The organism is Burkholderia sp. LAS2, from assembly GCF_018417615.1.
GTDB lineage: Bacteria > Pseudomonadota > Gammaproteobacteria > Burkholderiales > Burkholderiaceae > Burkholderia > Burkholderia sola.
On sequence record NZ_CP071052.1, the window covers coordinates 339,244 to 395,942 of the forward strand.

The 56,699-nt window shown below is 67.9% G+C and carries 52 protein-coding genes and 2 pseudogenes (2 of these 54 only partly in view); 37 read left to right on the forward strand and 17 right to left on the reverse strand.

All coding sequences use genetic code 11. The annotated features are described in order from the left end of the window. Both bcaP and JYG37_RS01590 read left to right on the forward strand, forming a co-directional pair. A protein-coding gene (gene bcaP, locus JYG37_RS01585) for a branched-chain amino acid transporter BcaP (RefSeq protein WP_050014233.1) crosses the window boundary here: on the forward strand, positions 1-1,377 show its 3' portion. The gene continues 30 nt to the left of window position 1, outside the view; the window shows 1,377 of its 1,407 coding nt (coding positions 31-1,407); its start codon lies off the left edge, out of view; its stop codon occupies positions 1,375-1,377. A 254-nt stretch (positions 1,378-1,631) separates the two neighbouring features. After that, positions 1,632-2,657, forward strand: a complete 1,026-nt coding sequence (locus JYG37_RS01590; RefSeq protein ID WP_213345827.1) for an XdhC family protein — start codon at positions 1,632-1,634, stop codon at positions 2,655-2,657. Between the two features lie 61 nt (positions 2,658-2,718). On the opposite strand, the gene JYG37_RS01595 is transcribed toward JYG37_RS01590, so the two are convergent. From JYG37_RS01595 to fliE, 6 genes are all read right to left on the reverse strand, one after another. Beyond that, positions 2,719-3,453, reverse strand: coding sequence for a PepSY-associated TM helix domain-containing protein (locus tag JYG37_RS01595; protein WP_050014231.1), 735 nt, complete (start codon positions 3,451-3,453; stop codon positions 2,719-2,721). A gap of 269 nt (positions 3,454-3,722) precedes the next feature. Further along, the gene (locus tag JYG37_RS01600) at positions 3,723-4,040 is read right to left on the reverse strand and encodes an EscU/YscU/HrcU family type III secretion system export apparatus switch protein (RefSeq protein WP_050014230.1); all 318 of its coding nucleotides are present in this window, start codon (positions 4,038-4,040) and stop codon (positions 3,723-3,725) included. Further along, positions 4,037-5,395 (reverse strand): flagellar hook-length control protein FliK, encoded by a 1,359-nt coding sequence (gene fliK, locus JYG37_RS01605; RefSeq protein ID WP_213345828.1) that lies wholly within the window; start codon positions 5,393-5,395, stop codon positions 4,037-4,039. The genes JYG37_RS01600 and fliK overlap by 4 nt, the downstream gene beginning before the upstream one ends. 131 nt (positions 5,396-5,526) lie before the next feature. Next, entirely contained in the window at positions 5,527-5,859 is a 333-nt protein-coding gene (locus JYG37_RS01610) for a flagellar protein FliT (protein ID WP_050014227.1), read from the reverse strand. Continuing rightward, the gene (fliS, locus tag JYG37_RS01615; RefSeq protein ID WP_050014226.1) at positions 5,856-6,290 is read right to left on the reverse strand and encodes a flagellar export chaperone FliS; all 435 of its coding nucleotides are present in this window, start codon (positions 6,288-6,290) and stop codon (positions 5,856-5,858) included. The genes JYG37_RS01610 and fliS overlap by 4 nt, the downstream gene beginning before the upstream one ends. 230 nt (positions 6,291-6,520) lie before the next feature. After that, positions 6,521-6,865, reverse strand: a complete 345-nt coding sequence (fliE, locus tag JYG37_RS01620) for a flagellar hook-basal body complex protein FliE (RefSeq protein WP_050014225.1) — start codon at positions 6,863-6,865, stop codon at positions 6,521-6,523. A 248-nt stretch (positions 6,866-7,113) separates the two neighbouring features. On the opposite strand from fliE, the gene fliF reads away from it, so the two are divergent. The 6 genes from fliF to JYG37_RS01650 are packed head-to-tail and all read left to right on the forward strand — an operon-like array spanning position 7,114 to position 13,930. After that, positions 7,114-8,877, forward strand: a complete 1,764-nt coding sequence (gene fliF / locus JYG37_RS01625) for a flagellar basal-body MS-ring/collar protein FliF (protein ID WP_050014224.1) — start codon at positions 7,114-7,116, stop codon at positions 8,875-8,877. After that, positions 8,867-9,862, forward strand: coding sequence for a flagellar motor switch protein FliG (fliG, locus tag JYG37_RS01630; protein ID WP_050014223.1), 996 nt, complete (start codon positions 8,867-8,869; stop codon positions 9,860-9,862). The genes fliF and fliG overlap by 11 nt, the downstream gene beginning before the upstream one ends. Further along, on the forward strand, positions 9,855-10,538 hold the full coding sequence (gene fliH / locus JYG37_RS01635) for a flagellar assembly protein FliH (protein WP_050014222.1): 684 nt from the start codon (positions 9,855-9,857) through the stop codon (positions 10,536-10,538). Before fliG ends, fliH begins: the two co-directional genes overlap by 8 nt. Positions 10,539-10,570: 32 nt before the next feature. Beyond that, positions 10,571-12,064: a flagellar protein export ATPase FliI gene (gene fliI, locus JYG37_RS01640; protein WP_373452495.1), complete on the forward strand. Its 1,494-nt coding sequence runs from the start codon at positions 10,571-10,573 to the stop codon at positions 12,062-12,064. Between the two features lie 5 nt (positions 12,065-12,069). After that, positions 12,070-12,528, forward strand: a complete 459-nt coding sequence (gene fliJ, locus JYG37_RS01645; RefSeq protein ID WP_050014220.1) for a flagellar export protein FliJ — start codon at positions 12,070-12,072, stop codon at positions 12,526-12,528. Between the two features lie 31 nt (positions 12,529-12,559). Beyond that, positions 12,560-13,930 (forward strand): flagellar hook-length control protein FliK, encoded by a 1,371-nt coding sequence (locus tag JYG37_RS01650; RefSeq protein ID WP_204383469.1) that lies wholly within the window; start codon positions 12,560-12,562, stop codon positions 13,928-13,930. A 33-nt stretch (positions 13,931-13,963) separates the two neighbouring features. Here the strand turns inward: JYG37_RS01650 and JYG37_RS01655 are convergent, their stop codons facing one another. After that, on the reverse strand, positions 13,964-15,604 hold the full coding sequence (locus JYG37_RS01655; RefSeq protein ID WP_213345829.1) for a GMC family oxidoreductase: 1,641 nt from the start codon (positions 15,602-15,604) through the stop codon (positions 13,964-13,966). A 398-nt stretch (positions 15,605-16,002) separates the two neighbouring features. Between JYG37_RS01655 and JYG37_RS01660 the strand changes: the two genes are divergently transcribed. Both JYG37_RS01660 and JYG37_RS01665 read left to right on the forward strand, forming a co-directional pair. After that, a complete protein-coding gene (locus JYG37_RS01660) occupies positions 16,003-16,509 on the forward strand; it encodes a hypothetical protein (RefSeq protein ID WP_185731875.1) in 507 nt (168 codons plus the stop codon). Beyond that, complete coding sequence (locus tag JYG37_RS01665; RefSeq protein ID WP_124631158.1) at positions 16,506-17,948, forward strand: coniferyl aldehyde dehydrogenase; 1,443 nt, start codon at positions 16,506-16,508, stop codon at positions 17,946-17,948. Before JYG37_RS01660 ends, JYG37_RS01665 begins: the two co-directional genes overlap by 4 nt. Positions 17,949-18,025: 77 nt before the next feature. Here the strand turns inward: JYG37_RS01665 and JYG37_RS01670 are convergent, their stop codons facing one another. Further along, positions 18,026-19,048, reverse strand: coding sequence for a serine/threonine protein kinase (locus JYG37_RS01670; protein ID WP_124631157.1), 1,023 nt, complete (start codon positions 19,046-19,048; stop codon positions 18,026-18,028). Between the two features lie 39 nt (positions 19,049-19,087). Next, positions 19,088-19,300, reverse strand: a complete 213-nt coding sequence (locus JYG37_RS01675) for a hypothetical protein (RefSeq protein ID WP_006477514.1) — start codon at positions 19,298-19,300, stop codon at positions 19,088-19,090. A gap of 806 nt (positions 19,301-20,106) precedes the next feature. Here JYG37_RS01675 and JYG37_RS01680 point away from each other — a divergent pair. Both JYG37_RS01680 and JYG37_RS01685 read left to right on the forward strand, forming a co-directional pair. Continuing rightward, positions 20,107-20,994 (forward strand): DMT family transporter, encoded by an 888-nt coding sequence (locus JYG37_RS01680; RefSeq protein WP_089488945.1) that lies wholly within the window; start codon positions 20,107-20,109, stop codon positions 20,992-20,994. A gap of 353 nt (positions 20,995-21,347) precedes the next feature. Continuing rightward, positions 21,348-21,533 (forward strand): hypothetical protein, encoded by a 186-nt coding sequence (locus JYG37_RS01685; RefSeq protein WP_006482800.1) that lies wholly within the window; start codon positions 21,348-21,350, stop codon positions 21,531-21,533. Positions 21,534-21,638: 105 nt separating this feature from the next. Here JYG37_RS01685 and mgrA read toward each other — a convergent pair whose 3' ends face one another. Beyond that, positions 21,639-22,682 carry an L-glyceraldehyde 3-phosphate reductase gene (mgrA, locus tag JYG37_RS01690; RefSeq protein ID WP_050017943.1) on the reverse strand — a complete coding sequence of 348 codons (1,044 nt, stop codon included), beginning with the start codon at positions 22,680-22,682 and terminating at the stop codon, positions 21,639-21,641. Positions 22,683-22,875: 193 nt separating this feature from the next. Between mgrA and JYG37_RS01695 the strand changes: the two genes are divergently transcribed. Then, positions 22,876-23,082: a DUF3185 family protein gene (locus tag JYG37_RS01695; protein ID WP_006477510.1), complete on the forward strand. Its 207-nt coding sequence runs from the start codon at positions 22,876-22,878 to the stop codon at positions 23,080-23,082. 150 nt (positions 23,083-23,232) lie between these two features. Here the strand turns inward: JYG37_RS01695 and JYG37_RS01700 are convergent, their stop codons facing one another. Further along, positions 23,233-24,006, reverse strand: a complete 774-nt coding sequence (locus tag JYG37_RS01700) for a phytanoyl-CoA dioxygenase family protein (protein WP_050017942.1) — start codon at positions 24,004-24,006, stop codon at positions 23,233-23,235. A gap of 352 nt (positions 24,007-24,358) precedes the next feature. Between JYG37_RS01700 and JYG37_RS01705 the strand changes: the two genes are divergently transcribed. Further along, positions 24,359-24,700 carry a hypothetical protein gene (locus JYG37_RS01705; protein WP_050017941.1) on the forward strand — a complete coding sequence of 114 codons (342 nt, stop codon included), beginning with the start codon at positions 24,359-24,361 and terminating at the stop codon, positions 24,698-24,700. Positions 24,701-24,809: 109 nt separating this feature from the next. Here the strand turns inward: JYG37_RS01705 and metK are convergent, their stop codons facing one another. Continuing rightward, positions 24,810-25,997: a methionine adenosyltransferase gene (gene metK, locus JYG37_RS01710; RefSeq protein WP_050017940.1), complete on the reverse strand. Its 1,188-nt coding sequence runs from the start codon at positions 25,995-25,997 to the stop codon at positions 24,810-24,812. Between the two features lie 265 nt (positions 25,998-26,262). On the opposite strand from metK, the gene lpxL reads away from it, so the two are divergent. Further along, entirely contained in the window at positions 26,263-27,147 is an 885-nt protein-coding gene (lpxL, locus tag JYG37_RS01715) for a lauroyl acyltransferase LpxL (RefSeq protein ID WP_089488908.1), read from the forward strand. Between the two features lie 28 nt (positions 27,148-27,175). On the opposite strand, the pseudogene JYG37_RS01720 reads toward lpxL, so the two are convergent. After that, positions 27,176-27,322: pseudogene (locus JYG37_RS01720) on the reverse strand (HigA family addiction module antitoxin); the annotation flags it as partial. A gap of 134 nt (positions 27,323-27,456) precedes the next feature. On the opposite strand from JYG37_RS01720, the gene dapF reads away from it, so the two are divergent. The 8 genes from dapF to hslU all read left to right on the forward strand — a co-directional run bounded on the left by dapF (position 27,457) and on the right by hslU (position 35,696). Further along, positions 27,457-28,401, forward strand: coding sequence for a diaminopimelate epimerase (dapF, locus tag JYG37_RS01725; RefSeq protein WP_213345830.1), 945 nt, complete (start codon positions 27,457-27,459; stop codon positions 28,399-28,401). Positions 28,402-28,438: 37 nt separating this feature from the next. Then, positions 28,439-29,164: a DUF484 family protein gene (locus JYG37_RS01730; RefSeq protein ID WP_124593521.1), complete on the forward strand. Its 726-nt coding sequence runs from the start codon at positions 28,439-28,441 to the stop codon at positions 29,162-29,164. Positions 29,165-29,177: 13 nt separating this feature from the next. Beyond that, positions 29,178-30,098, forward strand: a complete 921-nt coding sequence (gene xerC / locus JYG37_RS01735) for a tyrosine recombinase XerC (RefSeq protein ID WP_089488909.1) — start codon at positions 29,178-29,180, stop codon at positions 30,096-30,098. Positions 30,099-30,174: 76 nt separating this feature from the next. Continuing rightward, a complete protein-coding gene (locus JYG37_RS01740; RefSeq protein WP_050017945.1) occupies positions 30,175-31,389 on the forward strand; it encodes a class I SAM-dependent rRNA methyltransferase in 1,215 nt (404 codons plus the stop codon). A 188-nt stretch (positions 31,390-31,577) separates the two neighbouring features. After that, positions 31,578-32,657 (forward strand): CobW family GTP-binding protein, encoded by a 1,080-nt coding sequence (locus tag JYG37_RS01745; protein ID WP_050017934.1) that lies wholly within the window; start codon positions 31,578-31,580, stop codon positions 32,655-32,657. A 494-nt stretch (positions 32,658-33,151) separates the two neighbouring features. Then, positions 33,152-33,568 (forward strand): RNA polymerase-binding protein DksA, encoded by a 417-nt coding sequence (gene dksA / locus JYG37_RS01750; protein ID WP_006477498.1) that lies wholly within the window; start codon positions 33,152-33,154, stop codon positions 33,566-33,568. 237 nt (positions 33,569-33,805) lie between these two features. Further along, positions 33,806-34,342: an ATP-dependent protease subunit HslV gene (hslV, locus tag JYG37_RS01755; RefSeq protein WP_047899301.1), complete on the forward strand. Its 537-nt coding sequence runs from the start codon at positions 33,806-33,808 to the stop codon at positions 34,340-34,342. A 10-nt stretch (positions 34,343-34,352) separates the two neighbouring features. Then, entirely contained in the window at positions 34,353-35,696 is a 1,344-nt protein-coding gene (gene hslU, locus JYG37_RS01760; protein ID WP_213345831.1) for an ATP-dependent protease ATPase subunit HslU, read from the forward strand. A gap of 67 nt (positions 35,697-35,763) precedes the next feature. Here the strand turns inward: hslU and JYG37_RS01765 are convergent, their stop codons facing one another. The 3 genes and pseudogenes from JYG37_RS01765 to JYG37_RS01775 form a co-directional block, all read right to left on the reverse strand. Further along, entirely contained in the window at positions 35,764-36,306 is a 543-nt protein-coding gene (locus tag JYG37_RS01765) for a response regulator transcription factor (protein WP_021156278.1), read from the reverse strand. 13 nt (positions 36,307-36,319) lie between these two features. Further along, positions 36,320-37,737 (reverse strand): annotated as a pseudogene (locus JYG37_RS01770) (ATP-binding protein). 80 nt (positions 37,738-37,817) lie between these two features. Beyond that, positions 37,818-38,042, reverse strand: coding sequence for a cysteine-rich CWC family protein (locus JYG37_RS01775; protein ID WP_011546466.1), 225 nt, complete (start codon positions 38,040-38,042; stop codon positions 37,818-37,820). Between the two features lie 294 nt (positions 38,043-38,336). Between JYG37_RS01775 and argB the strand changes: the two genes are divergently transcribed. From argB to JYG37_RS01840, 13 genes are all read left to right on the forward strand, one after another. Continuing rightward, positions 38,337-39,236, forward strand: a complete 900-nt coding sequence (gene argB, locus JYG37_RS01780; protein WP_006490510.1) for an acetylglutamate kinase — start codon at positions 38,337-38,339, stop codon at positions 39,234-39,236. Beyond that, the gene (locus JYG37_RS01785) at positions 39,233-40,024 is read left to right on the forward strand and encodes a pyrimidine 5'-nucleotidase (RefSeq protein ID WP_176016703.1); all 792 of its coding nucleotides are present in this window, start codon (positions 39,233-39,235) and stop codon (positions 40,022-40,024) included. Before argB ends, JYG37_RS01785 begins: the two co-directional genes overlap by 4 nt. Beyond that, on the forward strand, positions 39,991-40,656 hold the full coding sequence (gene slmA / locus JYG37_RS01790; RefSeq protein ID WP_124631152.1) for a nucleoid occlusion factor SlmA: 666 nt from the start codon (positions 39,991-39,993) through the stop codon (positions 40,654-40,656). The genes JYG37_RS01785 and slmA overlap by 34 nt, the downstream gene beginning before the upstream one ends. Positions 40,657-41,189: 533 nt before the next feature. Next, entirely contained in the window at positions 41,190-41,732 is a 543-nt protein-coding gene (locus JYG37_RS01795) for a fimbrial protein (protein ID WP_124631151.1), read from the forward strand. A gap of 103 nt (positions 41,733-41,835) precedes the next feature. Next, a complete protein-coding gene (locus JYG37_RS01800) occupies positions 41,836-42,600 on the forward strand; it encodes a fimbrial biogenesis chaperone (protein WP_124631150.1) in 765 nt (254 codons plus the stop codon). A 188-nt stretch (positions 42,601-42,788) separates the two neighbouring features. After that, positions 42,789-45,371, forward strand: coding sequence for a fimbria/pilus outer membrane usher protein (locus JYG37_RS01805; protein ID WP_249746020.1), 2,583 nt, complete (start codon positions 42,789-42,791; stop codon positions 45,369-45,371). Between the two features lie 302 nt (positions 45,372-45,673). Further along, on the forward strand, positions 45,674-46,510 hold the full coding sequence (locus JYG37_RS01810; protein WP_185731874.1) for a fimbrial protein: 837 nt from the start codon (positions 45,674-45,676) through the stop codon (positions 46,508-46,510). A 247-nt stretch (positions 46,511-46,757) separates the two neighbouring features. After that, positions 46,758-47,300, forward strand: coding sequence for a fimbrial protein (locus tag JYG37_RS01815; RefSeq protein ID WP_124631147.1), 543 nt, complete (start codon positions 46,758-46,760; stop codon positions 47,298-47,300). A gap of 13 nt (positions 47,301-47,313) precedes the next feature. Beyond that, positions 47,314-50,691 (forward strand): autotransporter family protein, encoded by a 3,378-nt coding sequence (locus JYG37_RS01820; RefSeq protein ID WP_249746021.1) that lies wholly within the window; start codon positions 47,314-47,316, stop codon positions 50,689-50,691. Between the two features lie 267 nt (positions 50,692-50,958). Next, on the forward strand, positions 50,959-52,104 hold the full coding sequence (gene metX, locus JYG37_RS01825) for a homoserine O-succinyltransferase MetX (RefSeq protein ID WP_124631146.1): 1,146 nt from the start codon (positions 50,959-50,961) through the stop codon (positions 52,102-52,104). Further along, the gene (gene metW, locus JYG37_RS01830) at positions 52,101-52,709 is read left to right on the forward strand and encodes a methionine biosynthesis protein MetW (RefSeq protein ID WP_085041929.1); all 609 of its coding nucleotides are present in this window, start codon (positions 52,101-52,103) and stop codon (positions 52,707-52,709) included. Before metX ends, metW begins: the two co-directional genes overlap by 4 nt. Before the next feature lie 116 nt (positions 52,710-52,825). Continuing rightward, positions 52,826-54,247 (forward strand): AmpG family muropeptide MFS transporter, encoded by a 1,422-nt coding sequence (locus JYG37_RS01835; protein WP_213345832.1) that lies wholly within the window; start codon positions 52,826-52,828, stop codon positions 54,245-54,247. Continuing rightward, positions 54,237-55,286 carry a M48 family metallopeptidase gene (locus JYG37_RS01840; RefSeq protein WP_050017921.1) on the forward strand — a complete coding sequence of 350 codons (1,050 nt, stop codon included), beginning with the start codon at positions 54,237-54,239 and terminating at the stop codon, positions 55,284-55,286. Before JYG37_RS01835 ends, JYG37_RS01840 begins: the two co-directional genes overlap by 11 nt. A gap of 21 nt (positions 55,287-55,307) precedes the next feature. Here JYG37_RS01840 and JYG37_RS01845 read toward each other — a convergent pair whose 3' ends face one another. Further along, complete coding sequence (locus JYG37_RS01845; RefSeq protein ID WP_124638334.1) at positions 55,308-56,252, reverse strand: AraC family transcriptional regulator; 945 nt, start codon at positions 56,250-56,252, stop codon at positions 55,308-55,310. A gap of 227 nt (positions 56,253-56,479) precedes the next feature. Between JYG37_RS01845 and JYG37_RS01850 the strand changes: the two genes are divergently transcribed. Further along, positions 56,480-56,699: the 5' end (the start) of an NAD(P)-dependent alcohol dehydrogenase gene (locus JYG37_RS01850; RefSeq protein ID WP_213345833.1), read on the forward strand. Its footprint extends 833 nt past the window's final position; only the first 220 of its 1,053 coding nucleotides appear in the window; the start codon lies at positions 56,480-56,482; its stop codon lies beyond the right edge, outside the window.

Genomic DNA, 56,699 nt, shown 5'->3' on the forward strand with positions numbered 1-56,699 from the left:
CGCATGATCGCCGGCGCGCAAGCCGCCGGGCTCAAGAAAGCGCTCGGCGCGATCGACCTCACGTTCCTCGGCATCGGCGCGATCATCGGCACCGGTATTTTCGTGTTGACCGGCACCGGCGCCGTTCAGGCCGGCCCCGCGCTGATGCTGTCGTTCGTGATCGCCGCGATCGCGTGCGGCCTGGCCGCGTTGTCGTATGCGGAGTTCGCGTCGTCGATCCCCGTCGCCGGCTCGATCTACACGTATTCGTACGCGACGCTCGGCGAGCTCGTCGCGTGGATCATCGGCTGGGATCTGATGCTCGAGTACGGCCTCGCGTCGTCGGCCGTGTCGGTCGGCTGGTCGGGCTATCTGCAATCGCTGCTGCAGGGCTTCGGGCTGTCGCTGCCGACCGTGCTGACGGCCGCGCCCGGCGCGGTGCCCGGCGTCACCACGTGGTTCAACCTGCCCGCGTTCCTCGTGATGATCGTGATCACGACGCTGCTGTCGATCGGCATCCGCGAATCGACCCGCATCAACAACATCATGGTGTTCATCAAGGTGTCGGTCGTGCTGCTCGTGATCGCGGTCGGCCTGTTCCACGTGACGCCCGCGAACTGGAAGCCGTTCATGCCGCACGGCTGGAACGGCGTGTTCGGCGCGGCCGCCGTGATGTTCTTCGCGTTCATCGGCTTCGACGCGGTGTCGTCGGCGGCCGAAGAAGTGAAGAACCCGAAGCGCGATCTGCCGATCGGCATCATCGCGTCGCTCGCGGTGTGCGCGGTGCTGTACGTGACGGTCGCCGCGGTCGCGACCGGCATCGTGCCGTCGGCCCAGTACGCGAACATCTCGCACCCGATCTCGTATGCGCTGCAGGTTGCCGGCGAGAAGTGGGTCGCGGGCTTCATCGATCTCGGCGCGGTGCTCGGCATGCTGACCGTGATCCTCGTGATGAGCTACGGCCAGACGCGCGTGATCTTCGCGATGTCGCGCGACGGGCTGCTGCCGGCGGCGCTGTCGCGCGTGCATCCGCGTTTCGCGACGCCGTTCCTGACCACCTGGCTGGTCGGCCTGTTCTTCGGGCTGATCGCCGCGCTCGTGCCGCTCAACGTGCTCGCCGAGCTGATCAACATCGGCACGCTCGCGGCGTTCTCGATGGTGTCGATCGCCGTGCTCGTGCTGCGCCGCACGCACCCCGAGCTGCCGCGCGCGTTCCGCTGCCCGGGCGTGCCCGTGGTGCCGATCCTCGCGGTCGCGGCGTGCCTGTTCCTGATGCTGAACCTGCAGCCGGTCACGTGGGCCGCGTTCGGCATCTGGCTCGTGATCGGCCTCGTGATCTACTTCCTGTACTCGCGGCACCATTCGAAGCTCGCGCACGGTCACCCCGACGCGCACTGAGCGCCGTCATGGCGGCGCCTCCGCGGCGCGCCATGACGAACCCACGCGGGGCCCGTCGCGGCCCCGCACACCTTCTTTCCCCGAACCCTCCGCCAGCGCGCGATCACTGTCCGATCGTCGCGATCTCTTGCCCGATCGTCCGGATTTGCCGGCGCCGGCCCGCGCGCCGCCTGCACACGCGCGCCGAGCGGTTCATAATCCCGCCATCGAACGACGGCGCCGCGCGGCGGCCCGTCCGGCAACAGGAAAACACGATGGAAAGCGTCGATCTCGATGTACTGAAATCCAGCGCGCGCTGGCTCGAAGAAGGGCGCCGCGTGCTGCTCGTGACGGTCGTGAAGACATGGGGCTCGTCGCCGCGCCCCGAAGGCGCGATGCTCGCGGTGCGCGAGGACGGCCTGGTGGTCGGCTCCGTGTCCGGCGGATGCATCGAGGACGACCTGATCGCCCGCGTGCATGCGAGCGGCATCGCGGCCGATGCGCGCCCGGAAGCGCTCAAGTACGGCGTGACGGCCGAGGAAGCGCACCGCTTCGGGCTGCCGTGCGGCGGCACGATCCAGCTCGTGCTCGAACCGCTCACGCGCGACAGCGGGATCGCGGCGCTGTGCGCGGAAGTCGAGGCCGGCCGCCTTGTCACGCGCACGATGACGCTGGCGACCGGTCGCGCGTCGCTGTCGCCCGCGCAGGCGGCCGACGGGCTCGCGTTCGACGGCGAACGGCTCGTGACGATCCATGGGCCGCGCTACCGGATGCTCGTGATCGGCGCCGGCCAGTTGTCGCGCTATCTGTGCCAGATCGCGGTCGGGCTCGACTATCAGGTGACGGTCTGCGATCCGCGCGACGAATACACGGATGCGTGGGACGTGCCGGGCACGCGCGTCGTCCACACGATGCCCGACGATACGGTGCTCGACCTGAAGCTCGATGCGCGTTCGGCCGTGATCGCGCTCACGCACGACCCGAAGCTCGACGATCTCGCGCTGATGGAGGCGCTGAAGACGCCCGCGTTCTACGTGGGCGCGCTCGGCTCGCGGCGCAACAACGCGGCGCGGCGCGAGCGGCTGCGCGAATTCGATCTGAGCGAAGGGGAACTGGCCCGGCTGCACGGGCCGGCCGGCATCTACATCGGCAGCCGGACGCCGCCGGAAATCGCGATCTCGATCCTCGCGGAAATCACCGCCGCGAAGAACAACGTGTCGCTGCCGACGATCCTGCAGGTCGAAGGCGCGAAGGCCGCGCGCGAAATCGCGGCGAACAGCGGCGCAGCCTGCGGGCTCTGACCCGCGGCGGCGGGCGGCCGCGCGTGCGCCGGGCGCTGGCCCCGGCCGGCGCGACCGTCGGTCAGGTCAGGCCGGCGGCCAGCGCGGCGGCGACCGAACCGACCACCAGCACGACACCGACCGTGCGGCGCTTGTTCAGCTCGGTCCACAGCAGCACGCCCGTCAACGACAGCAGGATCAACGAGCCCGCGATCGTATCCATCAGCAGCACCCAGCCGAGATTCATGCCGACGCCGCGATGCAGGTTATTCAGCGTCGTCAGGAACGTGTTGCCCGTGCGCTTCACCGACACGTAGCCGTTGCCCACCCAGTATTCGCCCTGCAGGTTCTGGTGCGGCCCGAACACGCCGAATTGCCAGTGCTCGGGCTGCATCACGCGCTTGTCGCCCCACGCGACGGCCTGCGCGGGCTCCTTGCGCATGCGGCCCGGCTTGCCGTCGAAATGCAGCTCCTGCTGGAGCCACTTCATCATCGCGGCGGGCGTCTTCGGCACCGGATCCGGCAGCGCGATCTGCATCTCCTCGACCTGCGGCTCGCCGGTCGAGATCTTCAGCGGCGGCGCGCGGTGGTTCAGCACCACGCCCGTCACGCCGAACAGCAACCCGAGCACCGCGCCCCACAGCCCGACCCAGCCGTGCACCTTGCGCAGCCACTTGATGAAGGTCGCGCGGCGCGAGCGCCGGCGGCGCGCGGCGAGCTCGTCGTCGTTCAGCGGGCGGCCCGCCGGGTGCAGCACGGTGACGCCGGCGCGCGGCAGGCCCGTCTTGGGCGGGTCGATCGTTTCGGGCGCGTTCACGCGAAGATATCCATTCGTTCAAAACGACGGGCGGCGCGCCGGGAATGCGCGCCGCCCGGGCAACATGAAAATGAGAATGGATATCATTACATAAATCGGAAGGCGGCTCAATCGGGTGCGCGTACGGAGCGGCAGGTTCAATGCGCGCGCGAATGCGCAAGAAGGCATGCGTCGCGACACGATGGCGATCGATAGACGCAAAATGTCGGCGGAACCATCCCGCTGACCACGGACTGCCATCCGCAAGAAGCCGCCCGACGGCAGGCCGTTCAGCGCAACGGCGGCAACGGAAAACGCGGCGCGACGCCATCCGGCGCAGGCTCGGTGCGATCGAGCGCGTACAGCCACGCGAGCAGGTCGGCGACCGCCTGATAGAGCTGCGGCGGAATCCGGTCGTCGAGATCGACCTGCATCAGCAGCGACACCATCTCCGGCGCCGTGTGCACGTACAGCCCCGCATCGTGCGCGCGCGCGACGATCATCTCGGCGAGCACGCCATAGCCCTTCGCGACCACGCGCGGCGCCGCATCGCCGCCTTTCGGGTCGTAGACGAGCGCGGCCGCGCGCTTGCGGGACGTCATGCTCATCGCAGCGCCTCGTCATCGTCGCCCGGCACCCGCGCATCGGGGCCGCCGGCCGCACCGCGCGCATACGCGGCGGCGGCGGCCTGGGCGGCGAACAGGTCGAAGCCGTCCGGCCCGTCGTCGACCGCGCGGATCGACAGCCCGCCCACCTTGAGCCCCGAGCCTTCGAGCCGCTGCCGCAGCGCGGCTTCGTGGCGCGTGAGACGGTCGGCGCCCGTCTGGTTCGCGCGCAGCCGGGCGACGAGCTGCGCGCCGTTCAGCACCAGTTCGGCATCGACCGTGCCGAGCGACGGCAGCGTCAACGTGAGGCGCGTGCGCCACGCGATGCCGTCGCCCGTGTCGTCGCCGCCGCCGCGCGGCGCGCGGTGGCCCGGCTCGTCGGGTTCGATCGTCCAGTCGAGCCGCGCACCGGGCCACGCCTCGCCGGTCCAGCGAAACTGGTCGGTCGCGAGCGCATCGAGCTGCTGCCGAACGAGCGGCACGGCGGCCGGATGCACGGTCGCGAGCGGCTGCGCCTGCGGATCGGACGATGCGGCGGCCAGCTCGGCGCGCGCGGGCGTCCAGCGCGTATCGGCGTGCGCAGCCAGCGGATCGGCGGTATCGGGCGGCAACGACGTGCCCGGCCGGGCTGCTGCCGGTGCGGCCTGCGCGGGGTCGCGCGCCGATGCGCCGCCCTGGGCCGACGGTGGCGCGCTGGCCCGCGCGGCGGCCGGCAGCGGCGGGCGCTGCGCGAGCAGTTCGTCGAGCACGTCGGTCGAGTCGTGCGGGACGACTGTCGGGTCGGCCGGCGCGAGCGCGGTCGCGAGGCGTGCCTGCGGCTCGCGCATCAGCGCCGCGAGCGGACGCTGGCCGGCCAGCCACTGCGCGAGATGGGATTCGTAGAAGAGGCCGCTTTCGCTCACGGTCTGCGCCAACGCCGCACGCAACGCCGCGACCGGCGGCGGCGCGGCCGCTTCGCGCGTCGCCGCGGCGGACGACGCTTGAGCGGAAGCCGGCGTGGAAGCCCCGGTGGGTGCGGACGCAGCCGGCGCGGGCGTCGGCGCGGGCACCGGCGTATCGGTGAGCAGCACGGCCGGATCGGCGAGCAGCGGCAGCCGGCCGACGATCGCCGGCGTCGCATCGCCGCCCGAGCGCGAGATCGCGTCGAGCACGCGTCCGACATCGGACAGCGCGGTCTGCGTGGAAGCCGGCGGCGCGGCGGGCGGGCTGCCGGCCGGCGGCGAGGACGACGCGCCGGCGCCCGGCGTGCCGACCTGCGCGGTCGCGCCGCCGCCGGCGGACGCCGCGACGGTGCCGGTCAGCAGGCTGTCGAGGCGGCTCGCCAGCAGCGCGGCCGCAACGGAGTCGATACCGGTCATGATCGGGGCCTGCTCAGCTCAGCCAACGGGTTGCGAATCCGCGCGGCACGCCGGCGCCGCACACGGGAACAGCGCGCGCCGCGTGCGGCGCCGGGTCCGGGCGCCTCGCGCCGGTCGCCCGGCGCACGGCCCTACCCGCGCGCGCGATAAAGATCGGTCAATACCTGGGTCGAGCGCCGCGCCTCGAACAGCGCGGACAGCCGCGCGACGTCCGGGCTCGCGAGATCGCGGATCGCGGCGTCGTCGGCCAGGATGCGGCGGATCAGGTCGAGCTTGCGGCCGAGATCCGATTCGTCGAGCACGACGGCCGGATCGGCCTGCTTCAACCCGTCGACGAGTTGCATGAATTCGGCCTGCAACTCCGGCAACGCGTTCCAGTCGGCGCCGCGCGCGGCGCACAGCATCCGGCCCGACACGGCGGCGAGCGCCTCGTAACGCGCGAAGTATTCGGCCTTGTGATTCATCGTGATGCTTCCGCTACCTGTTGCGCGGCCATCCGCGCGACTTCCGGGGCGATGCCCGTCCATGCTTCCTCGAGCGTCGCGAGCAAGCCGTCGACCTCGATCAGCATCGCGTCGCTCGCCTGCGCGTTCGCTTCCAGCAGGCGCCGGCCGATATAGGTGTACAGCGCATTGAGCCGTTCGGCGATCTCGCCGCCCGCGTCGCGGTTCAGCGACGCCTGCAGGCCGCTCTCGACGATCCGGATCGCCTTGCCGATCGCTTCGCCGCGCCCGGCGACGTTGTCCTGCTGCAAATGCATGCGCGCCAGCGCGATCGCCTGCCGCGCGCCCTGGTACAGCATCGCGATCAGCCGGTGCGGGGAAGCGCCCATCACCCCGGTCTCGACGCCGACACGCGCGTACGCACTGGCTCCAGCGTGTCCTGGGGAAAACATGCGCTTCTCCTTGTTATTTGCGTTGGCTGGTCGGGAGCCGCCGCCGTGCGTCGCACGGTGCGGCCTTCACCGCAGTTATCGGAAGGGATTTGAAAAGCTTTAGGTGCGCGGGGGCCGCCGATGCCGGCTCGCCGGCCCCGTTCCGCAAGCCTGGAGCCATTCCTGGATGCCCGCCGCCGGTTAGCCGTCCCCGAATGCCCGCCCGCGGATGCCCATCGCCTGATGGCCCCTCACACCGCCATCTGCATGATGTCGTTGTAAGCGCTCACTAGCTTGTTGCGGACCTGGAGCCCGAACTGGAAGCCGATGTTGGCTTTCTGCATGTCGACCATCACGTCGTTCAGCGAGATGTTCGGCGCGCCGACCTCGAACGCCTTCGCCTCGCCGAGCGCGTGCTGCTGGTCGCCGCTGATCTTGTCGAGCGACGCCTTCATCGCGCTCGCGAACGTGCCGGCCGTCGCCGCGCCCGAGCCGGCCAGCGCCGCCGTCGGGCTCGCGACGCCGCCGGACGCCTGCGCGGCCATCGACTGCATCTGTTGCAACACCGAACCGATTCCGCTGACGTTCGCAGTCATGCTGCCCCCAAACCTAGAGAAGAGACCCGGACGCACCGGGCGACCCGCCGGCGCCGCACCACGCGCACCATGCCGGATCGCGAAAAAGGATAGCAGCGCGGCGCGCGTCAAAGCCGCGAAAGTACGGGGGAAACCCCGCTCTTTTCGGTCGATCGGAGTGCGCCGCGGGTCACGATAATCGCATCGTGTCATTGTCCGCCCGCTCGTCCGAGCGAGCTCAGTCGTCCCGCTCCGGAGAAACTCGACGCATGGATTCGCAGGCCAACTCGCTGATCAACCCAGACGCCCGCGCGGGCCTCAGCCCGGCGCCAGGCGCCGCCGCGGCCGCCGCGTTGCCGGGCGCGGGCGGCGCAGGCGCGGACTTCGGGCTGGGCGGCTTCGCCGAACGCATCCCCGGCATCTCGCGGATGAAGGGCAACCCGAAGCTGCCGTTCGTGATCGCCGTCGCGTTCGCGATCGCCGCGATCACCGCGCTCGTGCTGTGGAGCCGCGCGCCCGACTACCGCGTGCTGTACAGCAACCTGTCGGACCGCGACGGCGGCGCGATCATCGCCGCGCTCCAGCAGGCAAACGTTCCCTACAAGTTCGCCGATGCCGGCGGCGCGATCCTCGTGCCGTCGGGCCAGGTGCACGAAACGCGCCTGAAGCTCGCCGCGATGGGGCTGCCGAAGGGCGGCTCGGTCGGCTTCGAGCTGATGGACAACCAGAAATTCGGCATCAGCCAGTTCGCCGAGCAGATCAACTACCAGCGCGCGCTCGAAGGCGAGCTGCAGCGCACCATCGAATCGATCAACGCCGTGCGCGGCGCGCGCGTGCACCTCGCGATCCCGAAGCCGTCGGTGTTCGTGCGCGATAAGGAAGCGCCGAGCGCGTCGGTGTTCGTCGACCTCTACCCGGGCCGCGTGCTCGACGAGGGCCAGGTGCAGGCGATCACGCGGATGGTGTCGTCCGGCGTGCCCGACATGCCGGCCAAGAACGTGACGATCGTCGACCAGGACGGCAACCTGCTGACCCAGACCGCGTCCGCGTCCGGCCTCGACGCGAGCCAGCTCAAGTACGTGCAGCAGGTCGAGCACAACACGCAGAAGCGCATCGACGCGATCCTCGCGCCGATCTTCGGCGCCGGCAACGCGCGCTCGCAGGTCAGCGCCGATCTCGATTTCTCGAAGATCGAACAGACGTCGGAAAGCTACGGCCCGAACGGCAATCCGCAGCAATCCGCGATCCGCAGCCAGCAGACCAGCAGCGCGACCGAACTCGCGCAGGGCGGCGCGTCGGGCGTGCCGGGCGCGCTGTCGAACACGCCGCCGCAGCCGGCCTCCGCGCCGATCGTCGCGGGCAACGGCCAGAACGGGCCGCAGACCACGCCGGTCAGCGACCGCAAGGACCAGACGACCAACTACGAGCTCGACAAGACGATCCGCCATACCGAACAGCCGATGGGCAGCGTGAAGCGGCTGTCGGTCGCGGTCGTCGTCAACTACCAGCCGGTCGCCGACGCGAAGGGCCACGTGACGATGCAGCCGCTGCCGCCCGCGAAGCTCGCGCAGGTCGAACAGCTCGTGAAGGATGCGATGGGCTACGACGCGAAGCGCGGCGACTCGGTCAACGTCGTGAACAGCGCGTTCTCGACCGTGAGCGACCCGTACGCCGACCTGCCGTGGTGGCGCCAACCCGACGTGATCGCGATGGCGAAGGAAGCCGCGAAGTGGCTCGGCATCGCAGCGGCCGCGGCGGCGCTCTACTTCATGTTCGTGCGCCCGGCGATGCGCCGCGCGTTCCCGCCGCCCGAGCCGGCCGCGCCGGCGCTCGCCGCGCCGGAAGACACGGTCGCGCTCGACGGCCTGCCCGCGCTGGAGAAGCCAGCCGACGAAGCCGATCCGCTGCTGCTCGGCTTCGAAAACGAGAAGAACCGCTACGAACGCAACCTCGACTACGCGCGCACGATCGCCCGCCAGGATCCGAAGATCGTCGCCACCGTCGTGAAGAACTGGGTGTCCGATGAACGCTGAAGGCTTGACCAAGAGCGCGCTGCTGCTGATGTCGATCGGCGAGGAAGAGGCCGCGCAGGTATTCAAGTTCCTCGCGCCGCGCGAGGTCCAGAAGATCGGCGTGGCGATGGCCGCGCTGAAGAACGTCACGCGCGAGCAGGTCGAGGACGTGCTGCAGGAATTCGTGAAGGAAGCCGAGCAGCACACCGCGCTGTCGCTCGATTCCAACGAGTACATCCGCTCGGTGCTGACGAAGGCGCTCGGCGAGGACAAGGCCGGCGTGCTGATCGACCGCATCCTGCAGGGCAGCGACACGAGCGGCATCGAGGGCCTCAAATGGATGGATTCGGCCGCGGTGGCCGAACTGATCAAGAACGAGCATCCGCAGATCATCGCGACGATCCTCGTGCACCTCGACCGCGACCAGGCGTCCGAAATCGCATCGTGCTTCACCGAACGGCTGCGTAACGACGTGCTGCTGCGGATCGCGACGCTCGACGGCATCCAGCCGGCCGCGCTGCGCGAGCTCGACGACGTGCTGACGGGCCTGCTGTCCGGCAGCGACAACCTGAAGCGCAGCCCGATGGGCGGCATCCGCACCGCGGCCGAGATCCTGAACTTCATGACCAGCGTGCACGAGGAAGGCGTGCTCGAAAGCGTGCGCCAGTACGACGCCGATCTCGCGCAGAAGATTATCGACCAGATGTTCGTGTTCGAGAACCTGCTCGACCTCGAGGATCGCGCGATCCAGATGATCCTGAAGGAAGTCGAGTCGGAAACGCTGATCATCGCGTTGAAGGGCGCACCGCCCGCGCTGCGTCAGAAGTTCCTCGCGAACATGTCGCAGCGCGCGGCCGAACTGCTCGCCGAGGATCTCGACGCACGCGGCCCGGTACGCGTGTCCGACGTCGAGACGCAGCAGCGCCGCATCCTGCAGATCGTGCGCAACCTGGCCGAGAGCGGCGCGATCGCGATCGGCGGCAAGGCGGAAGACGCGTATGTCTGATTCGGCGAGCGATCGCGTGGGCACCCTCACCGCATACCAGCGGTGGGAGATGGCGTCGTTCGACCCGCCGCCGCCCCCGCCGCCGCCCGACGACGCGGCGGCCGCTGCGGCCGCGCTCGCCGAGGAATTGCAGCGCGTGCGCGACGCCGCGCACGCCGAAGGCCATGCGGCCGGCCACGTCGAAGGCCAGGCGCGCGGCTACCAGGCCGGTTTCGAGCAGGGCCGCGAACAGGGCTTCGAGGCCGGCCAGGCCGACGCACGCGAACAGGCCGCGCAGCTCGCGGCGCTCGCCGCGTCGTTCCGCGAAGCCGTGGCGACCGTCGAACACGATCTCGCGTCCGACCTCGCGCAACTCGCGCTCGACATCGCGCAACAGGTCGTGCGCCAGCACGTGAAGCACGACCCGGCCGCACTGGTCGCCGCCGTGCGCGACGTGCTCGCGGCCGAACCCGCGCTGTCCGGCGCGCCGCATCTCGCGGTCAATCCGGCCGACCTGCCCGTCGTCGAAGCGTATCTGCAGGACGATCTCGACACGCTCGGCTGGAACGTGCGCACCGACGCGTCGATCGAGCGCGGCGGCTGCCGCGCGCACGCCGCGACCGGCGAGGTCGACGCGACGCTGCCCACGCGCTGGCAGCGCGTCGCCGCCGCGATCGGCAAGGTGAGCACGTGGTGACGCGCTCGCCCGACGCGCTCGCGCACGACGGCATGACGCCGCTCGAACGCGAGCTCGCGCTCGCGTCGTTCGGGCCGGCGGCCGCGCACGATGCCACGCCGCACCCCGCGTCCGCCAGCGTCGCCGCCGCCCCGCGCGCGCCGCACAACCCGCATCTCGCGCACTGGCGCACGCACCTGAACGGGCTCGCCGCGCGCAGCCACCACGCGCTGCCGCTGCGCCCGTGCGGGCGCCTCACGCGCGCGGCCGGCCTCGTGCTCGAGGCGATCGGGCTGCGCCTGTCGGTCGGCGCAGAATGCACGATCGAACTGCCGCCCGGCAGCACGCTGCCGCACGCGGAAGCGGAAGTCGTCGGCTTCGCCGGCGACCGCCTGTTCCTGATGCCGACCACCGACGTCGCAGGCGTCTTGCCCGGCGCACGCGTGTGGCCGCGCGAAAGCGCGCCCGTCGCCGATCCGCTCGCGGGCGCGAAGCGGCTGCCGGTCGGCTGGGAGATGCTCGGGCGCGTCGTCGACGCGTCGGGCCGCCCGCTCGACGGCCTCGGCCCGCTCGCGTCGAAAGTCGATGCGCCGCTGTCGGCGCCGTCGATCAACCCGCTCGATCGCGAACCGATCCACCACGTGCTCGACGTCGGCGTGCGCGCGATCAACGCGCTGCTCACCGTCGGCCGCGGCCAGCGGATGGGCCTGTTCGCGGGCTCCGGCGTCGGCAAGTCGGTGCTGCTCGGCACGATGGCGCGCTACACGAGCGCGGAAGTGATCGTGATCGGGCTGATCGGCGAACGCGGCCGCGAAGTGAAGGAATTCATCGAACAGATCCTCGGCGAGGACGGGCTCGCGCGCTCGGTCGTCGTCGCGGCGCCGGCCGACGTGTCGCCGCTGCTGCGGATGCAGGGCGCCGCGTACGCGACGTCGCTCGCCGAGTATTTCCGCGACCAGGGCAAGCACGTGCTGCTGCTGATGGATTCGCTGACGCGCTACGCGATGGCGCAGCGCGAGATCGCGCTGGCGATCGGCGAGCCGCCCGCGACCAAGGGGTATCCGCCGTCGGTGTTCGCGAAGCTGCCCGCGCTCGTCGAGCGCACCGGCAACGGGCCCGAAGGCGGCGGCTCGATCACCGCGTTCTACACGGTGCTGACCGAAGGCGACGACCAGCAGGACCCGATCGCCGATTCGGCGCGCGCGATCCTCGACGGCCACATCGTGCTGTCGCGCGCGCTCGCCGAGGCCGGCCACTATCCCGCGATCGACATCGAAGCGTCGATCAGCCGCGCGATGACCGCGCTGATCGACGAAACGCATCTCGACCATGTGCGGCAGTTCAAGCAGATGCTGTCGCGCTACCAGCGCAACCGCGACCTGATCGCGGTCGGCGCGTACGCCCCCGGCCGCGACGCGCAGCTCGACCGCGCGATCGCGCTCTACCCGCGCATCGAGGCGTTCCTGCAGCAAGGCTTTCGCGAATGCGCGCCGTTCGCATCGAGCCTCACTGCGCTCGATGCGCTGTTCGACGCTTACGGAGGCTGATCCCGATGGCCCACGGCTTTCCCCTTCAGTTGCTGCTCGACCGTGCGCAGGACGACCTCGACTCGGCCGCGAAGCAGCTCGGCACCGCGCAGCGCGACCGCACCGCGGCGGCCGAACAGCTCGACGCGCTGCTGCGCTATCGCGACGAATATCACGCGCGCTTCGCGCAATCCGCGCAAAGCGGGATGCCGGCCGGCAACTGGCGCAATTTCCAGGCGTTCATCGACACGCTCGATGCCGCGATCGCGCAGCAGCGCAGCGTGCTCGCCGCGGCCGACGTCCGCATCGACGAGGCGCGTCCGAACTGGCAGCAGAAGAAACGTACCGTCGGCTCGTATGAAATCCTGCAGGCGCGCGGCGTCGCGCAGGAAGCACAGCGCGACGCCCGGCGCGAACAGCGCGACGCCGACGAACACGCCGCGAAGATCCTGCGCATGCGGGCCGACGCGGCCCGTTCGTCGTAACCGACCACCGCATTCGAACGAGAGAACCGTCATGCCTCCCCTGCCCCTGCTCGGCGCGCTGCTCGACACCGCCGGCGCCGCACTCAAGGCCGCCCGCGGCTCGGGTTCGTCCGCCGCCAACGATGCGTCGGCCGCCACGAGCGCCGCGCCGTTCGCGCAGACGCTCAAGCAAAGCGTCGCCACGCGCGGCGATACGGCCAACGCCGGCACGCCGGACGCGTCGACCCAACAGGCTGCGTCGAAGCCGGCCGCCGGCGCGAAACCGTCCGGCACGGATGACGACAAGGCGACCGACGACACGACCGCGAACGCCGCCGTCAACCCCGACGCCGCCGCGCTTGCGGCCGCCGCGGCCGTGCAGGCGCAATTGCAGGCGCGCCCGGACACCGCGACGCCGGCCGACGCGGCGACCGCCGCGGCCGTTGCCGCCGCGGCCACGACGCAAAAGACGGCCGTGTCCGGCCAGCCGGACGCCACGGCGACGCTCGCCGATCATGCAGCCCAGGACGCGGCCACCCAACCGACCGACCCGGCATCGAGCCGCGACGCGCTGCAAGCGGCGCTCGCCAAGCTGACGGGCGGCGCGGGCGCGATCGCGATGCCGGCGACCGGCGCGACCGCCGCCGCCACGCCGACGACGCCGGCCGCAACCGCATCGAACGCCGCCGCACCGCTGACGCCGAAAGTGCCGACCTTCGACCGCACGCTCGCCGACGCGAAAGGCGCGCTCGCCACGCAACCGACGCCGACCCAGATCACCGCGCAGACACTGCAGGCCGACGCGAACGCGCAGTCCGGCGTCCAGCACGCGCTCGCGGCGGCCAGCAACGCGACGGACCCGGCCGCCAGCGCGACGCTCGCGGCCGGCGCAACGGCTGCCGCCGCCGCGCAGGCGAACCTGCAACTGTCGCCGGCAGCCGGCGCGATCGCCGCCGCCAACGCGCACGTGCTCGCGCCGCACGTCGGCACGGCCGACTGGACGGATGCGCTGAGCCAGAAGGTGGTGTTCCTGTCGAATGCGCACCAGCAGAGCGCCGAGCTGACGCTCAACCCGCCCGATCTCGGGCCGCTGCAGGTCGTGCTGCGCGTCGCGGACAACCATGCGCACGCACTGTTCGTGTCGCAGCACGCGCAGGTGCGCGACGCGGTCGAAGCCGCGCTGCCGAAGCTGCGCGAAGCGATGGAAGCGGGCGGGCTCGGGCTCGGCAGCGCGACCGTCAGCGACGGCGGTTTCGCTTCGCAGCAACAGCAGCAAAACCCGCAGCAGACCTTCGCCGGCGGCCAGTCGCCGCGACGCGGGAACGGCGGACCGTCAGCCGTCGATGCACCCGTCGACGCCGCGCAATCCGCACCGGTCGCCGCGCGCGCGAACCGCGCCGGCCTCGTCGATACGTTTGCCTGAGCATGGGCTGCTGCTGCCGTGCGCGCGCCGCGTTCAGCGGCCGTGCACCGCGGCAGCCGCCTCGCCGCGCGGGACGCCGCCCTTGCGCGCGGCGACGATGAAGTCCGCCGCGCGTTCGCCGATCATCACCGACGGCGCATTCGTGTTCCCGCCGACCAGCGTCGGCATCACCGACGCATCCACCACCCGCAGCCCGTCGACGCCGCGCACGCGCAGTTGCGGATCGACGACCGCGCGCACATCCGAGCCCATCCGGCAGGTGCCGACCGGGTGATAGATCGTGTCCGCATGCGCGACGATCGTCGCGCGCAGCTCCGCTTCGCTCTGGTCCGGCCGCGTGTACAGCTCGCGCCCGCCGTGCGACGCGAGCGGCGCCTGCGACAGGATGCGGCGCATCGCGTGCGTACCGCGCACCAGCAGGTCGAGGTCGCGTGAATCGCTGAAGAAGCGCGGATCGATCAGCGGCGCGTCGCGCGCATCGCCGCTCGCGAGCGCGACCGTGCCGCGGCTGAACGGCCGCAGCGCGCACACGTGCAGCGAATAGCCGAAACCCCAGTGCATCTTGCGGTTGTGATCGTCGACGAGCGCCGTGCAGAAATGCAGTTGCAGGTCGGGCCGCGCGAGCGACGGATCGCTCTTGATGAAGCCGCCGGCCTCCGCGACGTTGCTCGTCATCATCCCCGTGCGGCTCGAGAAATAGCGCACGAGCGCGGGCGTCATCTTCGCGATCCCGCGCACGCACACGCCGACCAGTTCCGACGAATTCACGCGGGTGTTGATGATGAAGTCGATGTGGTCGATCAGGTTCGCGCCGACGTCCGGCGCATCCTGCACGACCGCGATCCCGTGCCGGCGCAACTGATCGGCCGGGCCGATCCCCGAACACATCAGCAGTTGCGGCGAATTGAACGCGCCGGCCGACAGGACCACTTCCGCGCGCGCGCCGAGCGTCTCGACCCGCCCGTTGCGCGACACGACGACGCCGACCGCGCGCTTGCCGTCGAAGCCGACGCGCAGCACCGTCGCATCGGGGACCACGTGCAGGTTCGGCCGGTTGCGGCCGTAAATGTACGCACGCGCCACGCTGCAGCGCGAGCCGTCGCGATGCGTGACCTGATAGAAGCCGACGCCTTCCTGCGTCGCCCCGTTGAAGTCGTCGTTCAGCGGATAGCCGGCCGCGTGCGCGGCCTGGATGAATCGTTCGGAGAACGGATTGCGAAAGCGCAGATCCGATACCGACAGCGGCCCGTCCGCGCCGTGCCATGCGTCCGCGCCGCGTTCGTTGCCTTCCGCGCGGCGGAAATACGGCAGCACGTCCTGCCAACCCCAGCCCGTCGCGCCGAGCTGCGCCCACTCGTCGTAGTCGGTCGGGTGACCGCGCGTGTAGATCATCGCGTTGATCGCGCTCGAGCCGCCCATCCCGCGCCCGCGCGGCTGATAACCGCGCCGCCCGCCGAGGCCCGGCTGCGGCACCGTCTCGTAGCCGTAGTTGGTGCCGAGCTTGAACGGCACCAGCGCCGCGATGCCGACCGGCATGTTGACGAGCAGGTTGCGCTCCGTATGCGAGCCGGCCTCGATCAGCGCGATCGTCGCATCGGGGCAGGCATCGGCGAGAAGGCCGGCGAGGCTCGCGCCGCCCGAGCCGCCGCCGACGATGATGTAGTCGTATTGCATGTCACGTCTCCGTCGTGTCATGGAAGGCGCCCGGCACCGCCGCGCGACCGCGTCTCCTCTGGAGGGTCTGTTTGCAGATGGAACACGCATGCGAATGCCCGAAATCGCCCGTAGGGCAAGGAGCGAGGAGCGCCGTTTGGCCGAGCCAAACAAGCGACGAGCGACGCCGCCATACGGGCGATTTCGGGCATTCCCGTTACATGATTTTTTAATTTGGGGTTGCCATCTGCAAACAGACCCTCGGGGCATTGTAGGAATGGCCGTCCCGTGCGCGGCGCGCCGATTCAAGAGCGATTCCTCTAAACGCCCGCGTGAACTAAATTTAAGATGTATCGAGTCGCGTCGCGCGATGCACCGGCCACGAGAAGCCGATTCGTCGCGAAACGGGAGGAACGACGATGCAGCGCCAACGCCTGCCGGCCGCGTGCCGACCGGGTGATCCGGCGGTCACGCGCGCGGCCCGCATTTCATTTCAAACGGCGGCCCGCGCGACGATGCACGGCGCCATGCGCGCAGTCGGTGGAAATCGAACGGCACGTGTCGTCGCCGACCGTTTGGACGGTGTGTCGCCGCCGCCGAACGATCCGCGGCGAGCCACCGCCGCGGATCTGTCGCGCTGCGCCGCCGCGGTACACCGGCAGACGATCGCGAGACGGCATCGCGTGCCCGCGCGTCACCGTATCGGCTCGTATGCGCATGCCGTGCGGCACGACGTTCGGACGCGGACACCGTCGCGCGGATACGACGCTTGCCGCGCGCTGAAACCGGTTTTCGAGCACCCGTCGCATCCGGCCCCGCGCCGGGCGACACGCATCACCCGATCCGCGTCGCCGCGCTCGCCGAGCGTGCGCGTGCGGCGTGACGGCCGGCCGATCAGCCAGGCCCAACTGGAGGAGACGACATGAAGAACGACCTGCCCGAACTGGCCCCGCAAGCACTGCCGTCGGTCGATGCGCTGACGTCGCTGCTGCACGACCAGCGCGCGGCGTACCTGCGCGCACCGTACCCGGCATGGGACACGCGCGCGCAGCACCTGCGCGCGCTGCGCACGATGCTGATCGATCACGCGGATGCGCTCGCCGACGCAATCAGCGCCGATTTCGGCCATCGCGCGAAGCAGGAAGTGCTGCTGTCGGAAATCTGGATGGCGAAGGAAGAGATCGACGATGCGCTGACGCACGGCAAGCGCTGGATGAAGCCGATCCGCAAGCCGATGAACAAGTGGCTGCGCCCGGCGCGCGCGAAGGTGATTCCGCAACCGCTCGGCGTGGTCGGCATCGTCGTGCCGTGGAACTACCCGGTGCTGCTCGCCGCGGGCCCGCTGATCTGCGCGCTCGCCGCCGGCAACCGCGCGATCATCAAGATGTCCGAACTGACGCCGCGCACGTCGGCGCTGTTCGAGCAACTGATCGGCAAGACCTTCACGCGCGACCACGTCGCGGTCGTGAACGGCGACGCGGAAGTCGGCGCCGCGTTCAGCGCACTGCCGTTCGACCATCTGCTGTTCACCGGCTCGACGCAGGTCGGCCGCCACGTGATGCGCGCGGCCGCCGACAACCTCACGCCCGTCACGCTGGAACTCGGCGGCAAGTCGCCGGCGATCGTCGGCCCGAATGCGCGCTTCGACGCGGCCGTCGACGCGATCGTCGCCGGCAAGACGCTGAACGCCGGCCAGACCTGCATCGCGCCCGACTACGTGCTGCTGCCGCGCGGCATGGAAGGCGCGTTCATCGAACGCGCGCGGGCCCGCTTCGCGAAGCTGTATCCGGACCTGTCGACCAACGGCGACTACACGACGATCGTGTCGCCGCGTCACTACGCACGCCTGCAGCAACTGGCAAGCGATGCGCAGGCCGCCGGCGCGCAGCTGCATCCGCTGTCCGACGCGCAGTCCGATCCGGTGTCGCGCCGCTTCGTGCCGTGCGCGGTCACGCAGGTGCCGGCCGCGTCGCCACTGATGCAGGAGGAAATCTTCGGGCCGCTGCTGCCGCTCGTGCCGTACGAACGGCTCGACGAAGCGATTGCGTACGTCAATGCGCGCCCGCGTCCGCTCGCGCTATACCTGTTCGACGAGGATGGCGGCACGATCGACCGCGTGATGCGCGAAACGGTCTCGGGCGGCGTGTCGATCAACGAAACGCTGATGCACATCGCGTGCGGCAGCTTGCCGTTCGGCGGCGTCGGCGCGAGCGGCATGGGCGCGTATCACGGCTACGACGGCTTCGTGACGTTCTCGAAGATGAAGCCGGTGCTCACGCAGGCGCGGCTGAACGCGCGCAACCTGCTCGCACCGCCGTACGGCAAGCGCTTCGCCGCGTTGATCAAGCTGATGCTGAAGTTCTGAGAGGGCGGGCCGCGTCGCGCCGCGGCCCCGGCGAAGCTGCCGCGCGGCATGGATGCCGCGCATGCAGCCGCCACACGTCACACGGGCCAGAGCGGCCCTTCCTGCATCGCGCCGATCTGCTCGCGCAGTTCGAGCACGCGCGCTTCCCAGTAACGATGCGTGTTGAACCACGGGAAGGCGGCCGGAAACGCGGGATCGTCCCAGCGCCGCGCGAGCCACGCCGCATAGTGGATCAGCCGCAGCGTGCGCAGCGCTTCGACCAGATGCAGCTCGCGCGGCTCGAATTCGCAGAAATCCTCGTAGCCGGCGAGCAGGTCGGCCAGCGCGCGCGATGCGCCTTCGCGATCGCCCGGCAGCAGCAGCCACAGATCCTGCACGGCCGGCGCCATCCGGCTGTCGTCGAAGTCGACGAAATGCGGGCCGGCATCGGTCCACAGTACGTTGCTCGGATGACAGTCGCCGTGCGTGCGCAGCAGGCGGATCTCTCCGGCGCGCTCGAACGCGGCCTCGACGCCTTCGAGCGCGAGCTTGACCGCGGTCTCGTACGCCGGTCTTACGTCATCCGGAATGAAATCGTGCGCGAGCAGGTAGTCGCGCGGCTCGTAGCCGAACGTGGCGATGTCGAGCACGGGACGCGCGACATACGGCTGCGTCGCGCCGACCGCATGAATGCGGCCGATGAAGCGGCCGAGCCATTCGAGCGTGTCGCTGCGGTCGAGATCGGGTGCGCGGCCGCCGCGCCGCTCGAAGATCGAGAATCGGAAGCCGTCGAACGCATGCAGCGTGCGGCCGTCGAAGGCACGCGCGGGCACCGCCGGAATCTCGCGCGCGGCGAGTTCGGCGACGAACGCATGCTCTTCGAGGATCGCGTCGTCGGACCAGCGCGCCGGGCGATAGAACTTCGCGACGACCGGCGGGCCGTCTTCGATGCCGACCTGGTAGACGCGGTTTTCGTAGCTGTTGAGGGCGAGCAGGCGCCCGTCGGTGCGCAGGCCGGCCGGCATCAGCACGCTGTCGAGCGCGTCGAGCACGCACTCGGGCGTGAGGCCGGCGAACGGCGGGCTGGCGGAGGAAGCGGAAGCGGAAGTGGCGTCTGTCATGCCCCGCATTGTGCCGCCAGCCGGACCGAAAGACGAGCCTTAGTGAAGCGCCGCGCCGGCCGGCAGAACGGATTCGCCGGTGTCGATCAGGTCCTCGAGAAAGAAAGGCTCGGTGTTGAGTTCTTTCGACTCACCCGGCACGCCCGCGTACCAGGTCACCATGGCCATGTCGCCCAGGATGCGCTGGACGATGCCGCGCGCGCCCTTCGGCACCGCGATATGGGTAGTGCAGACAATCGACCCGATATGCATGATGGTTCCCCACTCTTGAATCTTGAAACCCGGCCCGCTGGCGAGCCGGCAAATGCACGATCCGCGCCGCTCTCGGCGGAGCGTTGCGCGTGATCCCATTGTTCACGGTTTATCGAAGCGCGAAAAGAAGAAGAAGCAGGCGAAGTGCCGCGAATTCGTCGAATGTCTCCAATCAACCACTGCGTCGGGCACGTACTTGCCCGCCCGGTTACCCCCATCATACCCTGTCGAATGTGACTGCCCACCGAAACCGCCCGGCGACGCCGCGCGCGCATGTTGACGCAACGCGCGTGCCGCTTCGCTTCGCCGCTGCGGAATCATCGGAACACTTCGCGCGGCCGACCGGAATCACGTCGCGCGCATCGCATGCCGTTCGCTATCCACCGTTCGTCGAACGCTTGCGCGCGCACCGGCATCGGCCTGCATCGGCGCGACATGTCGCTCGCGATACGCAGCCGCCGACAGCAGTTGCGTTCGATGGCTGCCTTGCGGTACCTTAACCTTTCATTCGCGTTCAACCGCACTCCGACACGATGTATCCGCTCACGTCCGCCCTCGCAAAATCCCGGCCGCAGTTCGACTCGCGGCCGCGGGCGTGCGCGCATCCGTCGGTCCTTCCTCCCCCTGTCGCACCGCCGCTCGTCTGCGCCGCGCCGCCCCCTTCGGCGGCACGCGCCGGCTGACTCGCCGGCATCCGTTTTCGTCTTCCATTCGCCCCGTTGGCCACAGGTACGTGCGTCATGACGCACGACGTGTTGCCGCGCGCGCGAATGGAACGTTTCGATCCGTTCGACAGGTGGATTCACATGGTTTCGTTCAAACGCGCGCTCGCCGCGCATGGCGCGACGTCGCTCTTCGTACTGCTGTGGAGCAGCGGCGCGATCTTCGCCGAACTCGGTCTGCGTCACGCGTCCGCGTTCGCCTTTCTCACCGCCCGCTTCGCGCTCGCATCGCTCGTGCTGCTCGCGCTGGCGTTCATGCGCAAACGCTGGCTGCCGCCGCGCGGTGAGCGGCGCATGGCCGCGCTGACCGGCTTGCTGATGATGGGCGGCTATTCGATCTTCTACCTGCTCGCGCTCGAGCGCGGCATCGCGCCCGGCGTGCTCGCGACGATCCTCGGCGTGCAGCCGATCCTCACGCTCGCGATCGTCGAGCGTCGCTGGCAACCGGTGCGCATCGCGGGACTCGCGCTATCGCTCGCCGGCCTCGCGCTCGTCGTCGGCCGCGGCGTGAGCGGCGGGACGGGCGGCCTGTCGGCTGCCGGCGTCGCGTGCGCGCTCACGGCGCTCGTCGCGCTGACCGTCGGCTCGCTGCTGCAAAAGCGCGTCCGCGCGGCGCCCGCCGACGTGCTGCCGCTGCAGAATGCGATCGGCCTCGCGCTGTGCGTCGCGATCGTGCCGTTCCGGCCGGTGTCGTTCGATATGAGCTGGGCGTTCGTCGTGCCGCTGCTGTGGCTCGGCATCGTGATCTCGGTGATCGCGCAACTGCTGTTCTACCGGTTGATGCAGCGCGGCGATCTCGTCAACGTGACGAGCCTGTTCTATCTCGTGCCCGTCGTCACCACGCTGATGGACGCCGCGTGGCTCGGCAACCGGCCCGAGCCGCTCGCGCTTGCCGGCATGGGCGCGATCATCGCGGGGCTCGCGCTCGTGTTCCGCGCGCCGGCCGGCCGCCCGCAACCCGACCGCGCGTGAGCGGGCGGGCCGCCGCGCCCGCGGGTGCGGCGGCCCGCATCGGACACATACGACGATTCCGCGAAAATCGAAAGGAACGGGAAAGATACGCGCAAGGCGTTCGTCTTGTTTGCGCGAAAACCGCGGGATTCCCGCGGCTTTCCGCTGATTTTTAATGGTTCGGATAGCGAAAAACGCCGCCGGTTGCCTATACTCGAATTGACCGGCCCGCGTACGACGGGCCGGACCCACTAGAAACACCCGGCATGGGACCGGGGTGAGCGCACGCGTGCCGTTTTGGGCCGATATCCCGCAGGGATGGAGCCGCCAGGCAAGCACTGAAGCGCCCACTTCGGCCGACACTGGAGACACGCATGACGACCTATTTCACGATCGGCGACTTCATTCTGTTGATTCCGATGGCGCTGGCCGGAGCGCTATTTCTCGGCGCGGTGCCATGCGCCACACAATTCCGTCACAACCTGCTGCGCGTACTCGGCGTCATTCTCGGCGTCGGCGTCGCTGTGTTGCTCGTTGAAGGCCTGCCTGCGCTGATCTAGCGCCATCGGCGCGTGACGTGCGTCGCTGCCCCGCAGCGACGCGACGGACTGCCTGCGCGTGACCGATACGGCACGCGATGTTTCGCATCCCGTATCGACTTTCGATCAGATCGCCTGATCCGTGGACGGCTTTTCCCACAGATTGATGCCGCCTTCCGTCGCGTAACGATCGATCTCCGTGAGTTCCTCAGCGGAGAATTCGAGGTTCTTCAACGCACCGACGTTCTCGCGCACCTGCTCGGCCCGGCTCGCACCGATCAGCGCGGACGTCACGCGGCCGTTACGCAGCACCCACGCCAGCGCCATCTGTGCAAGGCTCTGGCCGCGCCGTTCGGCGATCGCGTTGAGCTTGCGCACATGCTCGAGGTTGTCCGCGCTCAGGTGATCCTGCTTCAGCGAGCCGCCGCCCGGCTTGTTCACGCGCGCGTCGGCCGGCACGCCGTTCAGGTACTTCGACGTGAGCAGGCCCTGCGCGAGCGGCGTGAACGCGATGCTGCCCGCGCCAACGTCGTCGAGCGTGCCGAGCAGATCCTCTTCGATCCAGCGGTTCAGCAGGTTGTACGACGGCTGGTGAATCAGCAGCGGCACCTTGTATTGCGCGAGCAGCGCGGCCATCTCGCGCGTCTTCGCGGCCGAGTACGACGAAATGCCGATATACAGCGCCTTGCCCTGCTGCACCGCCGACGCGAGCGCGCCGGCGGTTTCCTCGAGCGGCGTATGTGCGTCGAAACGGTGCGAGTAGAAGATGTCGACGTAGTCGAGCCCCATCCGCTGCAGGCTCTGGTCGAGGCTCGCCAGCACGTACTTGCGCGATCCGCCGCCGCTGCCGTACGGCCCCGGCCACATGTCCCAGCCGGCCTTCGTCGAGATCAGCAGCTCGTCGCGATACGGCCGGAAATCCTCCTTCAGCAGTCGGCCAAAGTTGGTTTCGGCGCTCCCGTACGGCGGCCCGTAGTTGTTCGCGAGGTCGAAGTGGTTGATGCCGAGGTCGAACGCGGTGCGCAGGATCTCGCGCTGCGTCGAGATCGGCGTCGAATCGCCGAAGTTGTGCCACAGACCGAGCGACAGGGCGGGCAGTTGGAGCCCGGATTTGCCGCAGGTGCGGTATTGCATGCCGGCATAACGTTCGGAAGCTGCTTCGTAGGCCATGAGTCTGTTCCGTCAGGACATCGGGGGAAGGGACGCGCGCCGGCCGCGCCCATGGCGCGACGGCGGCGAAGAAGTCATACGACGACTATGGTAGCGAAAGCGGCCGGATCGTGCACGGCGGCACGACGATGGACGCGACCGCGGCGCTCGCCTACACTGCGGCGTCTCGAATCACCGTTTCAGCGAGGTTGGTATGTCCCGGGTCATCTCGGTTGCACTGCTCGTCGGCGGCGTCGTGCTGCTGTATTTCGGCGGCCAGTCGTTCCATTCGATCAACGACAACGTGTCGCGCTTCTTCACCGGCTCGCCGGCGACGAAGACGATCCTGCTGATCGTCGGCGGCGCCGTCGCGTCGTTCGTCGGCCTGATCGGCCTCGCGATGCCGGGCGGCAAGCGCTGATCGCGCCGCCGCGCGACATACGAACGGCCCGCGTCGCACGGCTCGGGCCGCGTCAAACGAAACGGGCGGCCAGGCCGCCCGTTGCTTCAAACGCCCGCGATGCGCCGCATCGCGTGACCGCCGCGGTGTCGCCGCCCGTCCGATCCGAACCTAGAACGGCACTTCCGGCTTCGACGCCGAGCGTGTGCCGGGCAGCGGCCGGTTGCTCGCGCCGTGATACGTGTACACGAGCGAGAACTTCACCTGGTCGGAACGGTTCTGCCCGGCCGAATGCAGCGTGTTGCTGTGGAAGAACACGACGTCGCCCGTCTGCAGCGACGGGCACGTGGCCGCGTCGATCATCCTGCGGTTTTCCGGCAGATCGCTGCGGAAGAACTTCGCGTCGTCGAACGCTTCCGGCCCGAATTCGGCCGTATGCGAACCCGGCACCAGCCACAGCGCGCCGTTCTCGTTGGTTTCCGGCCCGAGCGCAAGCCACACCGAGACCATGTCCGGGCGCTCGAACGCCCAGTAGCGGAAATCGCGATGCCAGCCGGTCAGGCTGCCGTACGCCGGGTGCTTCGTCATCATGCAGTTGTGATGCGCGCGCGACAGCACCGGCTCTTCACCGAAATACTCGCGCATCCATGCGCCGATCTCGGGCGCGATCGCGCGCGCGGCGAACGCCGGATCGCGCGAATACGCATCGAGCAGCCGTCGCACCGTATGCCCGCCCGGCGCATGCTTCGACTCGGGCGCGCCCGGATAGCGCAGGTCGGCCTCGAACTCGATCGGCTCGGCGGCCTCCCGCAACTGGCGCTCCGCGATCTGCCTGAGCGCCGCGCACTGCGCTTCGCCGACGAGGCCGCGCGCGACGACGAAGCCGCGCTCGCGCAATTCCGCGACTTGCGCGCGGATCGATTCCGACTGCAATGGAGACGACATGGGATGCCAGACGTTTATTGTGTGAATGTGACGATTGTAAATCGGCGCCGGATACCACGAACAGCGCCATTGTCGTGCGCAGGGGCATGCCAATCGCGGATTTGATCCAGCGCAAGGGAACTGTGCGACGCGGCGCCTGCCTCAGCGACAGGCGGTATGCGGCACACGCGTTGCGGCACAAGGGTTTATCGCGACTTTTGCGCGTCACGAATCCCCTGTAGCCTGACGCGGCCTGTCAATTCTGGCGGGCGCGGCGCGCAACGGGTTTCGATAAGATCCGTTGCGTCATCCGAGGCCGTTCATACCAGTGTGCTCTGCAGGGCGCCACCCATACAAGCGAAGCATCGTTCACATGCCATTCCGTCTGACTTCCCGTTTCAACCGCACTGCCAAGCGCGTCGTGTCGCCCGCTCCTGTCCGCTCGCTGCGCCATCATCGCGCACGCACGCAGGCGCTGGCCGAACGTACGCACCCGCACAGCCGGCTGGACGGCATCCGTGCGTGGTTCCACGCGTTTTTCTCGATGATGAGCGCGCAGGCGTTCGCTCGCCGCGCCGGCCTGCGCTCGCTGCTGCAGAAGCCGTCGTCGCTGCGCGCGCTCGCGCTGCGCCGCAAGCTCGGCCCGCAGCGCCGCATCAACCGCCCGCGCCGCCTCGCGGCCAGCAACGGCTGGTTCGGGTTCGGCGCGCGTTGAGCGGGCGCCCGGCGGGCGTTGTCCGCCCGATCGCCACCGTTGCCCCGGCGATCGAACCCATAAAAAAACCCCGGCCTGGCCGGGGTTTTTCATTTCAGGCGGACGACGCTTACGCGACGCGTGCCGTCGGCTCCACGCCGGCCGCTTCGGCCAGCACGAGCGCCTTGTCGGTCGCTTCCCACGAGAATTCCGGCTCTTCGCGGCCGAAATGGCCGTAAGCTGCCGTCTTCTCGTAGATCGGGCGCAGCAGGTCGAGCATCTTGATGATGCCCTTCGGACGCAGATCGAAATGCTCGCGCACGAGCTTCGTGATCACCGCATCCGACACGCGGCCCGTGCCGAACGTGTTGACCATCACCGAGGTCGGCTCGGCCACGCCGATCGCGTACGACACCTGGATCAGCGCGCGCGACGCGAGGCCGGCCGCGACGATGTTCTTCGCGACGTAGCGGCCCGCATACGCAGCCGAACGGTCGACCTTCGACGGATCCTTGCCCGAGAACGCGCCGCCGCCGTGCGGTGCGGCACCGCCGTAGGTATCGACGATGATCTTGCGGCCGGTCAGGCCGCAATCGCCTTGCGGGCCGCCGATCACGAACCGGCCGGTCGGGTTCACGAGGAACTTGATGTCGCCCTTGATCAGGTCGGCCGGCAGCGTCGGCTTGATGATTTCCTCGATCACCGCTTCGCGCAGCGCCGGCAGCTCGATGTCCGGCGCATGCTGCGTCGACAGCACGACGGTGTCGATCGAATCGGGCTTGCCGTCGACGTAGCGGACGGTGACCTGCGACTTCGCGTCCGGACGCAGCCATTGCAGGCGACCGTCGCGGCGCAGGCTGGCCTGGCGCTCGACGAGCCGGTGCGACAGGTAGATCGGCAGCGGCATCAGTTCCGGCGTTTCGTCGCACGCATAGCCGAACATCAGGCCCTGGTCGCCCGCGCCTTGGTCGAGGTTGTCGTCGTGCGCGCGATCGACGCCCTGCGCGATGTCCGGCGACTGCTTGTCGTACGCGACGAGCACCGCGCAACCCTTGTAGTCGATGCCGTAGTCGGTGTTGTCGTAGCCGATGCGCTTGATCGTATCGCGCGCGATCTGGATGTAATCGATGTTGGCCGTCGTGGTGATTTCACCAGCCAGCACAACGAGACCCGTGTTGCACAGCGTTTCGGCCGCAACGCGGGAGTATTTGTCCTGCTCGAGGATGGCGTCGAGAATCGCGTCCGAGATTTGGTCCGCGACCTTGTCCGGATGGCCTTCGGAGACGGATTCGGACGTGAAGAGATAATCGTTTGCCACTTTTTCAGGCTCCTGTGTGGTTACGGTTGGTTTCACGTAGCCAGCTTCGTTGGGCCTGAAGCGGCGACGCTTTAGCGGATTACCAGGACCGGGCAGCGTGTGTCGCGCCAGCCGGCTTCGCCCCGCAAGTTGTCAGTTAACTCGGCGAAGCCCGTATTATAGCGGCTTTCCTGAATTGTCACAGAGCGCCGCCCGTGCTGCATCTTCCGCTGTCTTACCACCCTGTTCGCAACGTGCCGGCCAGCCGGCCCCACGGAGATTCCGCATGCTAGGCCGCCTCGGCACGCACCTCGCCATCGGCTTGCTGAAGCTGCTCGCCCTGCTGCCGTACGGTCTGACCGCACGGTTCGGCGATGGCCTCGGCTGGCTGCTGTATCAGATCCCCAGCCGGCGAAAGCGCATCGTACATACGAATCTGAAACTCTGCTTCCCCGACTGGAGCGACGAACGGCGCGAGGAAGTGGCCGGCCAGCATTTCCGTCATGCGATCCGCAGCTACGTCGAGCGCAGCGTCCAGTGGTTCGGCTCGGAGAAGAAGCTCGCGAAGCTGATCCAGGTCGACAGCGCGGTCGATCTCGACGATCCCGACCTGCCGCCGACGCTGTTCCTCGGCCTGCACTTCGTCGGCATCGAGGCCGGTTCGATCTGGCTGAACCGGTCGCTGCACCGCCGCTGCGGATCGCTTTACCAGCCGTTCTCGAACGCGGTGCTCGAGGAAGAGGCGAAGAAGGCGCGCGGGCGCTTCGACGCCGAGATGGTCGGCCGCGCGGACAGCGCGCGCGTCGTGCTGCGCTGGCTGCGCGACCGCAAGCCGGTGATGCTCGGCGCGGACATGGACTACGGGCTGCGCAACTCGACGTTCGTCCCGTTCTTCGGCGTGCCGGCCTGCACGCTGACGGCCGTCGGCCGGCTCGCGAAGACGGGCCGCGCGCAGGTCGTGCCGTTCATCGGCGAGGTGCTGCCGAACTACAAGGGCTACCGTCTGAAGGTATTCAAGCCGTGGGATCACTACCCGACCGGCGACGACGATCTCGACGCGCGGCGGATGAACGCATTCCTCGAGGAACAGATTCCGCTGATGCCCGAGCAGTACTACTGGGTGCACAAGCGCTTCAAGACGCGCCCGCCCGGCGAGCCGAGCCTGTACTGACCCTGCCGCGACGTTCGCGGGTGCGCCGTCATGCGCGCGCCTGCGCCCTCGCCACCTTCGGCGCGCCCTTCGCGCGCGCCTGCCCGAGATCGTAGGCCGACTGCTGCGCGAGCCACAGATCGGCCTTTCCCCCGTTTTCCTCGCCGAGCCACGCCTCGAGCCGCAACGCCATGTCCAGTCGGCCGATCGGCAAATAGCGCCCCTTCCCATCTGCACGACGGACGCGCGGCCCCGCCCGCGCAGGACGCCCCCGTCGGCTGCATGTATCATTTGCGGTTGAGATCAGCACGACGAACGAGGCCGCCCGGCATGGCCGGCGGCAGTCCGTGTCGTGCCGACCGCCTTGTTCGCCATGGAATTCCGGACCCAGTGAAACTCTCGTTCACCAAGATGCACGGCGCGGGCAACGACTTCGTCGTGCTCGACGGCTATTCGCGCGCGCTGCCGCCGCTCACCGACGCGCAGGTGCGCGCGCTCGCCAACCGCCACTTCGGCATCGGCGCCGACCAGTTGCTGCTGGTCGAGAAGCCGACCGTCGACGGCGCGGATTTCAAGTACCGGATCTTCAATTGCGACGGCGGCGAGGTCGAACACTGCGGCAACGGCGCGCGCTGTTTCGTGAAGTTCGTCAGCGACCGCGGCCTGACCGACAAGCGCAGCGTGCGCGTGCAGGTCATGAAGGGCCTGATTACGCTGACGCTGCAGGACAACGGCGAAGTCGTCGTCGACATGGGCGCGCCCGTGTTCGCGCCGGCACAGGTGCCGTTCGATACGGCCGGTCCAGGCGCGACGGGCCTCGACGGCCGCAAGGAAGGCAACGACACGCTGTGGCCGCTCGACGTCGGCGGCGCGACGCGCTGGATCTCGACGGTGTCGATGGGCAACCCGCACGCGGTGCAGGTCGTCGACGATGTCGAGGCGTATCCGGTGCTGGAAGAAGGCCCGCTGATCGAGCGCCATGCGCGCTTCCCGCAGCGCGTGAACGCCGGCTTCATGCAGATCGTGTCGCGCCACGAGGTGAAGCTGCGCGTGTACGAACGCGGCGCGGGCGAGACGCTCGCGTGCGGCACCGGCGCATGCGCGGCGGTCGCGGCCGGCATCCGGCGCGGCCTGCTCGATTCGCCCGTGACCGTGCACACCCACGGCGGCACGCTGACGATCGGCTGGGACGGCGCGCGCGACGAAGCCGCCGCGCTGATGATGGCCGGCCCCGCCACGACCGTGTTCGAAGGCGAGATCGACCTGAACGCCTGACCCTGCAACGTCCTTGATAACTGAACGCGCCAGCCACATGAACGATCGCGAAGTCGCCGACTACCTGCTCGCCAATCCCGAATTCTTCGCGCAGCACGCCGAGCTGCTCGCGACGATCCGTCTCGCGAACCCGCACGGCAAGGCCGCGATCTCGCTGCAGGAGCGGCAGATGGAGATGCTGCGCGACAAGAACAAGCATCTCGAGCGCCGGCTCGCCGAACTCGTGCGCTACGGCCACGAGAACGACAGCCTGTCCGCGAAGTTCAGCCGCTGGACCGCGCGCGTGATCGCGGAACGCGATCCGTACGCGCTGCCGCGCACGATCGCCGACGGCATCGCCGACGTGTTCGACGTGCCGCAGACGGCGCTGCGCGTGTGGGACGTCGCCGACACCTACGCGCAAGCCGATTTCGCCCGCCAGGTCGGCGAGGAAGTGCGCCTGTTCACGAACGGCCTGTCGACGCCGTACTGCGGCGCGAACACGGGCTTCGAGGCCGCCCAGTGGCTCGCGCCCGCGCTCGCCGCCCCGGCCGCGAGCGCGGCGGAAGGCGCCGAAGCCGCGCCGGCCGGCGACGGTGCGGCCGCATCGGTCGCGCTGCTCGCGCTGCGCGCGCCGCTCGCCGGCAACGATGCGCCCGCGTTCGGCCTGCTGGTCCTCGGCTCGCCCGATCCGCGCCGCTTCCACGACGGGATGGCGACCGACTTCCTCGCGCAGATCGCGACGCTCGCGAGCGCCGCGCTCACGCGCCTGCTGCCGCACTGATCCGCCGCACGCGATGACCGACGATCCGATCGCCGCCTACCTGTCGAACCTGAAGCATGTCAGGCAGTTGTCGGAACACACGCTGCGCGCGTACACGCACGAACTGGACGAACTGAAGAAGCTCGCGGCCGGCCGGCCGCTCGACGCATTGACCGCCGCCGACATGCGCGGCGCGGTCGTGCGCGGGCACGCGGCCGGGCTGTCCGCGCGCTCGATCTCGCACCGGCTTTCCGCATGGCGTGCGTTCTATCGCTGGTTCGCGCAGCGCGTCGAGATGCCCGCGAATCCCGTCGCCGGGGTCCGCGCGCCCAAACGCGAGAAATCGCTGCCCAAAGCGCTGTCGGTCGACGATGCGGTCACGCTCATGGATACGCCGCTGCCCGACACGACCGAAGGCATCCGCGATCACGCGATCCTCGAGCTGTTCTATTCGTCGGGGCTGCGCCTCGCCGAGCTGGTCGGGCTCGACGTCCGGTACACGCAGGCCGACGGCTACCGCTCGGCCGGCTGGCTCGACCTCGCCGAAGCCGAGGTCACCGTGCGCGGCAAGGGCAATAAGGAGCGCAAGGTGCCGGTCGGCCGCAAGGCGATCGACGCGCTGAACGCGTGGCTCGCGGTGCGCGACGAATTCGTGAAGCACGATCCGCATCCGCTGTTCGTGTCGGTGCGCGGCAACCGGATGTCGCCGGGCGTCGTGCGCGAGCGCGTGAAGCGCGCGGCGCTCGCCGCCGGCATTCCCGCCAACGTCCACCCGCACGTGCTGCGCCACTCGTTCGCGACGCACGTGCTGCAGTCGAGCGGCGACCTGCGCGCGGTGCAGGAACTGCTCGGCCACGCGAGCGTCGCCGCGACGCAGATCTATACGTCGCTCGACTTCCAGCATCTCGCGAAGATTTACGACAGCGCGCATCCGCGCGCGAAGAAGCGCGACTGACGCGCGCCCCGTGTTACCCGCCGCGCGCGGCGGCCGGCACCGGCCGGCGTCGTGCGCGGCCCATTTCGATCTCATCATGCAAACCGTCACCCTCAAGCCGTCCAAGGAAAAATCGCTGCTGCGCCGCCATCCGTGGATCTACGCCAATGCGATCGACCGCGTCGACGGCAAGCCCGCGCCCGGCGCGACCGTGCTCGTGCGCGCGCACGACGGCCGCTTCCTCGCGCGCGGCGCGTACAGCCCGCAGTCGCAGATCCGCGTGCGGGTGTGGAGCTTCGACGAGCACGAGCCGATCGATCACGCGTTCTTCAAGCGCCGCGTGCAGCGCGCGGTCGCGCACCGCACGACGATGGTGTCGGGCACGGGCGCGGTGCGGCTCGTGTTCGGCGAAGCCGACGGGCTGCCGGGGCTGGTCGTCGACTACTACGTCGCGGATACCGCCGAAGCCGGCGCCGCGCCGCGCGGCCAGCTCGTCTGCCAGTTCATGGCCGCGGGCGTCGAAGCGTGGAAGGACGCGATCGTCGCGGCGCTCACCGGCGCGACCGGCTGCCCGAACGTGTACGAGCGCTCGGACGTGTCGATCCGCGACAAGGAAGGGCTGGAACAGACGACCGGCGTACTGGCCGGCGACGCGCCGCCCGCGACGCTGATCGCGAACGAAAACGGCGTGCGCTATCACGTCGACGTGCCGAACGGCCACAAGACGGGCTTCTACGTCGACCAGCGCGACAACCGCGCGCTCGTCGCGCAGTACGCGGCCGACCGCGACGTGCTGAACTGCTTCTGCTACACCGGCGGCTTCTCGCTCGCAGCGCTCAAGGGCGGCGCGAAACGCGTCGTATCGATCGATTCGTCGGGCGATGCGCTCGCGCTCGCGCAGCAGAACGTCGTCGCCAACGGCTTCGACGCCGAACGCGCGACCTGGCTCGACGCCGATGCGTTCAAGACGCTGCGCCGCCTCGTCGACGAAGGCGAGCGTTTCGACCTGATCGTGCTCGATCCGCCGAAGTTCGCGCCGACGCGCGACAGCGTCGATCGTGCGGCGCGCGCGTACAAGGACATCAACCTGAGCGGCTTCAAGCTGCTGCGTCCGGGCGGCCTGCTGTTCACGTACTCGTGCTCGGGCGCGATCGACATGGACCTGTTCCAGAAGATCGTCGCGGGCGCGGCCGCCGACGCGAAGGTCGACGCGCGCATCCTGAAACGGCTCGGCGCGGGCGTCGATCATCCGCTGCTCGCCGCGTTCCCGGAAGGCGAATATCTGAAGGGCCTGCTGTTGCAAATCGTCTGATCGCCCCGATCTAGCGCGGACAACCGCGCCCGTCCCATTGGCGGCGCTGCGTTGCCGCCTGTCGTCCGGACGACGGGCGGGAACTTGACAGGTATGTTTCAATTGTTGGTTGTGCGCCCCGGCTCGCAGCGCGAGGGCGCGACGCACATCCTGTTTTGACCCCGATTCACGAACCACAGGCGATTGACATGGCCACTCCCGTCACCATCCTCACCGGCTTCCTCGGCAGCGGCAAGACGACGCTGCTCAAGCGCATCCTGAACGAACAGCACGGCATGAAGATCGCCGTGATCGAGAACGAGTTCGGTGAAGAGAACATCGACAACGAAATCCTCATCCAGGATTCGAACGAGCAGATCATCCAGATGAGCAACGGCTGCATCTGCTGCACGATCCGCGGCGACCTCGCGCGCACGCTCGGCGATCTCGCCGCGAAGAAGCGCGAAGGCAAGCTCGACTTCGACCGCATCGTGATCGAGACGACCGGCCTCGCGAACCCGGGCCCCGTCGCCCAGACGTTCTTCATCGACAGCGAAATCGCCGACGATTTCCTGCTCGACGCGGTCATCACGCTGGTCGACGCGAAGCACGCGAACGCGCAGCTCGACGAACACGAGGTCGTGCAGCGCCAGGTCGGTTTTGCCGATCGCCTGTTCATCACGAAGTCGGACCTCGTCGACGACCAGACCGTCGCGGGCCTCAAGCACCGCCTGATGCACATGAACCCGAAGGCCGCGATCAAGGTCGTGAATTTCGGCGAAGCGGACATCAAGGAAATCTTCGACCTGCGCGGCTTCAACCTGAACGCGAAGCTCGAGATCGATCCCGATTTCCTCGCCGAGGACGATCACGCGCACGCTCACCACGATCACGGCCATGATCACGATCACGCGAATTGCGACCACGATCACGGTCAATGCGCGCACGATCACGACCATGGCCACCATCATCACCACCACGCGCACCACGACGACAAGATCAAGTCGTTCGTGTACCGCAACGACCGCCCGTTCGACCCGAACAAGCTGGAAGACTTCCTCGGCGGCATCCTGCAGATCTACGGCGAGCGGATGCTGCGCTACAAGGGCGTGCTGTACATGAAGGGCGTCGACCGCAAGGTCGTGTTCCAGGGCGTGCACCAGATGATGGGCAGCGACCTCGCGGCGAAGTGGCTGCCGGTCGAGAAGAAGACCAACAAGATGGTGTTCATCGGCGTCGACCTGCCGCAGGACCTGATCACCGACGGCCTCGACGCCTGCCTCGCCTGACCCGCGCGGGCGCCCGCCGCGCCCCGCCGCCCGGCCGCCAGCCCGGGCGGTGGCGGCCGCCGCGCGGCGCCTTTTTCGGGCAGGGTTTCGCCGTCATCGCTTTTTCGCGATTTGCGCGTTATATTTTCTAGATATTGGCGCAGCCGACGGGGATCGACCCGATACGGCGCCCGCTTGCGATTCAGTTACAATACGTGCCCGCTGGAGTACGGCAACAAACAGGCCCGGTTCTTGCTGAACCAGTTTTCCGGGCATCGCAACCGCGCCGGATCGCCCATCCGCCTCCCGGCCGCGGCCGATGCGATGTGCCGCGCAGCACACCGGTTCGCAGCGCGCACAACTCCGCGCCAGGCCTATCCTGGTATTTGAGAACCGGTTTCCAGAGGCTTTCGGCCCCGCGGCGGCAAATCGCAAATGAATGCAAACGCGGTTGCGGGTAATCCCAAAGTGCAGGCAATATCTCTCGATTTGCCGCACATTGAAGAAGCAAGCAGATGACGAAGAAACTCTTGACCGAAGCCGAAATCCTGAAGATGAGCGACAAGGATTACATGAATGAGGATCAGCTCGCCTTCTTCAAAAATCGGCTCGAACAGTTGCAGGCGGACATCCTCAAGAATGCAGGCCAGACGACCGAGAACCTGCGCGAGACGGTGATCGTCCCCGATCCCGCCGACCGCGCGACGATCGAGGAAGAGCACGCGCTCGAGCTGCGTACGCGCGACCGCGAACGCAAGCTCCTCAAGAAGGTTCAGCAGTCGCTCGCCCGCATCGATTCCGGCGATTACGGCTGGTGCGAGGAAACCGGCGAGCCGATCGGCATTCCGCGCCTGCTCGCGCGTCCGACCGCCACGCTGTCGCTCGAGGCGCAGGAGCGCCGCGAGCTGCGCCAGAAGCTGTTCGGCGACTGATCGGGCGGCATTCCGCTCAAACACGCTGCTTCCCGAAAGCGCGCGGCCTGCCGCGCGCTTTTTGTTTTTCCGGCACCGATTCCCGGCCGCCGGCCGATTTGCCTTCCCCTCTTGATATCCCGGCGCCCGCCCTAAAATGAAACGGACGCGCGCCGGGCCGCTCCCCGGCGCACTGCGGATTCACGCGGCGGCGCATCGCGCCGCCCGACTCTTCCCCGTTTTTCTCAAGGAACGCAGATGGAGCAATTTCACGGCACGACCATCGTTTCAGTCCGGCGCGGCGACCAGGTCGCGCTCGGCGGCGACGGCCAGGTAACCCTCGGCAACATCGTCATGAAGGGTGGCGCGCGGAAAGTGCGGCGGATCTACAACAACCAGGTACTGGTCGGATTCGCGGGCGGCACCGCCGATGCGTTCTCGCTCCTTGACCGCTTCGAGGCGAAGCTCGAGAAGCACCAGGGCAACCTGACCCGCGCGGCCGTCGAGCTCGCGAAGGACTGGCGCACCGACCGGATGCTGCGCCGCCTCGAGGCGATGCTGATCACGGCCGATGCGACCACCACGCTCGTGATCACCGGCAATGGCGACGTGCTCGACCCGGAAGGCGGGATCTGCGCGATTGGCTCGGGCGGTGCGTACGCGCAGGCCGCGGCCCGCGCGCTCGTCGAGAACACCGAGCTGTCGCCGCGCGAGATCGTCGAGAAGTCGCTCGGGATCGCCGGCGACATGTGCATCTACACGAACCACAACCGCATCATCGAAACGATCGAGTAAGGACAGCCCCATGAGCACCATGACCCCTGCCGAGATCGTCTCGGAACTCGACAAGCACATCATCGGCCAGGCGAAGGCGAAGAAGGCCGTCGCCGTCGCGCTGCGCAACCGCTGGCGCCGCCAGCAGGTCGCCGAGCCGCTGCGCCAGGAAATCACGCCGAAGAACATCCTGATGATCGGGCCGACGGGCGTCGGCAAGACCGAAATCGCGCGCCGCCTCGCGAAGCTCGCCGATGCGCCGTTCATCAAGATCGAAGCGACCAAGTTCACCGAAGTCGGCTACGTCGGCCGCGACGTCGACAGCATCGTGCGCGACCTGATCGAGATCTCGGTCAAGCAGACGCGCGAAGCCGAAATGCGCAAGGTGCGCAGCAAAGCGACCGACCAGGCTGAAGACCGCATCCTCGACATCCTGCTGCCGCAACCGCGCGCGGTCGGCTTCGGCGGCAATGCCGAGCACGCGAACGACGACAACAACGCAACCCGTCAGACGTTCCGCAAGCGCCTGCGCGAAGGCCAGCTCGACGACAAGGAAGTCGAGCTCGACCTCGAGCAGCCGTCGGTCGGCATGGACATCATGGCGCCGCCCGGGATGGAAGAGATGACCGAGCAGATCCGCTCGATGTTCTCGAACCTCGGCAGCGGCAAGAAGCAGCGCCGCAAGGTGAAGATCAAGGAAGCGCTGAAGCTGCTGACCGACGAAGAAGCGGCGAAGATGCTGAACGAAGAGGAAGTGAAGACGAAGGCCGTGCAGAACGTCGAGCAGAACGGCATCGTGTTCCTCGACGAGATCGACAAGATCACGTCGCGCAACAACGAAGGCAGCGGCGGCGAAGTGTCGCGCCAGGGCGTGCAGCGCGACCTGCTGCCGCTCGTCGAAGGCACGACGGTCAACACGAAGTACGGGATGGTGAAGACCGATCACATCCTGTTCATCGCGAGCGGCGCGTTCCACCTCGCGAAGCCGAGCGACCTGATTCCGGAACTGCAGGGCCGCTTCCCGATCCGCGTCGAACTCGATTCGCTGTCGGTGAACGACTTCGAAGCGATCCTCGTCGCGACCGACGCGAGCCTCGTCAAGCAGTACCAGGCGCTGCTCGCGACCGAAGACGTACAGCTCGAATTCGCCGACGACGGTATCCGGCGCCTCGCCGAGATCGCGTTCGCGGTCAACGAGAAAACCGAGAACATCGGCGCGCGCCGGCTGTACACGGTGATCGAGAAACTGCTCGAGGAAGTGTCGTTCTCGGCGGGCAACCACGCCGGCGAGCGCGTGACGATCGACGCGAAGTATGTCGACCGCGCACTCGGCGAAGTGGCGCAGGACGAAGACCTGTCGCGCTACGTGCTGTAACGCGCTCGGCGCCGGATGGGAGACGGGCGGCCCCTTCGGGGGCCGCCCGTTTTCGTTGGTGCGCCGCTTACTGGCGCACCGGCTTCTTCGCGAGCTTGCGCTGCAGCGTGCGGCGGTGCATGTTCAGCGCACGCGCGGTCGCCGAAATGTTGTTGTTGTTCTCGGCCAGCACGCGCTGGATGTGCTCCCATTCGAGCCGGTCCACCGACAGCACGACCGGATTCTCCAGCGCTTCGTCGGCCTGCACTTCGGTCGCGTTGGTCTGCAGCGCGGCCAGGATCGACTCGACGTTCGCCGGCTTGGCGAGGTAGTTGTCCGCGCCCTCCTTCACGGCCTGCACGGCGGTCGCGATGCTCGCGTAGCCGGTCAGCACCAGAATCCGCGCATCGGGCTGCAGGTCGCACAACGGCGCGATCAGGCTCAGTCCCGAATCCTCGCCGAGATGCAGGTCGACGGTGATGAACTGGAACTTGCCGCCCGCGGCGAGCCGCAGCGCCGCCTCCTTGTCATGCGCCTGCTGGACCGCGTAACCGCGGCGCTCGAGGCCGCGCGCGAGCGTGCCCGCGAACACCTCGTTGTCGTCGATCACCAGGAAATTGTTCTCGCTCATGGGGTTTCTCCGTCTACGTGTTGGTTGAGGCCGCCGGCAGCGCGACGCGCACGACCGGCAGGCGCAGCACGGCCCGCGTGCCGCGCCCGGCCGGCGCGCCAGTTGGGCGGCCGTCCGGCGTGCCGGCTGGCCGGTCGGCTGCATGTGCGCCCGCGCGTTGTCCCGATGCGGCCGCCGCGTGGCCATTCGCCGCACCGCCGGCCCGCCCGTTGCCGCCCGCCGCGCGCGGCGTGACGTCGGACAGTTCGATCTCGCCGCCCAGCCGCGCGGCCGCGCTAAACGCCAGATACAGGCCGACGCCGTGCCCGCCCTGCGTACTGTCGACCGGCATCGCGCCGAGCGATTCGCGCAGCGCGGCCGGAATACCGGGCCCGTCGTCGCATACCTCGAATTCGATTTCGTCGGCCGTGCCGCCATGCGCGACCTTCGCAGCAAGCGTCACGCGCTGCGGGCTCGCGCGCGCGGCGTTGTCGAGCAGGATCGTCAGGATCTGGCCGGCCGCGACCGTATCGTCGAGCGCGACGCCCGCCGGGCGCGCGCCGAGCAGTTCGAACTGCACGTGCGGATGCCGCAGACGCCAGTGCTCGACGAACGTGTCGAGCCAGTCGTCCACCGGCTGGCGGCTCGCCGGCGCGCTCGCGCGGCGCGCAGGCGCGCGAGCGCCGACGTGCAGAGCGTCATCTGTTCCTCGAGCACCTTCAGGTCGGCCTCGTAGCGCGCCAGCCCCGGATCGGCGCGCGCCGCGTCGCGCAGCTCCTCGGCGAGCATCGCGATCGTCGACAGCGGCGTGCCCATTTCATGCGCGACGGTGGCGGCCTGCACACCGAGCGCAACGGCCCGCTCGTCGCGCAGCAGGTGCTGCTGCGCCTCGCCGAGCGCCGCGTCGCGCTGGCGCAGCGCGTTCGACATGCGCGCGACGAACCACGCGATCAGCCCGACGCTGACCATGAAGTTCGCCCACATGCCGGTACGGTAGTAATCGAACAGGTTCGCCGGGTTGTCCATGTTGAGCGGCACCGAGTCGAAGCCGAGCGCCGCGTAGCAGGCGACCGCGAACGCCGCGAGCCAGATCATCAGGTGCCACGGCAGCACCGCCGCCGCGATCGCGAGCGACGGCAGGTACAGCGACACGAACGGGTTGGTCGTCCCGCCCGACAGGAACAGCAGCGCGGACAGCGCGCCGAGGTCGACCCACAGCTGGCCGAGCAGCTCGAAATTGGTCTCGGGCCGCGCGCGCAGCACGCGCACCCAGGTCAGTGCGTTGAAAACGATTTCGAGCGCGATGACCATCAGCATCGCCGGCAGCGGCAGATGCACGCCAAAATAGGTCTGCACGACGCCGATCGTCACGAGCTGGCCGATGATCGCAAGATTGCGCAGCCAGAACAGGTGACTGAGGTTGACGCGCCCGGTGGTGGTGATTCGTTGCATCCGGGCAGTTTACCCGTTTAGCGCCCGGCGCCTCTAGCGGGGCCGGATCGATGCGCACGAACGGGCGCGGCGCGGCGCCGTCAACCGGCCGCGCCGGCCATGCGCTGTGCGATCTCGTCGGCCAGGCACTCGGGGCATCGGCACCGCGCGCCGGCCGCGGGCGGCGTGCCGCCGGGCGGCACCGGCATCGCCGCGCACCAGCAGTCGAACGGCTGCGTATGCGCGCCGCAGTCGAAGCCGCGCCCGCAGTGCGGGCAGCGCGCACGGCGCGGGGCGGAACGGGCGTCGGCGGCGGAATCGGTCATGGCGCAATCGCGGAAGCGGGCGGGACATCGCCCCACGCGACAAGCATAGCGCGGCGGCTGGATTTTGCACGCCGGTCGCCTGACCGAACGCCATCGGAAACGCACGTTGGCCAGCCCGCCGGCACCGCCCGCGCGGCGCCGCCCGAATCGCGCCGCGCCATAGCCGGCGGGCCGCCGCGCGCTGTACCCGCCTCGCGCCGCCGGTGTTCCGGCCAGCCCAAAAACCCGATGCTGCGCTGCGCCACTCCTGTACAATTCGGCCTGTTTCAACCGTTCCCAGCCAGAGCCGCCGCCATGTCCGAGCCCATCGACCTCTCGCAGATCGCCCCCACGCTGAAAGCAGAAATCCTCGCGGAAGCGCTGCCGTACATCCGCCGTTACCACGGCAAGACCGTGGTCATCAAATACGGCGGCAACGCGATGACGGAAGAGCGGCTCAAGCAGGGCTTCGCGCGCGACGTGATCCTGCTGAAACTGGTCGGCATCAACCCGGTGATCGTCCACGGCGGCGGTCCGCAGATCGATCACGCGCTGAAGAAGATCGGCAAGGCCGGCACCTTCATCCAGGGCATGCGCGTCACCGACGAAGAGACGATGGAAGTCGTCGAATGGGTGCTGGGCGGCGAAGTGCAGCAGGACATCGTGATGCTGATCAACCACTTCGGCGGCCACGCGGTGGGCCTGACGGGCAAGGACGGCGGCCTGATTCACGCACGCAAGCTGCTGATGCCGGACCGCGACAACCCGGGCCAGTACATCGACATCGGCCAGGTCGGCGAGGTCGAGGCGATCAACCCCGCGGTCGTGAAGGCGCTGCAGGACGACGCATTCATCCCGGTGATCTCGCCGATCGGCTTCGGCGAAGATGGCCTGTCGTACAACATCAACGCCGACCTCGTCGCGGGCAAGCTCGCCACGGTGCTGAACGCCGAGAAGCTGCTGATGATGACCAACATCCCGGGCGTGATGGACAAGGACGGCAACCTGCTGACCGACCTGTCCGCACGCGAGATCGACGCGCTGTTCGAAGACGGCACGATCTCGGGCGGCATGCTGCCGAAGATCTCGTCGGCGCTCGACGCCGCGAAGAGCGGCGTGAAGTCGGTGCACATCGTCGACGGCCGGATCGAGCATTCGGTGCTGCTGGAAATCCTGACCGAGCAGCCGTTCGGCACGATGATCCGCTCGCATTGAGACCACGCAGCAAGACCGCCACACCCGACTTGCCGGCCCCGCTGCGGCGCCGGCGCGTGTCGCGCAGCCGGCCCCGCGCCGGCGCGCCGGTGTGGCTGTTCGATCTCGACAATACCCTTCACCACGCATCGCACGCGATCTTTCCCGAGATCAACCGCGCGATGACGCAATACATCATCGATGCACTGCAGGTCGAGCGTGCCGAAGCCGACCGCCTGCGCAACGGCTACACCGAGCGCTACGGCGCCGCGCTGCTCGGCCTCACGCGCCATCACCCGATCGACCCGCACGACTTCCTGCGCGTGGTCCACACGTTTTCCGACCTGCCCGCGATGGTGCGCGCCGAGCGCGGCCTCGCGCGCATCGTCGCCGCGCTGCCGGGCCGCAAGTTCGTGCTGACCAACGCGCCCGCGAACTACGCACGCGCGGTGCTGCGGGAGCTGCGCATCGAGCGGCTGTTCGAGCGCGTGATCGCGATCGAGCACATGCGTGATCGCCGCACGTGGCGCGCGAAGCCCGATCGTGCGATGCTGCGCAGGACTTTGCGCGCCGTGCATGCACGGCTCACGGATGCGATCCTCGTAGAAGACACCCGCAGCCACCTGAAGCGCTACAAGCGCCTCGGCATCGGCACCGTATGGATCACCGGCCACCTGCCGGGCCATCTGCCGAACGTCGGCCGACCGCATTATGTCGACCAGCGCATTCGTTCGTTAAAATCGCTGCGACTGGGCACACGATCGGGGCGACAAAAATGCAGCCGACTTACCCGCAGGACCACGCCGTAAAGGAAGACCAGGCCACACCGTCCCGCCCGCGCCCGAAACCGGGCGAGCGGCGCGTGATGATCCTGCAGACCCTCGCCGCGATGCTCGAGGCGCCCAAGCCCGAGAAAATCACGACCGCCGCGCTCGCAGCCCGGCTCGACGTGTCGGAAGCCGCGCTCTACCGGCATTTCACCAGCAAGGCGAAGATGTACGAAGGGCTGATCGAGTTCATCGAGCAGGCGCTGTTCGGGCTCGTCAACCAGATCGTCTCGAAGGAGCCGAACGGCGTGCAGCAGGCGCGCACGATCGCGCTGACGATGCTCAATTTCGCCGCGAAGAACCCGGGCATGACACGCGTGCTGACCGGCGAGGCGCTGGTCGGCGAGGACGAGCGGCTGACCGAACGCGTAAACCAGCTGCTCGACCGGATCGAGGCGACCGTCAAGCAATGCCTGCGGGTCGCGCGCACGGAAGCCAACACGCCGCAGGACGGCGCCGCACCGTTCGCGCTACCGGCCGACTACGATCCGGCCGCCCGCGCGAGCCTGCTCGTCAGCTACGTGATCGGCCGATGGCACCGCTTCGCAAAGGGCGGGTTCCAGAAGCCGCCGGGCGAGCAGGCCGATGCGCATTTGCGGTTGATCCTGCAGTAACGCCCAAGGCGCGGACGTGCGCGCTGCGAGCGCGCCGTCGGGCGTCGCACTCGCTTGGCGACACGCGTCAATGCCCAGGCGCCAATTCCGCGCTCGCCGTGGCACACGGCATGGCCTCACCTGTCCGCACCCGCGGTACTGACGGCCTGAATCGGCGCGGGGTTCATATCCCGCGCACGCCGTCATTAATTCGCCATCCTGAATATATCCCTGCCTGAATCGGCCGCCGAGGCGAGCCGAATCCATCAGACAGCCTCTCGATCCTTGCGGCGCTCCCGCAACGTCGACGTCCCGGCACGGGTGTGCGGCATGCGAGTCACGGCCCTTGACGATTCTTAAAAGAAATTTAGTACTCGAACTAGATTAAAGCCACTCAACTTAGAAATCGTCCCATTCTTTCGAATGACTTACTTCGGAACAATAGCACCTGTTTCCCGCAGCTGCTGCCGCCCCGCAGCAGCGATGCGCGACAGCGCGATGGAAACGTCCGTGCGTCGTCTTTCGACGCGAGGCCCTTACTAACAGGTACTTAAATGTCCAAAAAAGCACTTTCCATTCTGATGGCATCCGCGGGGCTCCTCGCCGCTGCTTCATCGGCCCACGCTGCCGACGGCACGATCACGATCACCGGCGAGATCACGGCCCAGACCTGCACGATCTCGGGCGACGGCGGCGGCAAGGACTTCACCGTCACGCTGCCCAACGTGTCGACCTCGGCACTCTCGGTGGCAGGCTCGACGGCCGGCCGCAAGCCGTTCCGCATCGCACTGTCGAACTGCTCGCCGAACTCGGGCAACGCATCGGTGTACTTCGAGCCGGGCACGACGGTCAACGCGCAAACGGGCCAGCTGTTCAACGCAACGGGTGACGCGAAGAACGTCGAAGTCGGCCTGCTGAACAAGGACGGCTCGAACATCAAGCTCGGCGCGGCGCAAGCGCAGCAGAACTCGCAGACCGTGCCGATCGCGGGTGGCGCGGCGACCCTCGATTACTTCGCGCAATACGTCGCGACCGGCGGCGCTGCGACGGCCGGCAAGGTCGGCACGTCGGTCATGTACTCGGTCTCGTACCAGTAATCCGGCTTCGCGACCGGCGGCCCGCGCCCGCGATACAGCAGCGGCGCGCGGGTCGCCCTCCCGATCACCAGTGAGTCTGTTTATCTATAAGGAGAAATCGGCGATGAGAATGCCAACGAACTTGCGTTTGAGCGTGGGCGCCGCGGCGCTGGCCGCGGCGCTGGTCGGCGCGGGGACGGCGGACGCCAGCGTCGTGATCGGCGGAACGCGCGTGGTCTATCCGGAAAAGGAACGCGAGGTCACGGTCAAGCTGACCAACGAGGGTGACAGGCCGTCGCTGGTGCAGGCGTGGATCGACGACGGCAATGCGAACGCGCTGCCCGACGAATCGAAAGTGCCGTTCACGCTGACACCGCCGTTGTTCCGCCTGGATCCAAAGAAAGGCCAGAGCCTGCGACTGATCTACACGCAGGAACCGCTCGCACAGGACAAGGAAACCTTGTACTGGCTCAACGTGCTCGACGTCCCGCCTCAGGCTGCGGACGACGCCGATACACCGAACCTGCTGCAACTTGCGTTCCGCTCGCGCATCAAGCTGTTCTTCCGGCCGGCCGCGCTGCAAGGCGTCGCCGACGAAGCCGCGGAAAAGGTGACCTGGAATTTCGCACCGAAAGCCGGTGGCGGCTACGCGCTGCAAGCGAAGAACCCCACGCCTTACCACGTGACGTTCACCAAGCTCACAGTCAAGTCCGGCGGCACGATCTGGACCGACGACAAGGGCGGCATGGTCAAACCTGGCGCGACCGAGCAATTCGACGTCGGCAGCGTGCAATCGATGCCGGGCGCACCGATCCAGGTCGATTACACGTTCCTCAACGACTACGGCGCGGGCATCGAAGGCAGTTACGCACCGAAGAAGGCGCACTGACGCCACCCGGACATTCCTGAATCAATCCGTCGCTGACCGACGGCGCGCAATCGCGCCGGCGCAGGCAGACCGTCGCTCGCGCTATGACGATGCGGCATCACTCTATCGAATTCATGCGAGCGAATCATCACATTGCACCACCGGAGGCCACGGCGCGTTTTGCGCTGAGACCGGGCTATTTGCTTGTCATGGCGACGCTCGGCGGCTGGGCCACCGGCGCATGCGCGGTCGAAACGTCGGCCGCATCGGCGGACAGCTTCCAGGTCGCGCAGGTCCAGTTCAACGACACGTTGATGATGAAGCCGCGTGGACAGCGGCTCAACCTCGAACGCTTCGCGAAAGGCAATCCGGTGCCTGCCGGCGATTATCTGGTCGACCTCTACGTGAACCAGACGTGGACGGGCCGCTCCACGGTGCGTTTCGACGCGGTGGCGGGCGCGGTCAGCGCGATGCCGTGCTTCGATCGCACGCTCGTGGGCCGCCTCGGCCTCGACGACCAAACACTGACCGACGCGGCCCGTGCCGAACTGGTACGCGTGCAGTCCGGCGAGTGCACGGACATCGACAAGCTGGTGGCCGGCGCGACGGTCGAATTCGACATGTCGGAGCTCCGCCTGAACGTGAGCATTCCGCAGGCGTCGCTGCTGCGCAATCCGCGCGGTTACGTGAGCCCTGAACTGTGGGACAGCGGCGTGCCGAGCGCAACGCTCAAGTACAACGCGAACGTGTTCCGCAGCACGTCGTCCGGATACGAAAGCACACAGGGTTACCTCGGACTGAATGCCGGCGCCAACGTCGGTAACTGGCATTTGCGGCACAACGGCAGCTATAGCGCGCAAACGCAGGGCGACAGCCGCTATCAAAGCCTCAACACCTATGTTCAACGCGACCTGCCGGCATGGCGCAGCCAGTTGAAGATCGGCGAGACCTACACCGACGGCACGCTGTTCGACAGCGTCGGCATGCGCGGCGTCACGCTCGAGACGGACGACCGCATGCTGCCCGATTCGATGCGCGGCTACGCGCCCGTGGTCCGCGGTGTCGCAACGAGCAACGCGCACGTCGCGGTGTCGCAGAACGGTGCGGTGCTGTACGAAACCAACGTCGCGCCGGGGCCGTTCGAGATCAATGACCTGTACGCGACCGGCTACGGCGGCAACCTGCTCGTCACGGTCACCGAGGCCGATGGCAGGAAACACAGCTTCACGGTGCCGTATGCGGCGGTCGTGCAATCGCTGCGCCCCGGCATCTCGCGGTTCGGCGTCGCGCTCGGGCAGTTGCGCGAGTCGCAACTCGAGCGTCACCCGAATTTCGCGCAGGCCACGTATCAGCGCGGCATCAGCAACCTGATGACGGGCTACGTCGGCGCGATCGTCGCTGAAAACTACCTGGCCGGGCTGGTCGGCGCTGCGTTCAACACGTCGCTCGGCGCGCTCGCCGTCGACGTCACGCACGCCAGCGCCCGCATCCCGGGCGTGTCGGCGACGAGCGGGCAGAGTGTGCGCGTGAGCTACAGCAAGTCCGTCGATGCGACCGGCACGAACATCGCGGTCGCCGCGTATCGATACTCGTCGCGCGGCTACTGGACCATGCGAGATGCGATGTATGCGCGCGAAATGTCGGCAGCCGGCACCGATCCGAACAACGTCTATCGGCAACGCAACCAGGTCCAGCTGACGCTGAACCAGTCGCTCGGCGACCAGCGCGGCAGCCTGTTCGCAGTGGGCTCGACGGTCAACTACTGGAACCGCCAGGGCACGACCACGCAGTTTCAGCTCGGCTACAACAACAGCCTGCGGCTCCTCGGCGTCAACCTGAGCTACAACCTGTCGGTCTCGCGGCAGCGGGACGGCTACTCGGGCCGCCTGAACAACCAGGTGTACGCGAACCTGACGGTCCCGCTCGGCCGGCGCTCATACGCGCCGACGCTGAGCACGGGCTTCGCGCACGACAGCCACGGCGGCATGACCGGGCAGACTTCGCTGACCGGCACCACCGGAAAGTCCAACCAGTTCTCATATGGCGTGAACGTCAACACCAGCGCCGGCACGACCACCGGCGGCGGCAACGCACAGTATCGCAGCCCGTTCGCGACCTTCTCCGGCAGCGCGAGCGGCGGCAGCGGCTACTCGAGCGTCTCCGCGGGCATATCGGGCGCCCTCGTCGGGCATGCGGGCGGCGTCACGCTCGCCAACGATCTCGGCGACACCATCGCCATCGTCGAGGCGAAGGACGCCGTCGGCGCGTCCATCACGAACGGCACGGACGTGCGGGTCGACAGGCGCGGCTATGCGGTGCTCCCATATCTGACGCCGTACCAGATGAACACCATCGAGCTCGATCCGAAGGGCATCCCGGTCGACGTCGAAATGCTGACGACGAGCCAGCAGGTTGCACCGCGCGCGAATTCGGTGGTGAAGGTCAAGTTCAAGACGGTCACCGGCCGTGCGGTGCTGATGACGATCCGTCAGCCCGACGGCAAGCCGATCCCATTCGGCAGCAACGTCGTCGGCGCCGACGGCAAGACCATCGGGCTAGTCGGACAAGGCGGCAAGCTGTTCGTTCGCGGCCTGGCGGACAACGGCATATTGACAGCGAAGTGGGGAAATCGTGCCACGGAGGTGTGTACGTTCACTTACCGGGTACCAGCGACCGAAAACAAATACGGGTTTGAGCGCGCCGACGCTGTTTGCGACTACAGCGTCGCGAAAATCGGCAAATTGACCGACGTTGAGCCTAATGCCACGCCCATCGGCAGCAAAACGCCATGACGCACCATATGCGTATTTCGCGATCGCACCACGGCAAATGCATATGTGCAATAACCATGCAATCCGATCAAATCACACGATATGCCACGGCACCAGGAAAAGCGGATTCCCCAATGAAAAGATTACTTCAATTAATTATTACCGTCCTTTGCACCCTCATTCCCGTGAGTGGGCACGCAGACTGTGGCACGTATAATGAGACTTTTTCATTCGGAACCGTACGAGTACCCCCGAATCTGAAAAATGGAGAGCCTGTAGCCAGTACAATCGTTGAGTTTCAATTCATATGTCAAAATGTCACTGTGGACATCACTCCCTACTTCAACACTTTGCTGTGGGAATCACCTTACTCCGGCATTGCAATTGTGGCGGGCTCGACTCCCGGCGGGTCTAGCGTAATTTGGCCAAGCCTGGGTCTTCGCGTATCCAATTTGGATACCGGCGAAATCATGACCTCAGGATTCAAAGGTCAGCCCTCTAAACAATTTGGCCCATCAGTCCACATCGAGACACCTTTCGGAAAGACCGTAAAGAAATTTCGGGTCAAGGTCGAATTAATTAAAATTCACGACAATGTCTACCGATTCACTTCCCCCGTCAATCAACCGCCGATGGGGGGTACGGTAGGGTTCACTCTAACTTTCAGGTTCGATAATACCCCGTCATTCATCGCCCCGACCCTGGTCTGGGGCCCGTCCGGCCCGATAACTGTCGTTCCGCAATCATGCACGGTGACGACACCATCGGTCAGCGTCCCGTTGCCACCGGTCGCCGCCAGCAAGCTGAACGCGGTAGGCGCCACCGCAGGCGAAGCGAATTTCGCAATCGGGCTGTCCTGCGCCAGTGGATCCAACGTCTACGTGACATTGACGGACCTGACTAACCCAGGCAACACAAGCAATCAACTTTCGCTGGCACCCGAGTCCTCCGCGAAAGGCGTGAAGCTGCGAATACTGAGAAACGGGCAGCCTGTCAGCTACGGGCCGGATTCCTCAATGACAGGCAATCCGAACCAATGGCTTGTCGGTCCGTCCGCCTCGACATCCCGCATTCCGCTGAGTGCGGAATACATCGCGACTGACCGCGTATCCGCAGGAACCGTGAAGGGTGTCGCGACATTCACGATGAGCTATCAGTGAACGCATAAGACCTGATAGTGCTGCAATTCGAGGCTGCATCGCCCCGCCGGCATTTACCAGCGAAGCGGTGCCCCCGAAGGTCGCCGACTGTTCGGTGGCCAAAACGGACTTCCGTTTCGCAGTCCTGATGGACTGCATCGGAATGCCGTGGTTACACAAGGTAGCTCGCCATGCCACTTGCCGGTCGCGGCAAACGGACGAGTGGGCGACCGAATCCGTTTGTTTATTTGACATTAGAGGAACCAACATGAAATTCGCACTCTCCAGCATCGCAGCCCTCACCGTCGTTGCCGCCGCAACCCTGCCGGCCGTGTCGCACGCCGCCGACGGCACGATCACCATCAACGGCAACATCGGTACGCAGACCTGCACGATCGACGGCAACGGCACGGGCGGCAAGGACTTCACGGTCGCGCTGCCGAAGGTGTCGACGTCGTCGCTCGCCAGCGGCGGCGCGACGGCAGGCCGCACGCCGTTCAAGATCGGCCTGAAGAACTGCTCGCCGGCCGCCGGGAACGTCTTCACGCACTTCGAGCCGGGCACGACGGTCAACTCGACCACCGGCCAGTTGCTCAACGCATCGGGCACCGCGAAGAACGTCGAAGTCGGCCTGCTCAACGGCGATACGACCAACATCGGCGTCGGCAAGGCCGATGAAAACTCGAAGGCGGTCGCGCTGTCGAACGGTGCTGCGGACCTGCCGTATTACGCTCAGTATGTCGCGACGGGCGGCGCAGCAGGTCAAGGCACGGTAAACACCTCGGTGATGTACTCGATCATGTATCAGTAAAGTCCGAGCGCCGGTGCGCGTCCTGCGCGCCGGCTCGTACCGGGGCGCGGGGGCGCGCGCCCCTTCCCCGACATCCTCGGCGGACCGACGCGCGATCGATCCGCGTGCCGACGGAATTGTCGTTCGAGCAGTCGTCACTGCATCTCGCCTCTTTCAGGATTCCCTCATCAACCCGGCCGACAACGCTCACGCCGGGTGGCACGCAATTGGCCAGCGCAGTTCCAGGCCCGCTACACACCACCCACGCCTCCAATCATTCAGGCAACGGGCACCGAAGCACCTTCCCGCCTCACGTGTCCTCCGTGCCGTTCGTCGGTTTCCTCCGAAAATTCGAACTCGTCCAATATCCAAACCTGCTCAACAAAACTACTTTTCACCTGTTCAAGACAAGAAAGGTGATCTGGTGAACCGCAGTTATTTCCTCTCGTCCCGAGCGCGCGTCCGCCTGTACGTCGCACATTCGGCCCTGCTCGCCGGCGCGGCGATGTCGTCGCCGTCCACCGCACAAGTCACGGGCGGCGGCCCGCAGCAAGCCGACGGCATTGAACTCGAAGTCGCGCCGGGTGAATATTCGACGCACGAGGCCGGCAAAGCGGTGCTTTCCGCGATCAACGGCGGCATCCTGACGACCGGCGGCAGGACCCGCGTTTTTTCAACCGGCAACGGCGCGGCGGGCGCCGCCGCATGGGGCAGCGCGTCGCGCGTCGTGCTGCGCGATACGGAAATCCGGACCCGCGGCGGCTCCAGCGCCGGCATCGATCTTCGTAATGGTGCCAACGCGACTGCGGAGCGCATTTCCATCGATACCGACGGCGACTACGCGCATGGCGCGTCCGTCGACGGCACCAACGCGCGCCTCACGCTCTCCGACAGCGTGATCGTGACACGCGGCAAGGAAGCGCATGGCATCACGGCGATCCTGGCGCCGGGCGGCACCATCGAGGTGGCCGACACGCTGGTCCGTACCAGCGGCCTGTTCGGCGTCGGCCTGTCCATCAGTTACGGCGGTGTCCGCGCGACACTGACCCGCACCGATATCCGCACGGACGGCGACTATGCGTCGGTGCTGTACCTGCCGAGCGCCTCCACGGTCGCACTGAACGACTCGCACCTCGAAACCGCCGGCGACTACGCGCTCGGCGTGGACACGCGCGAGGGCAGCGTCGAACTCGCACGCACGCGCGTCATCACGCACGGCAACAGCGCGCACGGGCTTTATGCATCGAAGGAATACACCGATACGCCTGCCGTCGATGCAACTGATACGTTCGTGACCACCACCGGCACGCGCGCGATCGGCGTGATCGCCCGCCTCGGCGGCAAGATCTCGGTGACGCGCGGCGGCATCACCACGAGCGGCGAACGCGCGCGCGGCGTGATGTCGGCCGGTACGAACTCCGTCGCGTCGCTCGTCGATACGAGCGTCGAAACGCAGGGCAAGCAAGCCGTTGCGCTTTATTCGAGTTCAGGCGGCACAATCGACCTGGTGCGGACCAGCGCGCGCGCAACCGGCGAAGGCGCCCCCGCAGCGGCCGTCTACGGCGGTACGCTGACGATCGACGACGGTTCGCTGGTCAGTGAACGCCACGGCGCGATCGACGCGTCCGACGCGACCATCGCGCTGAAGAACGGCACGCGCGCCATCGGCGGCAACGGCACACTGCTGTCGGTCCATGCAGAGTCAAGCGCACCCGTGCGCCTGACGCTCGACACCGGCTCCCGTGCCGACGGCGACATCGTCAACCTGCCGACCGACGACGGCAGTGCGACCGATGCCGTGACGGACGTCGCGCTCGCCAATGCATCCGAGTGGACCGGCGCGACCGACGTGGTCCGCACGCTGTCGCTCGACAAGAACAGCCGCTGGACCGTCACCGCCGATTCGACGGTCGGCTCCGTCGCGCTGAACGATTCGACGATCGAGTTCGCCGCGCCCGCGGCACGCGGCATGCCGACGCCGCGCACGCTCGTCGTGACGGGCGACTATGCGGCCCGCAGCGGCCGGCTCGTCCTCCATACGACGCTGCAGGACGACGCGTCGCCCACCGACCGCCTCATGATCGACGGCGGCCGAGCGTCCGGCGACACCGGTATCGTCGTCAAGCGTTCGGGCGGCGACGGTGCGCCGACGACCATCGGCATCCCGCTCGTCGAAACCCGCAATGGCGGCACGACGGACGTGTCGGCATTCACCCTCGATGCGGGTTCCGACGGCTACCGGAATGGCTTCGGCACGTTGTCCGCGGGCGGCTACGACTACATGCTCAAGCGCGGCGGCAACGGCGGGCATGAAGAAGACTGGTATCTCGTGTCCGCTGCGAAGCCTCAGCCGCCGGTTCCACCCGGCCCCGTCGACCCGGTTCCGCCCGGCCCGGTCGACCCCGAGCCGCCGATCGTGCCGGAAATCACTCCGCCGCCGCGTGCCGCCGCACCGGAGCCCGATGCGTATCTGGCGAATGCCGATGCGGCCTCGATGATGGCCGTCCATACGCTGCATCAGCGTGAAGACGCGTCACTGCGCACGGGCGCGGCCGCGACAGGGCCGCTCGACGGCGCGGTATGGCTGCGCGCCGAAGGCCAGATGACGTCGATGTCGGGCGGCAATCGCAGCGTGTCGGGCAACGGTCGGTTGATTCACGCCGGCGCCGACCTGCTCCGCTTCGAAGACGGTCACGGCGGCAGCGTGCGCGTCGGCGCGATGGGCATGTACGGCAGCCAGACGAACTGGTCGACGCGTCCGCTGTGGAATGCGATCGAGGGCCGTATCACGAACGCCACCGCACGCGGCAGCGTGTCCGGCTACAACGTCGGGATGTACGGCACGTGGTACGGCAACCGCGACATCCTGACCGGTCCTTATGTCGATGCATGGCTCATGTACGGCGCGTACGCGAACAGCGTCGGCGGCAGCCTCGCGGCCGACTCGTATCGGTCGCGCACCGTGACGGGTTCGATCGAGGCCGGCTATTCGTTCGGATTCTACGAACGCGGCGACACGCGGTTCTTCGTCGAGCCTGAAGCGCAGCTCGTCGTGTCGGACTACCGCGCGGACGCGCACGGCACCGCCGGCGGCCGTCTCGACGGCCAGGGTGCAACCGACGTGCGGACCCGGCTCGGCGTGCGCGTACACGGCGTGACCGCGATGCCGAACGGGCGCGAACTTCGGCCGTTCGTCGAAGCGAACTGGTGGCACGGTCCCGGCTCACGTACGCTGACGCTCGACCGCAATGCCTTCTCGTTCGACGTGCCGCGCGACCGCGTCGCGGTCCGGTTCGGCGCCACCGGGCAGGTGAGCCGCCAATTCTCGATATCGGCAAGCCTTGGCGTCGAGGGCAATCTGTCCGACTACTCGGTGGTCACCGGGCAGCTTTCGGCGAAATATCGCTGGTGACGGCCGCGGTGGCCGACGGGCGGCCGAATTCGCGCGCCCGCCGAATTCCGCTATACTTTGCCGACTGCCGCCCCTCGGGCGGCGTGTCGGAAGCGCGCCGATTTGCTGACTCGATTGCGGGCGCGCGAACCGGCCGGGGCGTTGATGTGTCGATGCGTCGTTCCCCGGCGGTTCACTACAAATGCGGCTAAAGAGGTCGTCAGCCGCGCATCTCCGACTCCGCGCCTCGCCGACACCATTTAGCCGCCCTGTCATAAGGCGGAACGAATGGAATCGATCGGCATCGTCGCTCCACAGACCATGCACTTCGCCGAACCGCTGCGCTTGCAAAGCGGCAGCGTGCTCGGCAACTATCAGCTCGTCGTCGAGACGTACGGCGAGCTCAACGCCGCGCGCTCGAACGCGGTGCTCGTCTGCCACGCGCTCAACGCGTCGCACCACGTCGCCGGCGTCTACGCGGACGATCCGCGCAGCACCGGCTGGTGGGACAACATGGTCGGCCCGGGCAAGCCGCTCGACACCAACCGCTTCTTCGTGATCGGCGTGAACAACCTCGGCTCGTGCTTCGGCTCGACCGGCCCGATGAGCATCGACCCGTCGTCCGGCAAGCCGTATGGCGCCAAGTTTCCGGTGGTGACCGTCGAGGACTGGGTGCACGCGCAGGCGCGCGTCGCGGATGCCTTCGGCATCGAGCGCTTCGCCGCGGTGATGGGCGGCAGCCTCGGCGGGATGCAGGCGCTCGCGTGGAGCCTGATGTATCCGGAGCGCGTCGCGCACTGCATCGACATCGCGTCGACGCCGAAGCTGTCCGCGCAGAACATCGCGTTCAACGAGGTCGCGCGCTCGGCGATCCTGTCCGATCCCGACTTCCACGGCGGCGACTACTACGCGCACGGCGTGAAGCCGAAGCGCGGCCTGCGCGTCGCGCGGATGATCGGCCACATCACGTACCTGTCCGACGACGACATGGCCGAGAAATTCGGCCGCGCGCTGCGCCGCGCCGACGGCGCGCTCGACGCGTACAACTTCAGCTTCGACGTCGAATTCGAGGTCGAGTCGTACCTGCGCTACCAGGGCGACAAGTTCGCCGACTACTTCGACGCGAACACCTACCTGCTGATTACGCGCGCGCTCGACTACTTCGACCCGGCGAAGGCGTTCGACGGCAACCTGACGGCCGCGCTCGCGCACACGCAGGCGAAATACCTGATCGCGAGCTTCTCGACCGACTGGCGTTTCGCGCCGGCACGCTCGCGCGAGATCGTGAAGGCGCTGCTCGACAACAAGCGCACGGTCAGCTACGCGGAAATCGATGCGCCGCACGGCCACGACGCGTTCCTGCTCGACGACGCGCGCTATCACAACCTGCTCCGCGCGTATTACGAACGAATTGCCAACGAGGTGGGCGCATGAACCAGCAAGCGCTGAATTCCCTGTCCGCGCGCGCGGACTTCCGCACGATCGCGCGCTGGGTCGAACCGCGCTCGACGGTGCTCGACCTCGGTTGCGGCGACGGCTCGCTGCTCGCGCTGCTGATGGAAGAACTGGACGTGACCGGCTACGGGATCGAGCTGAACGACGCGGGCGTGCTCGCCAGCGCGAAGAACCGCATCAACGTGATCCAGCAGAACCTCGAAGACGGCCTGCGCCTGTTCGAGGACCACAGCTTCGACATCGCCATCCTGTCGCAGACGTTGCAGACGATTCACCAGACGGCCGCGATCCTGCGCGAAACCGCTCGGGTCGGGCGCGAATGCATCGTGTCGTTCCCGAATTTCGGCTACTGGCCGCACCGGCTGTCGGTGCTGAACGGCCGGATGCCGGTGTCGAAATCGCTGCCTTACCAGTGGCACAACACGCCGAACGTCCGGGTGCTGACGATCGAGGATTTCGAGGCGCTCGCGCCCGAAGTCGGCGTGACGATCCTCGACCGCGTGGTGCTGCACGAAGGCCAGCCGATTCGATGGGGAGCGAACTGGCGTGGTAGTCTTGCTGTCTACCGCGTCAAGCGCAGCTGAGCCGGGGAGCCGTTGACGGACGCCGTCGGCCCGCACGCACGTGCGGCCGCGCCGCTGCGCGACTCGCGCCGCCTGCGCTGCCGCCGCCATCAGTCAACGCTATCCAGTTCCAGTCCATGTCGAAAACGCCACACGAGGCGCCCGCACTCACCGCTCACGAGGATCACCCCGGCTGGCGAGCCTATCTGAACACGCACATGCTGATCTGCGTGTTCCTCGGTTTCACGTCGGGTCTGCCCCTCTTCACGCTCGTCTACCTCGTGCAGGCATGGCTGCGCTCCGAGGGCGTGAACCTGAAGGAAATCGGCCTGTTCGCGCTGATCCAGTTCCCGTACACGTGGAAGTTCCTGTGGGCGCCGCTGATGGACCGCTACGTCCCGCGCCTGCCCGGCTGGCGACCGGGCCGCCGGCGCGGCTGGCTGCTGCTCACGCAGCTGCTGGTCGCGGGTGCGATCGCCGCGCTCGGCTTCGTGTCGCCGCGCGACTCGATCTGGACGGTCGCCGCACTCACCACGCTCGTCGCGTTCTTCGGCGCAAGCGCCGACATCGTGATCGACGCGTACCGCCGCGAGCTGCTGCGCGACACCGAGCAGGGCCTCGGCAACGCGGTGCACGTGAACGCGTACAAGCTCGCCGCGCTGATCCCCGGTTCGCTGGCGCTGATCCTGTCCGACCACCTGCCGTGGGACGCCGTGTTCGCGATCACCGGCGCGTTCATGCTGCCGGGCATCCTGATGACGCTCGTCGTGCGCGAGCCCGAAGTGGTCGGCGCACCACCGCGCAACCTGCGCGACGCGATCGTGCTGCCGTTTCGCGAATTCATCCAGCGCGACGGCTGGGCCGGCGCGCTGCTCGTCATCGCATTCATCTTCCTGTTCAAGATCGGCGACACGATGGCCACCACGCTGTCGACGTCGTTCTTCCTCGACATCGGCTTCTCGCGCACCGAGATCGGCATCGTCGCGAAAACCACCGCGCTCGTCGCGAGCGTCGCGGGCGGCATCATCGGCGGCGTCTGGCTCGTGAAGATCGGCATCGGCCGCGGGCTGTGGATCTTCGGCGCGCTGCAGATGGTGTCGACGCTCGGCTTCGCGTGGCTCGCGCAGCTCGGCCCCGGCTCGCCGGTGCTCGCGGTGCTGTACGACTTCACGGTCGCGGCCAGCCACGCGCTCGCGTCGTTCATGTCGGTGTTCGGTATCGAGATCACGCCAAGGCTGAGCCCGATGACGGTCGCGCTCGCGATCGTCTACGGCTTCGAGACCTTCACGACCGGCCTGACGATGGCCGCGTTCGTCGCGTATATCGCGAGCACGACCGACCCGCGCTACACGGCCACGCAGTTCGCGCTGTTCACGAGCCTCGCGTCGGTGCCGCGCACGCTCGCGTCGGCCGCGAGCGGCTTCGTCGTCGCGAAGATCGGCTGGTACGACTATTTCATCGTGTGTACCGTGCTCGCCATCCCCGGCATGCTGCTGCTGTTCAGGATCGCGCCGTGGAACGGCACCGCGCGCAACGGCGAGGCGCGCCGTGCGCGGTAACCGCCCGCGTCGGCTCGCACACGCGGCGGCGGCGTTGAGCGTCGGCGCCGCGGCGCTAGCCGCGACGCTCGCGCATGCGACCGACACCGGCGCGGCCGCGGCAAGCTCCGCGCCGGCCGCCGCGCAAGCCGCGCCGCCCGCCGCTGCAACCTCTGCCGCGCCCGTCCCGCCGTCCGCCGAAGGCGCGCAGCCGACCGGCGCCGCGGTGCCGGCAAAGGCCTATACGCCGACGCCGACGCAAGTCCGCTACGGCAACGCGATCGCGTTCCGCACGCTGATCCCGTCGCCGCTGCTCGAACAGCTCACCGCGAACGAATACGCGCAGATCGTGCAGACGGCCGCCGACAGCAACCGGCTGCTGCCCGCGAACCAGCCGCGCGTGAAGCGCCTGCGCGCGATCGTCGCGAAGCTCGCGCCGTATTCGGTGAAGTGGAACGACCGCGTGAAAAGCTGGGCGTGGGACGTGAACGTGATCCGCTCGCGCGACATCCGCCTCACCTGCCTGCCGGGCGGCAAGGTGCTCGTGTACGGCGGCATGCTCGACCGCGTGCGCCTGAACGACGACGAGTTCGGCGTGCTGCTCGCGCACGGCATCGCGCACGCGCTGCGCGAACACGCGCGCAGCAACTTCAGCGTGGCCTCGCAGACGTCGCTGCGCGCGGCCGCGCTGCCGCCGCTGTTCGGCGTCGGCGATCCGCTGCCGCAGGCGCTGAACCTCGGCGAGCGCCTGCAGTCGCTCCACTACGATCCGACCGACGAGACCGAGGCCGACGTGATCGGCGGCGACATCGCCGCACGCGCGGGCTTCGATCCGCGCGCGGCGATCACGCTGTGGGACAAACTCGCGGTCGCGACGCGCGCGAACAAGACGTCGGGCTTCATCTACACGCACCCGTACAGCACCGCGCGCCGCCAGGATCTGCTGAACCGGCTGCCGGACCTGATGCCGCTGTACGCGAAGGCGACGGGCAAACGCGTCGAATCGCTGCCCGACTACGCGGGCATCAGCGCGCAGCGACGCAAGATCGTGCGGCGCTGAGCCACCGCGCGGCGCCGGACGCTACGCGTCCACGTCGGCCATGGCCGGCCGCACCCCGCTGTCGCGCATCCAGCGCACTTCGTCGCCGGGGCTGCGGCCGAACAGCCGCTTGAACTCGCGGCTGAACTGCGACGCGCTCGCATAGCCGACCCGCGCGGCCGCCGCGCCAGCGCCCACGCCGTCGCGCACTATCATCAGCCGCGCCTGGTGCAGCCGCGCGGTCTTCACGTACTGCATCGGCGACGTCGCCGTCACGTGCTTGAACTGCGCGTGGAACACCGCGAGGCTCATCCCGGCTTCGCGGGCGAGCGTCTCGACGTCGAGATCGGCCTTCAACTCCGCATGGATGCGCCGCAGCGCCTTCGCGATGCGGCCGAAATGATGCTGCTGCACGAGCGCCGCGCGCATCGCGTCGCCCTGCTCGCCGGTCAGCACGCGATACGCGATCTCGCGCATGATCGCCGGCCCCAGCACCCGTGTGTCGTGCGGCGACGCGAGCGCTTCGAGCAGCCGCACGACCGCATCGGCCAGCGGCGCATCGAGCGGCGTCGAATAGACGCCGAGCGGCTCGCTGACCGCCGCGCCGAGCGTCTCGTCGAGCAGGATCGCGAGCTCGGCGATCACCGCGAGATCGACGCGGATCGAGATCGCGAGAAACGGCTCGTCCATGCTCGCGAACGTCTCGCATTCGAACGGCAGCGGCACCGACAGCACCAGATACTGCTGCGCGTCGTAGACGAACGAACGGTCGCCGAGATAGCCGAGCTTGCGCCCCTGGCACACGACGATGATGCTCGGCTCGTACAGCACCGGCATGCGCGGCGCCGGATGGGTCACGCGGATGAAGCGCACGCCGTCGAGCGCCGCGAGCGTGTCGCCCTCGTTCGGCGCGAGGCGCGTGTGCAGCTCGATCATGCGGCGCTGCAGGCGCTCGCCCACGTCGGCCAAAAGGGGTTGGAAGCTCATCGGTACGGCCCTGTCCGGCAAGAGAATCTGGCTCGCAATGTAGCACCTTGAACGCATTTTGACGGCCGTTCGTGGGCAATTCGAGAGGAATAGGCAAATCTTCCAGACCTTCGTGTATTTCGCCGCGGCGCCTCGCTCCTTACGATGACGTCCTGTCTCGCCGCATCGCCACATGATGCGACGGCAGTCTGTTTCACCGGACGTTTTCCGGACAAGGAGCCCATTGCATGAGCACAACCTATGCCTACGCGGCGACCGATGCGCAGTCGCCGCTCGCCCCGTTCGAATTCCAGCGTCGCGCGCTGCGCGACCTCGACGTCCAGATCGACGTCCTCTACTGCGGCGTCTGCCACTCGGACCTTCACCAGGCGCGCAACGAATGGCGCAACACGATCTACCCGGTCGTGCCGGGCCATGAAATCGTCGGCCGCGTGACCGCGACCGGCC

Bases quoted from the DNA above. Each gene is read 5' to 3' on its own strand.
- JYG37_RS01590 (WP_213345827.1), top strand. From the start codon at position 1,632: ATGGAAAGCGTCGATCTCGATGTACTGAAATCCAGCGCGCGCTGGCTC.
- JYG37_RS01600 (WP_050014230.1), bottom strand. From the start codon at position 4,040: ATGAGCATGACGTCCCGCAAGCGCGCGGCCGCGCTCGTCTACGACCCG.
- fliK (WP_213345828.1), bottom strand. From the start codon at position 5,395: ATGACCGGTATCGACTCCGTTGCGGCCGCGCTGCTGGCGAGCCGCCTC.
- JYG37_RS01610 (WP_050014227.1), bottom strand. From the start codon at position 5,859: ATGAATCACAAGGCCGAATACTTCGCGCGTTACGAGGCGCTCGCCGCC.
- fliS (WP_050014226.1), bottom strand. From the start codon at position 6,290: ATGTTTTCCCCAGGACACGCTGGAGCCAGTGCGTACGCGCGTGTCGGC.
- fliE (WP_050014225.1), bottom strand. From the start codon at position 6,865: ATGACTGCGAACGTCAGCGGAATCGGTTCGGTGTTGCAACAGATGCAG.
- fliF (WP_050014224.1), top strand. From the start codon at position 7,114: ATGGATTCGCAGGCCAACTCGCTGATCAACCCAGACGCCCGCGCGGGC.
- fliG (WP_050014223.1), top strand. From the start codon at position 8,867: ATGAACGCTGAAGGCTTGACCAAGAGCGCGCTGCTGCTGATGTCGATC.
- fliH (WP_050014222.1), top strand. From the start codon at position 9,855: ATGTCTGATTCGGCGAGCGATCGCGTGGGCACCCTCACCGCATACCAG.
- fliI (WP_373452495.1), top strand. From the start codon at position 10,571: ATGACGCCGCTCGAACGCGAGCTCGCGCTCGCGTCGTTCGGGCCGGCG.
- fliJ (WP_050014220.1), top strand. From the start codon at position 12,070: ATGGCCCACGGCTTTCCCCTTCAGTTGCTGCTCGACCGTGCGCAGGAC.
- JYG37_RS01650 (WP_204383469.1), top strand. From the start codon at position 12,560: ATGCCTCCCCTGCCCCTGCTCGGCGCGCTGCTCGACACCGCCGGCGCC.
- JYG37_RS01655 (WP_213345829.1), bottom strand. From the start codon at position 15,604: ATGCAATACGACTACATCATCGTCGGCGGCGGCTCGGGCGGCGCGAGC.
- JYG37_RS01660 (WP_185731875.1), top strand. From the start codon at position 16,003: ATGCAGCGCCAACGCCTGCCGGCCGCGTGCCGACCGGGTGATCCGGCG.
- JYG37_RS01665 (WP_124631158.1), top strand. From the start codon at position 16,506: ATGAAGAACGACCTGCCCGAACTGGCCCCGCAAGCACTGCCGTCGGTC.
- JYG37_RS01670 (WP_124631157.1), bottom strand. From the start codon at position 19,048: ATGACAGACGCCACTTCCGCTTCCGCTTCCTCCGCCAGCCCGCCGTTC.
- JYG37_RS01675 (WP_006477514.1), bottom strand. From the start codon at position 19,300: ATGCATATCGGGTCGATTGTCTGCACTACCCATATCGCGGTGCCGAAG.
- JYG37_RS01680 (WP_089488945.1), top strand. From the start codon at position 20,107: ATGGTTTCGTTCAAACGCGCGCTCGCCGCGCATGGCGCGACGTCGCTC.
- JYG37_RS01685 (WP_006482800.1), top strand. From the start codon at position 21,348: ATGACGACCTATTTCACGATCGGCGACTTCATTCTGTTGATTCCGATG.
- mgrA (WP_050017943.1), bottom strand. From the start codon at position 22,682: ATGGCCTACGAAGCAGCTTCCGAACGTTATGCCGGCATGCAATACCGC.
- JYG37_RS01695 (WP_006477510.1), top strand. From the start codon at position 22,876: ATGTCCCGGGTCATCTCGGTTGCACTGCTCGTCGGCGGCGTCGTGCTG.
- JYG37_RS01700 (WP_050017942.1), bottom strand. From the start codon at position 24,006: ATGTCGTCTCCATTGCAGTCGGAATCGATCCGCGCGCAAGTCGCGGAA.
- JYG37_RS01705 (WP_050017941.1), top strand. From the start codon at position 24,359: ATGCCATTCCGTCTGACTTCCCGTTTCAACCGCACTGCCAAGCGCGTC.
- lpxL (WP_089488908.1), top strand. From the start codon at position 26,263: ATGCTAGGCCGCCTCGGCACGCACCTCGCCATCGGCTTGCTGAAGCTG.
- dapF (WP_213345830.1), top strand. From the start codon at position 27,457: ATGGCCGGCGGCAGTCCGTGTCGTGCCGACCGCCTTGTTCGCCATGGA.
- JYG37_RS01730 (WP_124593521.1), top strand. From the start codon at position 28,439: ATGAACGATCGCGAAGTCGCCGACTACCTGCTCGCCAATCCCGAATTC.
- xerC (WP_089488909.1), top strand. From the start codon at position 29,178: ATGACCGACGATCCGATCGCCGCCTACCTGTCGAACCTGAAGCATGTC.
- JYG37_RS01740 (WP_050017945.1), top strand. From the start codon at position 30,175: ATGCAAACCGTCACCCTCAAGCCGTCCAAGGAAAAATCGCTGCTGCGC.
- JYG37_RS01745 (WP_050017934.1), top strand. From the start codon at position 31,578: ATGGCCACTCCCGTCACCATCCTCACCGGCTTCCTCGGCAGCGGCAAG.
- dksA (WP_006477498.1), top strand. From the start codon at position 33,152: ATGACGAAGAAACTCTTGACCGAAGCCGAAATCCTGAAGATGAGCGAC.
- hslV (WP_047899301.1), top strand. From the start codon at position 33,806: ATGGAGCAATTTCACGGCACGACCATCGTTTCAGTCCGGCGCGGCGAC.
- hslU (WP_213345831.1), top strand. From the start codon at position 34,353: ATGAGCACCATGACCCCTGCCGAGATCGTCTCGGAACTCGACAAGCAC.
- JYG37_RS01765 (WP_021156278.1), bottom strand. From the start codon at position 36,306: ATGAGCGAGAACAATTTCCTGGTGATCGACGACAACGAGGTGTTCGCG.
- JYG37_RS01775 (WP_011546466.1), bottom strand. From the start codon at position 38,042: ATGACCGATTCCGCCGCCGACGCCCGTTCCGCCCCGCGCCGTGCGCGC.
- argB (WP_006490510.1), top strand. From the start codon at position 38,337: ATGTCCGAGCCCATCGACCTCTCGCAGATCGCCCCCACGCTGAAAGCA.
- slmA (WP_124631152.1), top strand. From the start codon at position 39,991: ATGCAGCCGACTTACCCGCAGGACCACGCCGTAAAGGAAGACCAGGCC.
- JYG37_RS01795 (WP_124631151.1), top strand. From the start codon at position 41,190: ATGTCCAAAAAAGCACTTTCCATTCTGATGGCATCCGCGGGGCTCCTC.
- JYG37_RS01800 (WP_124631150.1), top strand. From the start codon at position 41,836: ATGAGAATGCCAACGAACTTGCGTTTGAGCGTGGGCGCCGCGGCGCTG.
- JYG37_RS01805 (WP_249746020.1), top strand. From the start codon at position 42,789: ATGGCGACGCTCGGCGGCTGGGCCACCGGCGCATGCGCGGTCGAAACG.
- JYG37_RS01815 (WP_124631147.1), top strand. From the start codon at position 46,758: ATGAAATTCGCACTCTCCAGCATCGCAGCCCTCACCGTCGTTGCCGCC.
- metX (WP_124631146.1), top strand. From the start codon at position 50,959: ATGGAATCGATCGGCATCGTCGCTCCACAGACCATGCACTTCGCCGAA.
- metW (WP_085041929.1), top strand. From the start codon at position 52,101: ATGAACCAGCAAGCGCTGAATTCCCTGTCCGCGCGCGCGGACTTCCGC.
- JYG37_RS01835 (WP_213345832.1), top strand. From the start codon at position 52,826: ATGTCGAAAACGCCACACGAGGCGCCCGCACTCACCGCTCACGAGGAT.
- JYG37_RS01845 (WP_124638334.1), bottom strand. From the start codon at position 56,252: ATGAGCTTCCAACCCCTTTTGGCCGACGTGGGCGAGCGCCTGCAGCGC.